The following is a 57,671-nucleotide window of genomic DNA, read 5'->3' as shown; positions in this document are numbered from 1 at the left end:
AACCAAGTCGATCAACAGCACCGGGTGCCAGGTTTTGAATGAATACGTCCGCCTCCGAAAGCAATTTATCCAAAACCATCTTTGCTCCATCCTGTTTTAGATCAAGGGTCAAGGATTCTTTCGATCGATTTAGCCAGACAAAGTGGCTTGACATTCCGTGAACGGTTGAATCATAGTTTCGTGCAAAATCTCCAGATCCAGGCCTCTCTACCTTTATCACACGTGCCCCTAAGTCTGCCAACTGCCGAGATGCAAATGGAGCTGCGACTGCCTGTTCTAATGACACAACTGTAATTCCCTCAAGAGGTAACATTGAACCACTCCCTAATTGAATTTCCAAACTAGTTTATTTAAAGAGGTATTGCCCCTGTAAGCAATGCCACGATTGTCATCACGATAGTACTGCCAAAAGCCCAGAAAAAAATCTTTTTCTGAAGATCTCCCAAATCCACCTTACATAATCCAATAAGGACAAACACAGACGGATTCAATGGACTCAAGGGAAAACCCGTTGTCCCGTTCCCTAATAATGCAGCCCTTCCAATTTCTATTGGGTCAACACCAAAGGCTGCCCCGGCCTCACTTAGTACAGGAAGCAGCCCATAATAAAAGGCATCAGGAGAAAATATTAAACTTAATGGCATACTGACCACGGCTACCAGGATTGGCAGATGGCCTCCCAGCCAATCCGGTATGGCTGAAACCATAGAAACAGCCATGGCGTCAATCATCTTAGTTCCTGAAAGAATTCCTGTGAAAATACCAGCCGCGAATATGGTCGTACATACCATAACCATGCTTTGGGCATGGGAAGCAATTTGTTCTTGCTGTTTTTTCACGTCAGGAAAATTCACTAACAAAGCAATGGCGAAAGCAACAATGAATAAGACAGGAACTGGAATTATTTCCATTATTAGTGCAACAATCAAAGAAATGGTTAAGATTAAATTGAACCAATAGAGTTTCGGTAGACTCGATGACATTTCTAGTGTTGCCGCGATTTCTCCCGATTCCAATGAATCGCCTTTGTTCGAAATAATGCCAATTCTTTTTCGTTCTTTTTTACCAAATATATACGATACAAATACTACCCAGACAGCCCCAGCTAACATGGCTGGAATGATGGGATTAAACAATTCGGAGGACTCCGCCCCAAGGGAAACCATTGCCCTAGCTAGCGGCCCTCCCCATGGAATAATATTCATGACCCCCGCACCCAACGCCACTACTCCAGCTAAAGTAAGTGAGCTCATGCCCAACCTCTTATAAATTGGCAACAAAGCGGTGACTGTTATCATGAAAGTTGCAGAACCGTCCCCATCCAAAGCAACAACTAAAGTTATGATAGCCGTGGCCATTACTATTTTTAGAGGATCTCCTTTTGCAAAACGAATGAGCCGGGTTATCATTGGGTCAAATAAGCCCTTATCGATCATCAAACCAAAATACAAAATGGAGAAACCAATCATAATACCCGTCGGTGTAACTTTTGCAATTCCATCCAACATCATTTTCCCTATTTCCAACCCAAAACCGCCGATAAGTGCAAATATAATCGGCACAAGTGCAAATGCGATTAAAACAGAAACTCGTTTTGACATCACTAAATAAAGAAATGTACCAATCATCAGAAACCCTAAAATAGCCATTCACATATCCCCTTGTAAATGATTTATTTGTAGCCTTTATATCTTTTAAACGAAAGGGTTTGAAGAAAAATTCTATAAACCTTTTAAACTCTCCGAGAAAACGGTTACATTATTTGTCATGAAGAGAAATCGCCAGTTGCACTTTATATGGAGGGAGTGATATTTATTTGTATGAAAAAACGGTTAAGAGTTCTGTTTTACAATATCATTGGTGTTATTCTCTGGGGAGTATGGATTTTCTATTTTGTGGAGGTGGCCAGTCAATGTACGATTCGTCATTTTTTTTATCAGAGTTACACAATGCATGAGTTTATCAAAATCAATACCAGTCTCTATTCCCATTTCATGAAGCATGAATACAAAGTCTTCAGTTGCATCGTTTCCTGCCGCTCCAGGCGCAAAAGGACAACCGCCCAATCCTCCTATGGAAGTATCAAAAGAAGTGATACCTGCTTGCAATGCCGCTAATGAGTTGGCTTTTGATAAACCATAAGTGTCATGGAAATGGGCTGCTATTTTCGCTGTGGGTGAGAGGTCCAAGGTTTTACCGAACAAATGATATACTTGCTTAGGATTAGCTCTGCCAATTGTATCGCAAAGCACAATTTCGTCCACATTTAATTTTTCTAATGCATGAACAAGGCCAAGGGTTGTCCCTTCCTGAACCGGCCCTTCATATGGGCAATAAAAAGCTGTTGAGATATGGAACCGTATGAACATATTTTCATTCTTTGCTTCCTCTACGACAGAGGATAACTGGAATAAGGACTCTTCAATGGACATCCTTAAATTTTTTTTATTGAAAGTCTCACTTGCCGCAACAAACAAGGCTAAGCTGGTTGCCCCTACATCTTTAGCCAAATCAAATCCCCGCTTATTCGGAATCAATGTCATGTATTGCACATCTTCACGTTTGTTGATATTTCTAAAAACTTCGGCTCCATCTGCCATTTGTGGTACATGTTTGGGTGAAACGAATGAAGTAGCCTCCATTCTTTTAATCCCCGTCTCACTTAGTGCATGTATCAATTGCAATTTCGAGTCAGTTGGAATAAAGATCTTTTCATTTTGAATTCCGTCCCTCGGTCCAGACTCTATGATTTCAACACGTTTTGGTAAGTTCATTTTATTTCATCTCCTCATTTTGTACTGTTATTTTTCAGCTTACTAGTTTCATGATCTGAAATAACCCCGGAAGCGAGCCACTCATCATATTTATCCTCTGCTAGTTCCAAAACCCCCTTTAAAACCTGTTCTGTGTGCTCTCCTAGTTTTGGACCAGCCCAATTAATACTTCCGGGAGTTTTGCTCAATTTGGGTACAATACCTGGAACTTTTAGTTTTCCAAGGCCTTCAACATCCATTTTATAGATCATTTCCCTAGCAAGGAAATGTGGATCATGCATCATGTCCTCAACACTATAAATCGATCCTGCGGGTATGTCTGAATTATCAAGTAATACCAGGGCATCTGCTAAATTATGCTGGATTGTCCAACCACCAATAACTTCATCTAGATACTCAGCATTCTGTACACGACCGTCATTAGTTGAGAATTTATGGTCATCCCTTAAATCAGGCCTTTCAACAACATCCATAAGCCTCTTGAAAATGCCATCTCCATTTGCCCCGATCACAATATATTTCCCATCTCTGCAAGGGTATGTATTCGAAGGTGCAATTCCTGGGAGGGTGCTTCCGGTTCTTTCACGAATCACTCCGTAATGGTCGTACTCTGGTACTGCACTTTCCATTAAACTGAAAATAGATTCATATAGAGCGACGTCAACACATTGTCCTTCCCCCCCAGGTTGGTCTCTATGATATACAGCCATTAATGCCCCCATAACAGCATATAATGCAGTTACAGAATCTCCCAAGCTTACTCCGACCCTTGTTGGAGGCCTATCAGGATAGCCTGTTAAATAACGAATCCCCCCCATTGCTTCTCCAATACTTCCAAACCCCGGCTTATTTCGGTACGGTCCATCTTGGCCATATCCTGATACCCTAACCATAATGATCTTCGGATTAATTCTTTTTAAATCCTCATAGCCAAGCCCCCACTTCTCCATAGTCCCCGGTTTGAAGTTTTCAATAATAATATCGACTTCATTTGTTAATTCCCTTATGATCTCTTGGGCTTCCGTTTTTCGTAAGTCCAATGAAATACTTTTTTTGTTCCTGGATTGAACAAACCACCATAAGGATGTGCCCTCATATAGTAATCTCCAATTTCTGATGGGGTCACCCTTTCCTGGTGGTTCTACTTTTATTACCTCGGCACCGAAGTCGGCCATTAATCTTCCGGCAAAAGGACCAGCTATCAAACTACCTAATTCCAAAACCTTTAATCCCTTCAACGCACCCTGTTTTATAACTTCACCCATGAGCATTCACCCCTTTTTAATATTTCTATCTAGGTAGATTACGGTTAAATATAAACGTTTCCTTTCTATAAAAATCAATTCATTAAAACAAAAACTTTCCTAATTTTTTGATAATTCTTATAATAATTGACATTTATTATTATGTCAACGGTTAACCGTTGACATTTTTTATGTTATAATTTGAGCTATTAAAGTAGGATTTAAGCTTTTATTATTGAAATATATCTATGTATTGAAAAACTCTGATAAATTGAAGGCCGTTTGTTAAATAGATATTAATTTGTTACATAGGGGGCACTATTATGAAAGAAATACAAAAAACTGAATTGCTTCATAATCAGGTATATCATATTCTGAAGGGTATGATTATAGACGGTGAATATCAGCCTGGAGAGCGTTTGGTCGAAACCAGGGTTGCTGAAAGAATCGGGGTTAGCCGGGGTACAATTAGAGAAGCCTTCCAGATGTTATTGAAAGATTACCTACTGGTTCGTGAAGGTAAGGCCATATCAGTTTATAACCCTAGCGAACAGGACATTATTGATGTATATCAATGCCGAATTAGCCTTGAATCTTTAGCTGTTAAATTAGCGACTCAGAATATCACGGACGAGGAATTAAGCAAGTTGGTCGAAGTAATAAATGACTCTAAAATAGCCGTGAATATGAATGATACAAAAAAGCTTACACAATTAAATCAGGAATTTCACGATATCATTGATCTTGCTTCCCGCAACCATCAACTAATCCAATTATGCGATGTTATCAAGACGAAAATACTATATATAAGGACTAGCATTTTAAAAGTACATTTTAAAAACTTTTCCGATTTTGTAGATGATCATGAACGGATCCTTATAGCAATTCAGAATAGAGATCCGGTACGAGCCGAACAGGAAATGCATTCCCATATTGAAAAAAGCTTCCATACAATAAAAGCAACTTTTAAAACTGTCATTGATCAATAAAGGAATTGATTCCCTAGGATTCCGTCTTGCACTGTCTTTTTAACTTCGGCAAACAAGCCAAATTCATTCAAAGCTCACGGCTTTATCTTAGTTGTACATCTATACATATTTTACTTATTTTTCCATAAATCCACCCAATGGCTACAAAATAAAAAAACCTGATGATTTGTCAGGTTTTTTTAAATTTTCATCATTCGCATTACCAGAGAAATGCGAGAAAGACTAAAGATGCAATTGCGCCAAAGGCAAATCCATTTGCGGCACCCCATCCATATCCTGCATTAAAGCCTCCATAACCAAAACCCCCAAGGTTTCCGCCACCGTTAAATGGACGAATATATACACGGTTCGGCGTAACCCGGTGTATGATTCCCCGATGAACGGTTCCTCTGCTTGTACGAATTTCAACCGGTTTTCCAACACCTTGCCTGCATTTATGATAATAATTATGATATCCCATATTACACTCCCCTTGTTAGTCGATTCTACATCGTATGCTTTCGGGGACTAGCCTGCATGGTTTAAAAACCCACCATTCCTTTAAAAGTATTTCCCATATTCCATGTCAATGGTTAAATCACTCTTTAAAACCAAAGCATAAAATACATTTATACATTTACAAAGGAGATAATTCCATGAACCATTCATATCAAGACGCACTAGCCATAATTGGAATCGAAGGGGCACACCCTGGTGGATTTGAACTGACTAAGCAGCTCTTAAAAAATGAAAAAATCGATCATACGTCAAAAATCCTTGATGCAGGATGCGGGACAGGGCAAACCTCAGCATTCTTGGCAAAAACGTTCCTTTGCCAAGTATCAGCGGTTGATCATCACCCTGAAATGGTGAAACATGCAAAAAAAAGATTCCAACAAGCTAACTTAAGCATCGACCTATATGAGCATTCAATAGAAGAACTGCCTTTTGACGATAATTCTTTTGATTTGATCATAGCCGAATCAACGACTGCATTCACTGATATCCAAAAATCACTCAGTGAATTTTACAGGGTCCTAAAACTAAAAGGAACTTTGTTATCCATTGATATGACAGCGGAAACCAGCCTTGATTCTGCCTCAAAAAAGGAAATCATGAACTTTTATCATTTAAGAGAATTATTGATGCAATCCGAATGGTTAAATTCCTTCCGACAAAACGGGTTTTCAGAGGTAAATATCTTGAGATCGAGTACCGCCTTAGAGCAATTAATGAATTCTTCAGTTTCAAATAGCCCCCTTCAGCCTTTGAATGAATGTTTGAAACGAGTCATGGACGAACATTACCGCCTCCTTTTTTCTTACGGAAACAGCCTCGGTTATAGAGTATACAGAGCTAGTAAAAAATAGGGCACTCATCATGAATAACGCAGCTTAAGATGTGTCTGGAATCTTGAACACTATGAAAAAAACCTAGAACAAGTTCAAGGTTTAAAAGAAAGGCAATATAGTCTTAGGCTATGATCTGTACACAATTTCGGCCATTCTTCTTAGCGGCATATAAGGCTTGGTCTGCCCGTGGCATCAATGTTTGGATGGAATGGCCTCGATCTCCAGCTTCAATTGATGCAGAAGTCACACCGAAACTGCAGGTAACGGAAATCTTCTCTCCATTAACCTCTGCAATACTTTCAGAAACCTTACCCCTTATAACATCGGCTAACTCATATGCAGTTGATAAAGCGGTATTCGGCAAACACACGATAAATTCTTCACCACCATAGCGCCCCAATAGATCTCCTTCCCGAATATATTCTTTTGCTGTATTTGCAACAAGCATTATGACGGCATCCCCTGCTTCATGTCCAAAATTATCATTAACATTTTTAAAATGATCGATATCAAACATGATGACTGAAACACTGCCGCCTTGCCTGCTTAGAGCATCGAATAAAATTTCCGATTTTTTGATGAAAAATGTTCTATTCAATATTTGGGTTAACCCGTCCAAGCTGGCAAGTTGTTTCAACTTTTCCAGCATGAGCACTCTTTCAGTTACGTCGGCGAAGGTAATGATCTGTCCGATAGGCAGGTTGCTTTTGTTGAACACGGGTGCAAAACCAATATGGTAATGTACCATATCACCATTTATGCTGCATGTAAAATCACTGTCTTGCTTAAGATTGATTATTTCCCTAAGATGATGATTCCCATTTAGCACACTTGTAATCGATTTACCTATAGTATGTTCATCCAACAAAGGTATGACTTTGCGCATTCCATGGTTATAATCAACAATCAAACCATGTTGATTTAAAACGATGACACCCTCTTTCATACTTTCAAAAACAGTATCCCTGGCGATCGGTGCTACATTGAACATTTGAAAAGTCAATAGTGCCGCACCATGAAAGATAAACGTGATACTCATGGATACAGGACCAAGATCGATTCCATATGAGCTTAATCCGTTTATATAATAGTAATTTGCTATTATAGGAATAAGCAGACCTGCCACCATCATTGATATTTGCATCCTGAATCTGAATGAAGAATTTTTCAACTGCCTTAGCAATATTATTATACTTATCATCACACATAAAAAAAGAAACAGGGAGTGAACGTAAAACCAAGGGCCGCCCACCAGTTTAATTATTGGAAAAGGGCTATCGCCTCTCAATCGCATCGATTTGTAATATAAGTGATGAGAATCATTTGTATAATGCATGAAAATGGTGATGAACGGTATGATGAAGAGTGCATATTTCCATACCTTCTTGAGGCTATGCCCTATATATTCAATACACATCAACAAAAGGAAGACTGGGATGAATGGCAAGGCCAAGTACTCGACCCTTAACCAAAATAAGATTTGTTCCAAAGATGTACTGGAAAGTTCGAAAGCATAGGAAAAAGTAAAAATGGAAGACAATAATGTCACGATAATATATGGTTTTGCTCCAGGTGCATCCTTGACCTTTAATAGTGCAAATAAACACAGGAACAAACTTAAAGCACCTGCCAATATAACTACGAGTAAGTATATCGATAATTCCTGTGGCATTGCGAATCAACTCCGTTAAACAAAAATACTTTTTCCGTATATTATATAGCACTTTATAACTAGGTGACTAGCGTTTATTCGGGGAATTCTGAATTTTAAAGAAATGATTTTTTTAAACGCCATATTGGTAGCTATTTACTAACTCCCAAAACTTAAAAACCCTCTGCTTCATCACTTTGAACGTGAGCGGCAGGGGTTTTTAATTTGTAAAAATGTGGATTATACCTTCTCTGTTACTGCTGTGAATCGATTTAAGAAGGAGAGTATTTTTTGATAGACGGCAATCTCATTTTCTTTTTTGGAAAATCCATGTCCTTCATTTTCTAGAAGCATATAATCGACATCTCTTCCTTTATCCTTCAACGCTTGAACGATTTGATCCGATTCCTCTTTGACGACACGGGGATCGTTTGCTCCTTGAATGACAAGCATTGGCTTTATCATGGATTCTAGATAAGTGATAGGCGAATACTCGATTAGTTTTTCTTTATCTTTTTCCGGATTTCCTACCCACTGGTCCATGACTGGCTTCCAGTCTTCAGGTACGGAATTGATAAATGAGAATAGGTTGGATGGGCCGAAAATATCGACAACCGCCTTAAAATAATCCGCATGTCGCCCGTGCAGCAGAAGGGCCATATAGCCTCCGAAGCTTCCGCCCATCAAAAGAATGTTGCCTTTTTGTGCATGCCCTTGGTCTATCAGCCAATCAAGGCCGGCTACATTATCAAGTCGCGGTCCATTTCCCCAATCTCCCTCTACCATTTTCATGAATTCCAAACCATAACCAGTAGAACCGCGGAAGTTTGGCGCGAAAATACTGTAACCGTTATTCAGGAAAAATTGAAATGAAGCTCTAAAAAACTTCCGTTCTGCCGCTTGAGGTCCTCCATGAGGCCAAAAAATGACTTCACCATTGTCATTTTCCTTTTTTGCCCTAAAAAATAACGATTCGATCTCCCGGCCATCAAAGGAAGGGTAGGTAATGATGTCCGGTTCAACCAATTCATTAGAATCGACGCCAGGAACAGTATATTTAGTTAATGATACCCACTCATCACCTGTATTTTTATAGATATTATGAGGCTTGGTTGCACTCATGCCAAATAGGTAAAGCGTGCCTGATGCAGCAACTTCAAGTTTATTAATGACACTGCATGGCACGGGGATGTTTCTCCAATTTTCATTTTGCAGATTGATTTCATATAATTGATCCTCTACACCCTTTTGACTGGTTATATATAATAATTGATTCTCTTTACTATAAGTAATGGCAGTAAAACTCTCATTCTCCAATTCTTTAACTTTACAGAACTTGTTTGTTTCAAGGTTGTATGAAGCTAAATAGGTAAAGTCCGAATCATAATCAGTCAATAAATATATCATCGAATCCGAAATAAAAACCCCATCATTCACTGTGTGTTGTTTCTCTGTCGGCGGAGTGAGCAGGATATCTTCGTTCCCTTTTTTTGCATAGAGAAGAGTATATGTATTAGCAAAGTGTTTATAGTAAAGTAAGGTTTCTTCATCCGGGCTGAAGCCAAATAAATAGGTCGCTGCATCTTTTCCCTCCAGTACCAGCCTTTCCTGTCCTGATTCTAAATCCAAACAATAGGAATTAAGAAAGGAAGGATTTCCTCTGGATGTCGTGTAATAGAGCTTTTTACTGTCATTCGATAATTTTGGCATGAAATTACGTGTATTTTCATGATTAACGATTTCCTTCATTGTACCTCCATTCAAAGGAACTCCGTAAAACTGGGTATTTTCATTACCGTCTTGATCGAAACCAGCAATGATAAACCGGCTCTTCTTATCATATATAAGCCCTTGGCAGCTTTGATCAATGGATGTAAGCGGATAAGGAAAGGAGTTTGGCAAATCCATTCCCCATAAATTATACTTGCCGCTCAAATTGGTACTGAAAACCAGATGTTTTTCATCTGGACTTACAGCAAAATCAGCAATGGAAAACGTTCGTAAAAATTGCTCAACATCAGGTTTTGGAAAAGTGATCATCATTGGCAACCCCTTACTTTTATAATATTGAGAAATATCTGCAAATAATTATACCATATTTTTCCTCATAGGTGCTGAGGAAATAGTGAATTAAGGTTTTAACTAGCGAAATATGGATAATTTAGTCTCATTTAATATTAACTAAACACTCTATAGGCATCCGGAACATCCAGGTTATGCAAAACTATTCTTTTTTAAATTCATTGGAGCATCGTTTTGTCATTCGATAGACTGAGTAAAGAACTATTTACATATGAAAAAAGCTTAAGAGCACTGGGCTCTTAAGCTTGTTAAGCATCAATCGATATATCTTCTTGCTCCGGCATATTCCTCTCCGTATCCCGATGTTTTTATTTCATCTATCCTTACATGTGTTGAGCTGTTAGGCGAATGGATCATTTTGCCGTCACCAATATACATTCCAACATGATGGACCTTTCCTTTCCCTTTATCATGGGCAAAAAATAGTAAGTCACCTGGCTGAAGATTTTCTTTTTCAACCTTTGTCCCATGCTGGGCCTGAATGGAAGAGTCCCTTGGGATCGTTATTCCATTAGCGTGGTACATCGTATACGTAAATCCAGAACAGTCAAATCCAAAACCGGACATTCCAGCCCATAAGTAAGGTAGCCCCAAAAAACCTTTTCCTGATTCAACGATGTCCTTACCGGTTGGAGCCGGTATTTGATTTTCATTTTGATAGACTGACACGTCTTGCCTTTCCATCCATTTTGCCCCATTACCCGGTGTCATCACCTTCACTTTGTCTTTTTTCACCTGCAATAGCGGAAGGCGGGTATTGAAGCTGACTTCGATGAATTTGGACCGAAGTTTCGAATCCGAATAAAGCCAGGTCTTTGGGGCATTTACAAGGGCAAATCCTCGTTTAAATTGCTTCTCAAAAGAATGTCCGTCTTTTAATTGTGCCTTTGGCATCCAACCTGGGTAACCAATATCATTGCGGGGTGTGGGTTGGTTGGAAACGGCTACTTTCACCCATTCGCCATGTTCTTCAAGAATCGTCACTTTAGAACCATATAAAGCTTGTGTTTCCAGGTTACCTACAAGCCACAGCTTGTCTTCATATTTCATCGAGCCGATCCATTCATTCAAATCGGCTGGATTCGATGCAGAAGGGGCATCGATTCCCCTTAATAATCCCGGCTCAGTCCAAAGAGTGGCCACGTTCACATCAACATAGGCAATTCTCTGCTTCTCCCTGGAACTAGCTTCATTGGGACTGAATACTAAAATACCAAAAGCCAATAAAGATAACACAATAACGGTTAACCTTTTCAAATCATTCACCCTTTCGAAATTGTTTTTATTGAGCAAAAGAGGATTTCCTCTTGACTCCCAGTCCAGGTTTATCGGAAATGAGAAGTTGATCTTTCATAAATTGAATGCCTTCAAATGGCTCATTCTTAATCCATAATGGGGCATCTAAATCAATCTTCGTTATATTTGGATGGGCGGTTGCCAGATGAGCCGCGGCCGCTACACTAACGGATGATTCCATCATACTCCCGATCATGCATTCCACGCCGGCTGCTTCTGCCATATCGGCGATTTGGAGTGCACGTCGAATTCCGCCAGTTTTCATTAATTTGATATTAAGGAAATCAACAGCATGTTCATGCAGGAGCCTCATGGCATCACGTGGGGAAAACAAACTTTCATCGGCCATGATCGGCACTTGGACAGAGCGTTTTATTTCTTTCAATCCTTCGATATCATGGGCTTGCACGGGCTGTTCCACCAAATCAACGTTCAGCTTTCTTTCTTCGATTTCATGAATGATGGAAATCGCTTGTTTTGTTGTCCACCCTTGATTTGCGTCAATCCTGATCATAACCTGTTCGCCAACTGCAGCACGAATGCAGGCAACGCGCTCCACATCATTCTTCCAATCCTTCCCCAGTTTTATCTTCATCGTAGAGAATCCGCTTTCGATAAGGGACAATGCCGCCTTTGCCATTTCTTCAGGTTCATCAACACTGATTGTCATATCATTTTTCAGGACATTAGATTTACCGCCAAGATATTGATATAATGGGAGCTGCCATCGTTTGCTGACTGCGTCGTACAAAGCGATTTCAACAGCAGCTTTTGCACTTGTGTTACCTACACAGGATCGTTGGATCAATTGAGACAATGCGTTGATATTCTCGATGTCGCGGCCAATTAGATGTGGTGTGATCACTTCTTCAATGACCGTCATGATTCCTTTTGTAGAATCACCTGTGATGGCAACCGTAGGTGCTGCAGCCCCCAAACCTTCCGTTCCATCCTCCAATTTTACGGAAACCATAATGTTTTCAATTTCCATTGCAGTGCGTAATGCAGTCTTGAATGGCTTGATAAGTGGCAAGGTTTCCACTGATACTTGTAAACTTTCAATCTTCATATTAACAACCCTTCCTTAAAAGCTTGAGAGTATATATGATGTAAGAATTCCAAAATAGGTGCCCAGAAGACTGCCAAGTACTGCCATCAATATCCCGACCGGTATTAGCGACCGGTTGAATGCACCAGCCAATATGGGGGCTGATGCCACGCCCCCTATGTTGGCCAAAGAGGCAACTCCCATTGTAAATAGATCCAACTTAAAGATTTTGGCCAAAAGGACCATGATCAATCCATGAAAGAATAGAATCATAAAGCCTGAAATAATATACACAGGTGCTTGAAACAGCTGTGAAAAATCGGCATGGGAAGCAATTAAACCAATGACGATATAAAGCATGACTTTGGAAATTTCCATGGAACCGGCGATACGTCCAACCTTCGTGACAGCCAGAATTAATCCTACGGTCGAAGCGATGATGATCGTCCAAGTGGTTCCATTCACAGCGGCACCGAGTACCGGCAGTCTCTCCCCAATTTGGGTTGCACCTGCTGAAACAATTAAAGCCAGCGCCAAGAAACCGATCAATTCAACGAATCCAAATTCCGTCTTGGCGGTTTCCCCCGCTTCAAGCTCGGAAGTCATCTGATCAATGAAAGATGTATCCGCTTTCGTCCAAATATTGAATTTTCCAGCAAGAGGCACCAGCCAAAACAAAAACATGACCCAAATGGAATAATTAACAGTATCCATGATCAACGCATAGCCAAAAATATTTTCAGGCACATCGAGTATGCCTTGCAAGATCACCATATTGGCAGAGCCCCCTGTCCAGCTTGCGCTTAAGGCCGAGAATGCCTTCCAAGTTCCTTCCGCATAAAAGCCATTCATTAAAACGTAAGTAAGAGTGAACCCTCCAATAATGCTGAATGAAGCCGCAAAAAAAGTTAACAGCATCTTTGGTCCAAGCCTGATGATTTTCCGCATATCGCATTGCAAAAGCATAAGCATCAACATGGCAGGCAAGAGGAGCCCCCGTATGGTGCTATATGCACTTTCGACTGACTCACTATCTGAAAAGACCCCGAATGTTTTCATCAGAGCCGCTCCAATATAAATAAGCACAATACCAGGAACATACTTGAAGAACTTTCCTCCTATCTTTTTCTCCACAACCGCAATCAGGGCAGTAAATGCCAATAAAAAGCAGACAAACATTACACCATCTTGAATCATATTCCATACCTCCTTATCTTTTATAACTAAATGCAATTTCCATTTTATTCAACCCTATCAATGAATTATTGCATGGCACTACATAGAAAAATCCAGCTGCCAAAGAGCGCGTACGCACTCTTTGGCAGCTGGATTTCAATTGCGACTGACAAAAGAAGCAGCTATAACTTATAAAGTTGCTGATATTTGATGCTGGCATTTCTTAAGGCGACGGTCAGTGCTTTCTGAGATGAACCAAAATACCGTTGCTCAATTTCTGTCTCCAATTCATCGGGCCGAAGAATGGATTTACCAACTAACATGGATTGAATGAAGCGTGATGTAATCGATATCGTGGTCGAGCATTCCGCATCCACTATTTCATGCGTATCACGATCAATGACGAACCCGATAAAAAAGCAGTTGAATTGCTGTGTAATTGGATTATTGGACGGTGCCTTCGATTCGCCAACTATATATACTGTATTCTGTTGAAACATGATTGTTGTGCCTCCTGCCATTACAGACATCATAACAGGTATAAATAGGGTGACTATCTATATTATTACAATATGAAATGGTTATATATATTTTAATATATGCAGCAAGAATTGACAATATATTTTGTATATTTAGTCAATTCCCGATTTATTCGGCCAGAGAATAGATAAGTTCTATAACTAATGCGCCAATCAAACTGAAGAATCACGAAGAATAACCAGGTATTGTTTAAGAACTCGTTTCAGGGGTCATTTTTTGACCTACCACCGCACTTTATTGGACCTTCATTCGGACGACAACGGTTCGGGATCCAACACTTCATTTCAGCCCTTTGTATGGTTCATATTTTGCATACATATCTTTTCGGCGATTACGATCCTTGAAGGTGGTTGCTGCACCACTTTTTCGATTCTCATAAAGTTCGTCCATATCCACTGTACCGGTAATGATGGTATGTTCATTCATTACCGCCTCGGCCACTATTCCATTAGCAGGCCAAGCGCTGTCACAGGGACTAAGGATACTGGCACGGCCATATCCGTTCGGCAAGGGTGATCCTTGGTTCACCAACTGTGGGGCAATGAACAAAATATACCTGATTTTCTATTGCACGTGCATGTGCGCAATGGCGAACTCGCCAAAAACCAGCCTCTGTAAATGTGTATGATGGGCAAAAAATGATTTCGGCACCGTTCACTGATAATATCCTTGAAATTTCAGGTATCTCCGCTTCATAACATACCGCTAGCCCTATCTTAACCGGACCCACGGAATAAACCTCCAGTTCATCGCCTTCAGAAGTATGCCAATTCGCTTCAGCAGGAAAGATATGAGTCTTTTTATGCTCAACGACTGTTCCGTCTTCATCAAAAATATAAGCAATATTGTAGTATTCATTTTCGCGGCGTTCCAGATGAGTGCCTGCAATGATGACTTGTTTTCTTTTTCTTGAAATTGACCTGAAAAGATCTTTGTATTGATTGGTATATTCATCGATCCTGATAACGGACGAGGCATCCTGTTCTCCAAAGGCCGCTGATAACCCGATAGTTAGCAGTTCAGGAAAAATGATATAATCCGAGTTTTCGGGAACTTGGGTGATCAAGTCTTCTACTTGTTCCTGAAATTCAAGGAAATTTGACACTTTTTCTACACGAAATTGGCAAGCTGTTATTTTAATTTTCACAAAAGCCCTCCCATATCATGTTTTATCAGTTCTTCCAGACTTTTAAAAGAAATCAGGATATCTTGTCCAGATCATTCATCTCGGTCTGTTGCATGGAGATTTGTTTAGTCAGGGCACTTACAAGGAATGTTACTAGTATATTAATCAACAAAGCTATGACGCCTGTACTGATATCATTAATTACATGTGGGGTATTTGGCAGGAATGTAGCAACCTTCACATCTGCAATTGTCGCATATAAAACAATCAGGACACCTGCCAATATTCCAGCCATCGCACCATACTTATTGATTATATTGGTTTTTGGCAAACTGAAAAACAAGGACGGGGCCAGTTGCGTAATTAAACTGTAAGACATGATATTCAGGATGGCCAAAGCCTCGCCGCCTGTAACCGTTACAATTAAAGCAATGATTGAGATACCAATAATGATTATCCTTGAGACAATCAATTGATGTGTTTCAGTCGCAGCAGGTACCAGAACTTTGAAAAAGCTATTTGTCAGACCTACCGATGCAGCCATTAGCATGACTGAAGCCGGTACTAGGGCCGTTAATAAACCTGCAGCTCCGATAACCCCTATCACCCAAGGATCGAATGTTTGTATCGCCAGCCTTAAAAGTGAGAGATCACCATCAGCTCCTTGCAAACCCGGGATTTGCATGATGGCTGTAAATCCAATGAAAAAAACGAACAGCAGCAACAATGTGTATAAAGGTAACGCAATCGCATTTTTGCGAAGGGTCCTTTCCCCATTGGACGATAAAACGACCATGAAAGTTTGTGGCAGCAAATAAAATCCTAGTGCATTCAGCAAAACGGTGGACACAAACCAGGACTGACTCAATCCCTGATCTGCCAAAACCAACATTTCCGGTTTGGCAGCTTGCACGGTCTCGAACATTGGCTGTATGCCTCCGAAGTAATGAACTGGAATGTAAATCCCTAAAAAGATGACGACCACCAAAATCATGAAATCTTTCAGTATGGCAGTCCATGCCGAACCATGAATGCCTGAAATCATTACATAGGTAGTTACAACCACAGCACCGATCACACTTGCTGCGACTGGTGAAATGGCTCCGTATGATGCTTCTGAAACAATGATACCCAATCCTTTAAGCTGTATGACTATGTACGGGACGAGGGCTAAGCTTCCCAATACAGCAACGATCATCCCCATTGACCTGCTTTTATATTTAGATGCAAAATACTCTGGCTGAGAGATAATGGAATGTCGTTTTGAATATCTCCATATTTTAGGGACGAGCCAATATGATAGGACATAAGCTAAGAAAATATAGGCTGGAACATAATAAGCAGCGGCACCTTTTGAGTATGCCCACCCACTTCCGCCCAGGAATGTAAAAGTTGTATAAATTTCACCTGCTATCAAGAGAAAAATGAAGAATGTACCGAAGCCCCTGCCCCCTACGGCAAATTGCTCCATATCCATATCCTTCCCTTTTCTTGCTTTAATCCCTAAATAAAGTGCTAGAACCAAGAAGATGGCAATGATTAGCAATGAGATATTCATTCAGATTCACTCCCTTTATTATCAGGATCGAACTTATAGACGATCATTAATATAATCGATGCCATCACCATCCAAAATGTAACCCAAAATAACAAAAAAGGCATTCCCAATATGTACGGTTCTATTTTATTTGCATAGGGCAATAAACCTAAAAACCCTATAAATGGAACAAAAAGCAATAGCTTAATAGCATTCAAATTATACCCTCCCCTAATTAGTTTCCTTACACGGGTGCATAACCATCAGTCAAGCCGACTTTCAAGCTGAACTGATGGTTTGATGGCACCCTTCGGTCACTGGCTGTATACAACCAACCATATTTCCGCTTAAGATGACTGGATGGCAAGGACCGTTTCCAATATTACATTGACGCCTTTTTCACAATCTTCCCATGTAGTAAGTTCCTCTTCACAATGGCTTTTCCCGTTGATGCTTGGGACGAAAACCATGGCAGTAGGTATATAACTGGCTATAAACTGTGCATCATGTCCTGCGCCGCTTACCATTCTTTTATATGGTAGTCCTAATGATTTGCTCGATTGCTCGAGCAAATTGCAAATGGATTTGTCGAACCACACGGTATCCCTGTCCCACAGTTTTTTCGCTTGGATGTCGCAGCCGCCTTCTGAACCTCTAGTTGTAAGGCCTTTTATGACTTCCTCCACCTTTTCGATGACTTTGGAATCCTTATGTCTCGCTTCAAGCGAAAAAACCACTTTATTAGGGATGACCGTATGGATATTCGGAAACACATTTACCCTCCCCATCGTAAAAACCAAATCGTCATCAAGCATGCTTAGCTTCTGACGGGCCTCCATGATCAAGCTATTCGCGGTGAAGAAAGCATCTTTTCTCATATTCATCGGGGTGGTTCCTGCATGATCGGATTCTCCTGTAATTTCTATCTCATAGCAAACCATACCAAGGACACATTCAACGACACCGATTGTTAGTGATTCCCGTTCAAGAATGGGCCCTTGTTCAATATGCAACTCTAGAAATGCAGTTGCTTCTTTTAAACGAGACTCTTGATTCCCTGCATATCCAATGTCACTCAAGGCACTTTCGAAAGTGGTTCCTTCACTATCCGTCTTTTGCAGCATTACGGATTTTTCGAATTTACCCGAAAGAACTCCCGAAGACATCATGGAAGGTTCGAATCTGGCTCCCTCTTCGTTCGTAAAATTGACGATCATTACCGGAATTTTAGGCTGGATATTGTTTTCGACCAGAGTACGCACGACTTCCAAGCCTGCAGCTACACCCAAGATACCATCAAACCGCCCGCCCTTTTTTACCGTATCCATATGCGATCCCATTACAATAGGTGGTTTGTTTTCAAGTCCCGCTAAAGTGGCGTAAATATTCCCCATATCATCAATCTTAATGGTCATACCCAATTCTTTACAGCAAGCGCAAAAATAATCACGGACTAATCGATCTTCGTCGGAAAGGGATAGCCGTGTGACCCCGTTGTTTTCAGTGCGTCCAAAATCAGCAAATTTCTCTAGCGTACGACTCAGCCTCTCACCATTAATTAATAATTTTTGCTTTTTCATAGCGAATATCCCCCTTTTAGATAACCTGCTAAATCCTCTTCGTTCGCTTAAGCCAAAAAAATGTAAGTGAAGGTCTTGTTGTTTTAGAATAGTCACGCTAGATTATATTTCCACCATTGTTTCCCTATGATAAAGAATCTCCCCATTCAGAATCGTCGATTCAACTTTCAAATCCTTGATATTTTGGGAATCCACTTTCAATATACTATCATTCAATACTACTAGATCGGCCAGCTTTCCTGCCTCCAGGCTGCCTTTGACATCTTCATCGAAACTAGCAAACGCGCCATTCCATGAGTATAGTTTAATGGCTTCCAATACGCTAATCGATTGAATCGCACCTATTTTCATACCAGACCTGCTTGTTCTATTAACAGCAACGTGTATGCCTAATATAGGGTCGTGATCAGTAACGGGAGCATCTGAACCGGCTGCGGCCAGGATGCCATTATCAATAAAATCACGGGCAGCGTACATATGGTTGACCCTATTGCCGTAATGTTCAATATATATATCACCGAATTCATAAGGAAATGGGGGGTTGGGGATTGGGATGACCCCAAGTTCTTTCATCCTTTTTTGTAAATCTGGTGAAGATATTCCAGCATGCTCAATTCTATGTCTATGATCTTTTCTGGGCGATTCATTCAAAGCCTTTTCCACGCAATTTAAATACATCTCTATTGCCCTGTCTCCTTGGGCATGGACTGTGATTTGAAAGCCTCTTTTATGTGCCTGACCTAATACTTGATGGATCTCCTCTTCTTTATAATAAAGAATCCCGGAATAACCAGGATCACTCGTATAAGGCTCACGGGTGGCAATTGTCGGACCGGTACTGCTGCCATCCGTAAACAATTTGGCTGGTCCAATTTTGAATCTTTCGTCCCCCGTTCCGGTTATCACTCCCGAATCTACCATTTTATTCACAAATTCATGAGAATTATTCAATGAACCGACCATCGCATAGATACGGACACGAATGTCCTTATTTTTTATGGCCTGCTGCATTAAACGGAAACTGTCAGGACCATGAGCACCAGCTTCATGAATGCTTGTAATGCCTGCTTCAATGAAATGTCCCGATGCTATTTTGACCGCCTTCAACAGTTCACTTTCTGAATAGCTTGCTCTGTCGGCCATTATCATATTTGCTGTTTCAATGAGTTTTCCTGTAAGCCTCCCCGCTCCATCCTTTTCAATGATCCCTCCAGTTGGATTCTCTGAGTTTTCATCAATTCTAGCAATCTCAAGCGCCCTGCTATTCACCACGCTTATATGGCTGCATGTGCGATTCACGATAATGGGATGGTCTGTTGAAATAGCATCCAATTCCGCTATTGTTGGATAACGTTTTTCTTTCACTGCGGTCTCATTGAAGCCCCAAGCCCGAATCCACTCACCTTTAGGGATCGTCGAAGCTTTCTTCTTCAGATCGATTAACAAATCTTCTACAGATTTGATATGTTCAGCTTTACAGCTCACTGCCAATTGATTGACACCATACAAGATAAGATGAATATGAGAATCTATAAACCCGGGAAGTAAGGACTTTCCCTGCAAATCAATCACATTTGTTTCTTCTCCGATAAATACCTTGATTTCCTGATTCGTTCCGACTGCCGAGATGCGATCACCGTTAATTGCCAGGGCTTCCGCGACTTCATTTTTTGGATTTACGGTTATGACTTCGCCGTTTATGAACACGATATCAGCTTTCAACCAACACACCCCTTCCTTATTGTTTCCCCCTCAGTTCTGCCCTCTTCATTTGCTGTACCTGCCGCCACTTACCGGAATATTCTGTTTTCAACAGATTCATTATATCCACACCAGATTGTGAAATCATTAGACAAATAGTCAAAAATATCATCGTTTTTTTATACCTTTTATATAATTGCGTCTTAATTCCCATGGTTTGCTGGCCCAAGCCCCCTCTATTCCTAAGGGGACTATAACCAATCAAAAAAAGGATAGATCCAGCTGCTTATTTGCTTATCTATCCCGCCATTATTCAATTACAACCCATTGTTTCTCCCGATAATGCCAATGGTCAAATACTGTTTATTTTCTTGAAAATCCCATGGCCAGTATCGAAGGGTTAATTCGCTTTTATCCAATTTTTCAATAAACGTTTTTACCCCTATCAAGGCTGCCCCATATCCAACGTTCGAGGCCAATGCAAAGATGGCATTCAGCCCTTCGTTAATGGTATCCATATACTCAGGTTCGATTTTTAAGATATCAGTCCATGTAATACAGAATCCATTTTGCTTGGTACATTTAGATATAGAGTGATTCACTGTACGAACGATCTCATCCCTTATATCCAAAATTCCATTCTTCATCTCTTCTGCATCTTTTTTCTGATAGTGGTTTGCATGATCGGAAAAAAGCTCCATTGCCCAATTATAAAATAGTTGAGTATAAATGGCGGACGTTGCCACGATATCAAAATCATTATTATAATTAGCAAAAACACGTTCAGAAAGCTGACCTAACCGATTCTCGGTATCCTTTAAGTACCGAATAATTCCCTTTGCCGTTTCACCACGATTCAGCATGGAAGATAGGTGGCGATCAAAATCCACTTTATCGAGGCCTGTTACATCAATTTCAATAAGTTGAATTTTCTCCCGGGTCCGTTCAGGCAAATTTGCCGTCCCCTTTTCCATACTTTCCATATCAATATCAAATAGGTATATGGAGTTGCATTTAGTTGCCAGATACTCTATATCCAAATCATCGCAATTGCCTGCTCCGACGATAGCCACTTTATCTACGAACGCTTTTTTCGAAAAAACGGCATCGAATAAACCTGTAACTTGTATACGATGTTGTTTCCACCTTAACTTTCTGTATTCATCCCGATTATGGTTCATTTTTCTTTGATAGGTTTCCAAGTCAATCTCTCCCTTTAGGGTACTAAGGATTTATTTATTGTAACAAAGTATCCCGATCTTTTGGAGGGCAGGTAATTTAGATTTCGCACTGGGGAAAAGATAGGCTCAATTTCCATAGTAAAATGAGTGATAATGATGTTAGAATAATATGGGAATTATTTTAAAGTAGCAGTGATTACAGGAGGGAGTTCCTTGAGCAAAACAAAGAAGATTTTACTTACTTTATTAGGTGTTTTTTCAATCATCTTGGTCGGTGTGGTAATCCTTTTGTTTTCATTCACACAGAGCATGAAAGCAGATCCCGATGAAGAAAAGAAGATCCGGGATAAAGCTGAAAGATACTTAGAGGAAACTTTTGATGAAGGAACCGAAATATATGATGTCCTATACGACAATATGGGAAACCGGGGCTATTTTGAATACGCAGCTAAAGTGAAACATGAAAAATATGGTACGCATTTTCTTGTTTTCTTTAATGATGAAACAGGGGAAATGGAGGATACATTCCTATCTGATAAATGGCAAGATGATGCAGAGAAGGAAATCAGGCCATATGTTGAAAATGAACTGGGTGACGTGTTGATATCCAAGGAAATGGAAAATATTGCAGAAAGTGAAGATTGGGAGAAGATTCAAGAAGAAATAGGCGATAATAATCAATTACTCTTGGTCTTTGATGAGGGGATCGGTAAAGAATTGAACATTGATCCGAATAAGCCAGCCAGCTATAAAGATTACGAAGTTTCCCCTACCATCCGGATTACCCTTTCACGTAAGAAACAGGATGCAGATGAAGACCGCATTAACGAAATCATCAATGGCCTCAAAAAAGATAAAGTTCTTGAACATGGAAATATGATTGTAGAATATATTAGTACCAAAGGTGTGCCACTTGAAGATGAGGAATGGCATAAAAGATTTTAAAACCAACATATAGTTTAACAGGAAGGTAAAGGGCAGCCGTTCTTTACCTTTTTGTATATGTGAAACACAAACCCTTCGAAATGGCACTTTCCTCTAGTAATCTATCCTATTTTTTGTAATGAATCGTTTCTCGCGGTTAACCACATTAGAGAAAAAATTCTTTATTCTCACGTCAAAAAAATTTTTTTAATATAAAAATGAAAAATCCTTCCATGCATTTTAGGTGAAACCGCTCATTTTGATGAATAAATGTAACCAGTATAATATATTCAATATCTTCAGAATCTTCCTTCGGCCACCGATTCAGGTTGGTAACGCTATCACTTCCATTCCTGGAATAAAAATCTTAACAATCGCAGATTTCAAAGGAATTCAACCAATTCCCTTCATACCCCACACGGTAATTTATCCAATTCATAAATAATCAATAATAGGAATTTTAACCCAGGACTTTTACCCTTTTTTCAATCGTATAAATATTCAAAAAAATGTCGAGTTGAGTCATCTATCATTTTACCCTTATACTAGGGTAGAAAAATCGAAGGAGGAATTACATATGAAAAAGGAAATTTCAATCATTGGTGTGCCAATGGATCTTGGTCAAACTAGAAGAGGAGTGGATATGGGGCCAAGTGCCATCAGATATGCAGGATTAAGTGAAAGACTTGAAAACATTGGCTATACTGTCCGTGATGAAGGTGATATTAAAGTAGAAATACAGGAAAGAGCACAAAGTGATAGTGACACAAATTTAAAGAATCTGCAGGATGTAGCAGAAGGTAATGAAAAATTGAGTCAAAAAGTGGATGAAGTCATCCAAGCAAATCGTTTTCCTTTAGTTTTAGGAGGAGATCACAGCATTGCTATCGGGACATTAGCCGGTTTAGCGAAGCATACTGAAAACTTAGGGGTAATATGGTATGATGCACATGGGGATTTAAATACTGCCGAAACTTCCCCATCAGGAAACATACACGGTATGTCCCTAGCCGTAAGTTTGGGTCTTGGCCACCCTGCACTGACTAACATCGGCGGATATTCTCCAAAGGTCAAACCAGAGAACATTGTCATCATTGGTGCCCGTTCTTTAGACCAAGGTGAGAAAGAGTTAATCAGGGAAAAAGGAATTAAAGTCTATACGATGCATGAGATTGATAGAATGGGTATGACAAAAGTGATGGAAGAATCGATCGCCTATCTGAAAGAACGTACGGATCTTGTACATTTATCACTTGACCTTGATGGTCTTGATCCAGATGATGCACCTGGGGTCGGTACGCCTGTAATGGGAGGCATTAGCTACCGTGAAAGCCATCTTGCCATGGAAATGCTGGCTGAAGCTAATATCATTACATCGGCAGAGTTTGTTGAGATAAACCCAATATTGGACGAGCATAATAAAACGGCTGAAGTTGCTGTCGCATTAATGGGCTCATTGCTTGGGGAAAAATTACTTTATGGAGCGGAAGAACATATCACTCCTGATTTATTGGCTCAAGTTAAATAATCGGACACTTTGTTTTTGATAGAAAGATAGAGAGTTCTTTAAAGTGATACTCCATAGGAAAAAGCCCATACTTCGTTTATGAGCTTCTTCCTCCATTGGCGGATGATCGATTTGAATCAATTTATATCCCTAGTTTCCTGACGCTTGGCTTCTCTTTCTTTATTAAGCGGCGCTTTCGAAATTAATTCTGCATAGGTACCTATGTTCCTTGAATCATGCTTCTTTAATGCAGAAGTAATCTCCTTTCGGAGGGAATTCGACATCATCTAAGAATCAGATTCTAAGCTATTAGACTTGTAAGAACACAAATTCCCTAAAAACGTCCCAACATAAATGAAACCGTTTGCACCCATCAGGTAAAGGAGTTTTTCAATGAAAACAGCAGAAAATCAACCAAATGAATTAAAACGGAGCATGAAAGCAAGACATTTATTTATGATTTCAATAGGGGGATGTATTGGTACGGGCTTTTTCATCGGTTCGGGCTATACCATTCATGAAGCAGGAGCTTTCGGCGCTATCCTCTCTTACATAGTCGGCGGCTTCATCATGTATTTAACGATGCTATGTCTAGGTGAACTATCCGTTGCGATGCCTGTTTCCGGTTCGTTTCAGACATATGCGACAAAGTTCATCGGTCCTGGCACCGGGTTTGCCATTGGATGGCTTTACTGGTTAGGTTGGGCAGTTACAGTTGCCTTGGAGTTTCTGGCGGCAGGCCAGCTTATGCAAAGATGGTTCCCTGAATCACCCGTTTGGATGTGGTGTGCAATCTTTGCTTTTCTCATCTTTTCATTAAACGCCTTATCAGCAAAGGCATTTGGCGAATCGGAATTTGTTTTTTCCAGCATAAAAGTATTGGCCATCATTCTGTTCATCATCCTTGGCGGTGCTGCTATGTTTGGTTTGATTGATATGAAAGGTGGACAAGAGACACCATTTTTCTCAAACTTTTTCGCTGAGGGTCTTTTTCCTAATGGGATATCGGCCCTGCTCATCACAATGATTACAGTGAACTTTTCCTTCCAGGGCACAGAGTTAATCGGAATTGCCGCTGGAGAAAGTGAAAACCCGGAAAAGGTCATACCAAAATCCATCAAACAAACGGTGTGGAGAACCCTCTTCTTCTTTGTTCTTTCGGTCACTGTACTTTCGGCGATGATTCCAAGGGAAAAAGCAGGTATCTCAGAAAGTCCATTCGTTGTTGTACTGGATAGTATCGGGGTTCCGTATGCAGCTGACATCATGAACTTCATCATTCTTACAGCACTGCTGTCAGTAGCGAACTCCGGCCTTTATGCTGCTACACGTATGCTCTACTCGCTTTCAAGGGAAGGCATGGCAAGTCCGAAACTCGGTTTGGTGAATAAGAGAGGAATTCCGCTTAATGCCCTGCTCATCACACTGGCGATTGCCGGTTTGTCTTTACTTTCTAGTGTAGTGGCTGCAGACACAGTATTTGTCTTTCTTCTCTCCCTTGCAGGATTAGGTGCACAAATTGGCTGGATTGCCATATCTGCTAGTCTTCTTGCTTTTAGAAGATCATATACCCGCCAAGGTGGAAAGATAGAAAATCTGAAATTCAAAGTTCCGCTATACCCATTCATCCCCATTCTTGCTTTAGCAACAAACTGCATCGTCATGATCAGTTTAGCATTTGTTCCTGAGCAGCGAATGGCCCTGTATTGCGGGGGAACATTCTTCCTTGGATGTTATGCGGTTTATCACTTTAGAGTGAAGAAAAACAAGACCATAGAAACGCCTAAGCAGGAAGTTGAATTAAATGCCGGTAAAAAAATGGTCATTTAATCCAGAACGCTGCGAAGTATAGTAAGTGGTGAAAAGTGATTTTTACAATCCATCAAGATTGCTTTTCAAAGAAGAAATACCCTGGATGTTTACACACCCAGGGTATTTCTTTTATTTAGTCACCATTCCTGCCAGCTACCCAATGGTAAACCGCTTTCCAGCTTTTTTAGTTCCCCTAACCACCCCTGTATATAAATAGGAAGTTAAATTTCAAGCTCCATCTGGGCAATAAAAACCAAATGTCAAAACAAAAAAAATCATCTTAATCGATGATTTTATATTGTGCAAATTCCTTTAATTTAGGCAGGATTGGCTCTAAAATTTCCTTGGCTATGTAATCGGTGTCCAATCCAATGAAGCGTTCACTTTCCATGTCGACAGATCTCGCATTTTCCGGGTCATCACAAAAAATAAACGATATGATTCCGTTATCCTCCATCATATCTACATATTTAAATGTAATGTCATGTTTCGTAAGACAACTTTCAAACGCAATGCACAATTCATCTATATTTGATTGACTAATAGATGTGAATTTCATATTGATCATCCCCTCTGCTAAAGGATAGCAAAATAAAGCTTGAATTTCAAAGCGAAATTCGTGTCCCGCTCTTATGTTCTTCTGACACTTTCGATAAAGGAAACATGGCAACAAAAAAGCCCTCGATTGGAATATCACCGTATGAAGCCTATTGATAAATGTCATGGCTAATGATTTTCCCATTAGAAATGATTGTAACCAAATCGATTTCATTCCATTTCCCGAGCTTACCCTTATTTAATTTTTTATCTTTCAACAGCGATTAATAAGGATTGCCATAGGCATAATCACATTTTGTATAGCCGTGATCTGCAGTTCCTCATGAATATTCCATGGCATGTCTCATATCTTTATACAAACACCTTGTTAGGAGTGGACCAACATGAAATCTTTTTATAAAGGAACGCTCATCTTGATTGTCGCAGCGTTTTTTGGTGAATGTATCGAATTTTTAGTGAACATGCTCCTAGCCAGGGAATTACACGAAGAGGGCATGGGGCTTTATATGTCCATATTGCCAATTTTCTTTTTGATATATGTGATCGCCAGCCTTGAATTACATATTTCCATCTCAAAATTCGTTGCGGAAAATAAACAGGCCATGCATTATAATCTTATCATTCATGCACTTAAGATGGCTGCAGTCGTCGTATTGGTAATGTGTGTAGTCATGCCTTTCATACTTTCCTTCTCATCCATAATGGACAAATACCATCCCTATATTAAATGGCTGCTCATCACACTGATCCCAATAGTTGCCTTTTCGTCGATTGCAAGAGGCTATTTCATGGGTGTCCAGCAAATGGGGAAGATTGCCTTTTCCAACTTTTTAAAAGATATCATTCAATTCGGCTTGCTTTTCCTCATCTTTAACTTATTTCATTTTAACCAGGAAAAGTCATTATTGATGGCCTTTTTTGTTTTGATTGGCAGTGAGTTCCTCGTTTTTCTTTACTTGATCAACCTTTTGATTCTTCAAATGCGGATCATGAGGCGCGGTACGAACTCACGGACAACCGGTAAACTTGCACGGCAAAAGTTATTGGCGGTTTCTCTGCCCACCATGGGGTTAAGGATCTTTCATGCGATAACAAATGCCATCCAACCTTTTTTGATCCACACTGCCCTTCTCTCGGCAGGATTCGGTGCGGTAGTGGCTACAGAGCATTTTGGGATGCTTACTGGAGTTGCAATGACGATCGGCTTCTTTCCAGCCTTTATCGCGCATTCCTTAATGATCATGCTCATTCCGAATGTTTCGAATGCATACAAGAGGCAGGATAAAGAAAAATTGAGGGTTTTATTGCAAAAATCGATGTCTTTCACCGTATTGTATGGAGTTCCGGCCGTGTTTTTCATTTATTTCTTTGCGGAACCTTTGACCTCCCTCTTTTTTTCTTCAACTTCTGCCGCATACTATTTAAAATTATTATGTCCTTACTTCCTTTTTCATTTTTTTGTCATTCCCATGCAAGCCTATCTCATCGGCCTGGGTTTAGTGAAAGATGCTTTCATCCATACCGTATGGTCCCATATTGTTGCCTTTTTAATGATGTATATCCTAGGGTCACAGGCTTCTCTTAATATGGGAGGAATCATTTTAGGAATGAACACTGGTGCGGTATTATTAACCTTCATGCATTACTTGACCATTTGCAAAAAAATCGGCATAAGCGTCTTACTGACGAAATCAAGATCGATATCGATAAAGTGAAGCCAAAAGCAAGTTCCGCACGGCAAAATCCTTGCTGTTATTGGTTTAAAAAGATTTAGATTAAAAATATTGAGCCTTTCCCTGTACATATCACCTTCGTTACTGTATATTTCAACATACTTGGGTAATAATCAAGTAAAATGGTTTAAACTAACCATACAATAGTAATGGAGTGATTTCATGAGTAAAGCTAAGGCTAAGAGCGGAACGGGTAAAGGTACGGGCACTGGAACGGGCAAGAAGGGCTGGAATCGTTGGAAAACAAGTGCCAACAAGAAAAAAAGCGCCAAACCATATGTTAGTAAAGGCGTCAAGCATTCCAGTGATTCAAAAACATCCGGTCACTCTACAGGTGACAAGACAGAAAAATAATTGCTTGTCCTACAATCCATACAAAACATACAACATTTATGTTTGTTCCATATTCTCATACAGGGTGTTAAGAGATCTGTATGAGAGAAATGGGTCTTATAGATATAAACCACTAACAATATCCAAAGAGGCATAAGAGTACGGCTATTATACATACCATCAAAAAAGACACTCCAAAACCCGGCAGTGTCTTTCATTTTTATTTTTTTCTTTTTTATCTAACTTGGCTTTTGGGTTTGATAGCATTGATTTTTTTCGGGGAAAACTCTGTACGGAAGCCGTTAGTGGCTTTTTTAACAGAGTTTGTAACCGAATGTATCGCTTCACCAACGTCCTGAGCAGAATCCAATAATGGTTCAACCGTTTTCATTTTAGCTTTTACATCGTCGGTGATTTCATTTGCAGTTTGCAATAGTTGTTTCGATTCACCGGATAAATCGTGGATGGCATTTCGCACCTCAGCCAATGTGTGATTGGCTTCCCCTATCGTGACCATTCCCTTTTGAAGTGTACTTATCAAAAATACGACCAACCAAATGAAGGCTAAAGCGATTGCAGCCACACTATATTGAATAATCAAGATAAAGCTCCCCCTCTGAATTAAATGGTAGAAACGATTGCTTTTAATAGGTTAGTGAATCCCGGGGTGCCTGTTTTTAAAGATAAATGATGATTCTATCTGAGTTTTATTTGAACCCCCCCAGCTTTAGTTCGAGTTGAAGGAGCTGACGGTGTGGATAAATCCTTGGGGCGGCCTTCCAAACTGGCTTCTTTCATGGTATTGGTTACATTATGAATCATTTCCCCAACATCTTGAGCGGATTCCAGCAATGGATCTACATTTTCCATCTTCCCTTTTACATCCGCAGTAATTTGATTGGCAGAGTGGATCAGTTGTTTGGACTCTTGCGTCAATCCATGGACGGCATTTCTTACCTCTTCCAGTGTCTTATTTGTCTCTTCGAGCGTTCCCATTCCTTTACGCAGCGTCTGGTTGACATTATATATTAAATACACGACGGCTCCGGAGACACTGACAACACTTAATTTAATGAACATTTTCATATATCCACTCCTTTCATTTAAATTTATGCATTGTCCCTTTCATTCATTCCCTATAGTCCATTACTTGTCCGATCAGTTTTAAAGAACCATTTACCTTTCCCAAAATGAAGTTTAATGGGTAGTTTAATGGATAATAGTAAGGGCGTGTAATCATTGTTACGACACATGCTTAAAAGAAGAACATGTAAACATGATGCTGGAAAGCATTCGCTTGGATCGGGAATATGCGGATATTTGCTCTTTTTTAGCGCAGGCAATAGGTAGAGGAACCCCGTTGGCTAAAGTTTGTGTCAAGATTTGTGAAAGCTGCGGAAATGAATGCAAAAAACACGATCATGAACAGTGTCAAAAATGTGCCGAGGCTTGTTTGTGATGCGCAGAAGAATGCAGAAAAATAGTCGCTTGATGTAAGGATAGCATTAGCTATTCCTTTCAGACTATAGACAAATTCGATGAAAATCGAGTTTGTCCATTTTTATGGCTTGTACAATTTGGACGTTTATTGAAACGTAAGGCTCGCTTTCTGCGGGGTCTCCCCTAGACGCGCTTTTCTAAGCAGGAGTCTCGTACACCCACTCCAATCAACTTTGTCCTACCTTTTAGATAGAATACTGTTGCCTGGAGTGAGTTTTGTTTTAAGTATTAAAACCTGAGGGATGAGGATGCCTTCTAAACATGATTCTATTCAGCGAGATCAACTTGAATTGATTACTTTAGATCAACTTGTGCCACCGAACCATTTGGTTCGTAAAATGGAGGCTGCCATTAAATTTAAAGAAGATGGCCAATTGAACATGGCGAGGTCCAAAAATGGCCAAACATAGTGCGCTCGTAGAGCCCCAATCTCATAACTTTAGGCGAAATTCAGAGGAAATTTCAAAAGGGGCTCAGATTTTATTAATTCCGTACCCCTTTTGTCTACAAACTGTAAGGAATAGCATTAGCTATTCCTTTTATTATCCTTCCCTCTTACCAACTGACTACTTTTTGAACCTATTAAAGGATGATGATATTTCTTATATATTTTAACGAGGTGTTTGTTGAAATTTATTTACCAAGAAATTTCAACAAATACGAAAAACATCTATTGAAAATCGCCCTTTTTAGGCACACTAGTATTAAAAACAGGAGGATATTATGACACCTCGGAATGTTCCTGCTAAAGATGATTTAGAAGTGAAAGATACCCCCGCTTCACCTGATAAGGAAAGTGAAGCAGCTAAACTCAATCGATTATTAGGTGCAGTTATGCGATATTTATCAGATGATGAGCAAGAAGAAATAGATATAGAGTATCTTCTCGAAAACACCGAAGGGCTGCGGGATTGGTGGAGCGAATATAGGGAGCTTGACCGAAAACGGGTCGAAGAAGAAATTAAAAATTCGCTGACGGATCTATCCCTTGAAGAACTTGAAAACATACGAGAACAAATCCGTACAAAGGCATAAAAAATATCCCTGCATAGGGATTTCATTTGTAGAATGGGGTTCTACCTAAAATATATAATAAGACTAGATTATCCTTCATGTTTTTTACTGTAATCCTTATTGGATTGAACAAATTTGCGACACTCCTGCCGAATTACTGGCTAGCCGGGACACCACAGCCTCTTTGATGCGGCTTGGCAGACAGTAGTCGGAAAGGAATGGATTTCTGAAATTACATACTTTGTTGCTATTTACCAGGTAGTGAGTTGTGGTTGATTTCCCCTCCAGATGCTCGCTTTCCTTGGTGCGGGCGGTGAGCCTCCTCGGCGTAAACGCCTGTGGGGTCTCACCTGTCCCGCTGCTCCCGCAGGAGTCTCGCACTTCCGCTCCAATCAACCTTAAATAGTTTCGTTTTAAAAACAACAATCTTTACGAAAAGAGCCTAAATAAAAAACGGCAGTCAAACTCGCTTTTTTTTCGAGTTTATCTTCGAAATCCCTGCATTGTTATTTAACCAGATCATTCATGAATTTTTCATACCCAAAGACATTTTTTGAGTTTAACAATCATTCCGTTCATGGGCAAAATACTTCCTCGTATTCAAACGCCACTCAAGGAACTTAGTTCTAGTTGATCGATCATGGAATCAACCAATGCATGCAATGGATTTAAAACTGTCTGTCCTGTCTGAAGTTCATATCTCCTTGCCGCTTCGACCATTGATAGTTGAGCTACAGACAGCCGTCTATTTTCGTTTTTAAACTGGGATAAATAATTCATGATTTCCTGATTATATCTTTCTCCCAATCCCTGCATAATGAATTCAAAGGCATCGTCGATAATGATGACTTCAAAATCCACAGTCCCATATTTTTCTGCATGTGCAGTTAAACGTTTGACCGTTCCTTCAACAGTGGCAGGGTTCGTGAATAATATCATTTGCGGCTGCTGCAATTGGCAAATTTGCTCAAAATATGGTTCATCGATTTTAATGATGGGCATGGGTAAAGATAGTTGTTCTTCGTTTAATAAAGCAATATAGTTTGTACAAGTTATCAGGATGGCATCCACTTTACATTCGGCAATCCATTCGACCTGTTGTTTAACCTTTTTTTGAGCATCCGAATAATTAAAATTTTCATCCGTTGACACCCGTTGCATCAATCCCGGATCTACAAAATGAAGCCATTCAATATCGAATTTCGAGAATGCGGTTTCTATGTATTCTATATTTGTATAGTGTGCATGCAAACAGCCTATCTTTTTTTTCATAAATCTCCCGCTTTCGTCAGTTAGTATTCTGATTATTCTAACACAAAAACGCGACACATTGACCGATGGCAGCAAAAACGATGAATAACCATGTCCCCCCTATATCGGGGTAAAAGACTGCTTCTTTGAGCCAGATTGCTCAGTAGGTATGAATCGGGCTCTTGAGCATATATTTATCAAGGCGATAACAAAGGGAATCATCAGGAAAATGGAACATCAGTAACCAAATTGCTGCTCATTTAAAGTAAAGTAACCATTAAGAGAAACAAACCGAAGTCAGTTAAAAAACATTATATTGGAGAGTGTTCACCATTCTTTATTTAATTGCGATTCTTTTCCCTCCATTAGCGGTTTTATTGGCCGGTAAACCCATTCAGGCTGTGCTTAATTTGGTCCTCACACTATTTTTTTATGTCCCTGGATTAATTCATGCAATCCTAGTGGTGCATGACAAGAAAGCGGATAAACGAATGAAGCGGCAAGCAGCGTTTATTGCAAAACTGAAACGAACGACTAAGTGATTTATGCAAACACCAATAACCCGAATACAATGTATTCGGGTTATTATTAAAAGAATTCGTTTAATTGAATCTGTGCGTCTTTCTAATCCCTCTATGATAACAAGCGTCACATATTTGAAAACGTGAGTCATCAGGCAGCCTTTTTCCACAGCGCTTGCATTTTTTTTGATAATTCAACATTTCATCTTTTAACTGATCATGAACGCCATCACTGATTTCTTCACGGATACGCTCCCAATAAACAGCTTCCGTACGCTTACCCATCCGATATAAAAATAATAGATGAAGACCTATAGCTTTATAAGATAGCTCCAACTCCTCAAGATTCCTTGTCTTGATGATCGGTTCAGGAAGGTCACTGTTCTCGGCAATCGCTTCGACCGTTTCCAGCCACTGTCTGATCAGACTTGGTTCTTTTGCCGAAAAAGGAATATGCAGGAAACCATATAAATCCATTAAAGAAAAACGAGCTTCGATTTCTGTGTCCCGTATCAGTTCGTAAAGCTCCCTTTCTTCCGATAGCGAAGCCTTTTTCGTGCCTTTAGGAGGCTCAAACCTCTCCCACATTTCGAAAAATGTCCCCAGGTTCCGGTAATATTTTTGAAAACGTTCAAATACAGCAGAGGTTGGGGCGATCGTGAAGGTTTGAACTGGCTCATCTACCTGTTCCAGCAACTTATTCATGATTTTGATTTCTGCTGTAAATGCTACCTTCCCCGTGTCATAAATCCCTTTTCTACCCGCTCGGCCTGCGATTTGCTTGATTTCTTGAGAAGTCAATCTTCTTCTTCGTGTCCCGTCGAATTTTTCATTTTCAAGAAAGACGATGCGGCGTATTGGCAAGTTCAATCCCATTCCAATCGCATCGGTGGCAACGACAACTGATGTTTCACCGCGATTGAATAATTCTATTTGCCGTTTTCTATTTTCAGGAGGCATACTGCCGTATATCATGCTGACATTATGTCCACTCTCTTTAAGCCGGGATGCTGTTTCCAGTACCTGCCTTCTAGAAAAACAAATGAGGGCATCCCCTTTTTTGGTATACTTCAGTCCAAACTCCCTTTGTTCCACCTCAAGCGGTATTTCCCGTCTATATTCGTGAAGTTCTAAATCTGCTTCATTCAGAAGGTTCAGAAGCATCTTTTTGATATTATTGCTCCCGATTATGTGTACTTCATTCGCATTAGCTTGCGTAATTGCCCTAAACCAAGAAAAGCCTCGATCTTTATCGGCAATCATTTGGGCTTCATCTATGACGATTACTTCATGGTAGTCTTTTTCATGAAACATTTCAACGGTACTGGAGACATGTTTCGCACCCTCAATAGCCTTTTCTTCTTCACCGGTTTTTAATGAGCAAGGTACACCATCCGCATTTAATTTATCAAACACTTCCAGTGCAAGCAGCCTAAGTGGAGCCAGGTACATACCGCTTTCCGCTTGTTTCATTTTTTCCAGGGCCTTATGCGTCTTCCCTGTATTGGTCTCACCTATATGCAAAACATATCTAACTTTTTTTCCTAATGATGGAGTATAGGCCTTACCGATGATGTCATCGATCATCCTTTGCTCTTCTGCCCGCTTCCTGGCTTCTTCTGCCAATACTTCAGCTTTTCTTCTTTCTCTGTTCTCCACGTCTTTTTCAAATATTTCTTCGTGCAATATTTCATTAAAAGGAATTCCTTCAAGCTTCAGTAAATCAGAAAGGTATTCTTCCTGAAGCTCATCAAAACAGGACTGAGACAAATCGGCCAATTCATCGCTTAGTATACCTTGAAGGGCTTCAATCGTCAGCCTTTCCCCATATGACTCCAAAAAATCATGATGCAGGGCGGCAGATAGATGGTTCAAGTATTTGTCAGGGGCTAATTTCATTATGAAATCCGAAACTAACCTTTCATACCTGTAGTAGTAATTTTCATATTCATAACGGTTCCGGCCCCAACCGATTAACGAATGGATATCGCCTGTCAGCTCTTCGAAAAAGTCAGTGACCATTAGGTATTCGGCAGCTTGAAAACCGCCCTCTTCAACTAATTGTTCTTCAAGCAAGTACGGATCGACATATTGGAATTTAGGCTTATTCTTCAGATCTTTTGCCATAATACCGGCAATATAATACCTGACATGTAAATATAAAAGAAGTGAGTTACTTTCGAAAAATGAATTGGCTTCTTCTTGCAGCCTTGCGCGTATTTTCCAACGCTGTTTGGCAAGCCGCTGTTCTTCTTGTCGCCTAAAGAATTTCTCCCTTGCATTTTTATATCTCTTCTCCCAATCTTCTTGATTGTCGGCAAAGGTTTTTTTAATCCACGTTAAGCCATCAAATGGGCGATACTTCTTTAATTCGTTCCGGAACATGCTATTGATCAGCTTATGGTCTGAACCTTCCGTTACAAATCCCCTTTCGCTTAAAAAAGCCTTTTTTTCCTTTCTGGGCACATCATTTGATGCTTTATTTATCCAAACATTAATCCAAATTTGCTCAATAAAAGTCGTCCTGTCTGATATATATGCTGAATAAGAAGGCATTGTCTCTTGATTCTCTAAATAAAAATCAATATCCTGGATGATTTTTTCTTTTGTATTCTCTATAGCAATAGGATATATACTTTCTAATTTTCCCATAGTGATCCCCTTTTGAATTATCCAATATGTACTTTATTACTTCCTTTTATCCTCCCCAAATTCTTGTTTAAAATGAGTTTGGTACATTCGTTTTTAAATTCATGAGCTCCGTTATCATGAGAGGATGCCAAAATGCCAGGTTGCTTTGCTTTCCAAGGTAAATATCAAAAATATGCCAAATATGCACATTAAAGTTACTCTCGCCATTTCATTTACAGTATAATGCTATAAATACTGATTAGAATTTATGGATTATGAAGAGATACCCCGCCTTGGCCAGAATCGTTTTATAATCAGGAGAATTTAATGATAATAAAAAAAAGCCGAAAATTAAGTAAAGGTCCATTTTTCAACTTTCCCGATTACATGATTCATCCATAATACAATTCCAGCCCCTTAATTGAGTTTAGAGGAAATCCGGGCAACTGTCACGATATTCAGATTACGCTTTTGTGTCTTTGCTTTGAATATAAGAAATAACATCAGAAAACCTAAAAAGAATATAGATAAAAAAAGGAGCCTGGGAATGATTCAGCAAGATATCAACTATTATAAAAATTTTGATTCCATCGCTAAAGAAGTATTAGCACTTTTAGCTCAAACCATTGAGGTCAATACATTTTTCCTTTCTATAGTGAATCCCATCCAGAGTTTCATGATCAAGTCCTTCAATAGAAATGCAAAGTTAATTTGTGAAGGTGACATCCTTCCATATAATATGGCTTATTGTAAATTAGTTGTTGAGAATGGCTTGGAACCACTCGTAATCCCGAATTTGGGGAAACATGAATTGACTAGTGACCACCCTGCAACCAGTTTAATCGGGAATGGGTGTTTTATGGGAGCTCCCCTTATAAATGAGGGTGAAATCATTGGGACATTATGTGCATTCGACATTAACCCTCATGTTTTTAAAGAATATGACCTAACCCTCATTAAGTCTATGGCAGCTTTGATTAGTCATGCCATCAATCTTGAAAAAGGGATTATCAGGGACCCTTTATCAGGTCTTTATAATCGGAACTTCATTTATAATTATTTTGATTATCATCAAGATAAAACGAACGATGAAATGGCCCTTCTTTACATCGATCTTGACCATTTTAAATTTTTTAATGATTCCTTTGGACATGTTACTGGTGACGGCGTCATCAAAAAGGCTGCTGAATGTTTTTTGCAAACCGTCCCCGAAGGCAGTCAGGTGGCTCGAATCGGTGGTGATGAATTCATTGTATTATTAAATCCTTCGCATTGTGAGGATTTAATGAAAAGCACTCAGCAAAACGCTGAATTATTATTGAACAGTTTATCCACAATGCCCATTACCATTAATGGAAATGATCATTTTGTATCAGCTAGCATAGGGATTAGCTTTTATCCTCATCATGGTATGGAAATGGACTCACTTTTGAAAAAAGCGGACCGTTCCATGTATATGGCCAAAGAGTCTGGACGGAAAAATATTCAATACTTCCACCCTGAGTGATCATGTAAAAAATAAAATGCTCTTTTCGTAAAGATTGTTATTTTTAAAACAAGGGTGATTGAAGCGGAAGTGCGAGACTCCTGCGGGAGCAGCGGGACAGGTGAGACCCCACAGGCGTTTACGCCGAGGAGGCTCACCGCCCGCACCAAGGAAACTGAGCATCTGGAGGGGAAATCAACCACACCGCACTACTTAGTAAAAAGCAACAAAGTATGTGAAAACAGCCAAATAAAAAAACCAGTTCTCCTTAGGAGACTGGCTTTCTTTCACCTTAAAAAAATCCAACGTTTCGCTTTCAGCCTTTGCAAAAGCTTGAGCAGGTCGGCATTTGCCTTATGTATCCGTTTCTCGGATGGTGAAGCGGAGGGGACCGGGATGTTAACTCTCTCGGGCTTTTTGTTCATATTCTGAAAGACCCTTCCTATTCTTTGATTTTGAATAGTATATGCGGGTTAACCATTAAATATCATAAGGAAAGGAAAAACGCCTTCCTTTTCACAAAACACTTTTTAACCGGCTGAAGCGTGCAGCTTTTTCTTTTTGTTTCAGAATGATGCGTTCGTTCTGTTTCATCACTTTTTTAGTGTGGGGACTTAAACCTACATCGGGTATTTTAACCTGTGGTTTGATTACGGCAACTGAAACGTCGTTGCCGGCTTTATCATAAATGCTCATTTATCCTTCACCACCTGGTTTTTGTTTTATGACCATATCGAACATCATGATTAATAATGCTATCAATAAACAATCGACTTCTGAAACGAAGCTTTCTGATTTAACGTCAAGGATATAGGGTTCCATCAAAATACTAACAGGCTGCAGAGCCATTTTTTCTTCATCATTATAATACGTATCTTCTCTTTCCAATGTAGCACGAATGGTACTGCCATTCAAGTTCGGAACCCCATTTATCACCGACTGCTTGTCCTGTTCGGTTTTGAAAGGAAGGATTTTCACGTTCATCCCTTCCTTTGCTGCATATGCTTGAAGGAGAATGCTCAAATAAGCCAAGTATTCCTTATTCGTTTGATAATACTCAGGTATTCCTTCTTTCTTTAGGAGATGAAACATATTCTTGACCTTTTCCCTATTATCCGTTAATAGTTTATCACTTTCCGCAACGGCTTTTGTTGCATAGGATAGCTCGTTATCGCCAATCTTCGATATATACATGCTCAAGAACACAAACATATCAATCAGGATGAATACGATAGCCATGATCAAGAAATTTTCCCACTCATTAAAAATGCTCATCGGATAGAAATTCCAATAAATCAGTGCTCCCAGTATAAAAATGATATACCAGGTTTTTCGAATCGCTTCAATCCTTTTACTAACCTTCTCTTTATATTTCCAAGAAAGAATGACATAGGCTAATAATGCAATAAATACTACCCATACAAAGACTCTGAAAAACATTAACAATCGATTTATCCCCCTACCATTCAGCTGCTACATTCCTTATCCCGTCCTCTATATTATTCATTATATATACCTCTATTCCCTGCCTGAGACGGGTGAAACTTAAACATTTACCACAAGAAAAAACACTCCACCCAATGTGATTTTACAGATATCTTTATCATTTATATTGTGGGACATCATAGTAAATAACCGTATAAATTCTATGATATGATATGTATTAATAAAAGCTATGATTACTATTGGAGGAAGCTATCATGATGAAAATTATTAAGATCCTCATTTCTACTTTTATACTTTTGTTACTTTTCCTTAACCTCTATCCTCCGCTTGGAAGACGGACAAACAAAGAAAAGGTAAAAAGTTTCACTACTAAAGAGAATTTTGCCAAAGGGAAATTCCAAAATCAGATTCCTGCCAGTCAAGCGATGAGTCTTAAGCATACTGGTTCCATTTTACGTGATTTCATAAAACCTAATCCAAAGAGGAGGCCCGACAGTCCCATTGTAATTGGTACAAAAGAACCCTCCGTTTCTAAGAATTCCAATAAAATCACCTGGTTTGGTCATTCTGCTTTCATGTTGGAGTTAGATGGGAAAACCATTTTAGTGGATCCCATGTTTGGCAAAGCACCCACTCCCTTTCCATGGTTCGGGAACAAGCGCTTTAGCGGGGAGCTGCCTTTTGATATCGATATGCTTCCTCCTATCGATGCCGTCCTGCTTTCACATGATCACTACGATCATTTGGATTATTTCTCGATAAAGAAATTAAAAGATAAGGTCAACCAGTTCATTGTCCCACTCGGTGTCGGTGGACATCTAGAAAGATGGGGCGTTAAACAAGAACTGATTCAGGAACATAATTGGTGGGATGAAGCTTCATTCAAGGACTTGCAATTTATTTGTACACCTGCAAGGCATTTTTCTGGTAGAAGTTTAGGCGATGGCAATACGACACTTTGGTGTTCTTGGATAATTAAAGGAAAACAAGAAAAGGTATATTTCAGCGGCGATAGTGGTTATGGCAGCCATTTTAAAGAAATCGGCGAAAAATACGGTCCATTTGATTTAACTTTAATGGAATGCGGCCAATATGATGAACGTTGGTCAACCATCCATATGATTCCTGAAGAAACTGTTCAAGCACACATCGATGTACAAGGAAAACGGATGATCCCCATTCATTGGGCAGGTTTCACATTGTCTTTTCATGACTGGACAGATCCGATAGAACGGGTAACAAAAGCGGCCAATGACCTGGGTGTCCAGGTCTGCACACCTCAAATAGGCGAACCGGTAGTGCTTGGTTCAACGGATTTCCCTCAAACAAGATGGTGGAAATGAAAAAAGGGGTTCGGAAAACGTATCATTCATCAAATGATGTTCCCGAACCAAATGACCCAAAGCAATACCTTCCCCCCTCAGGTCTGGTTTCTATCTAAATGTTATATCTAAGTTGATTGGAGCGGGTGTACGAGACTCCTGCGTGAAAAGCGAGTCTAGGGGAGACCCCGCAGGCCAAGGAGGCTCCCTGACCGCCCTCGGAAAGCGAGTGCCCTACGTTCCAATCAACGTCCAAATTTATACAAGCCAAAAAAACTGTAGACAAACTCGATTTTCATCGAGTTTGTCTACAGTCGAAAGGTCCATCCATATTGGGATGGACCTTTTTCATTTACAATTTCCCTTCATTATATTCAAGATTCACTTTTATTGAATGCTCTTTCTTCACTCCAAAATAATTGGTGCCTATTACGCCTAAAATGATTAGTATCGAACCCAATATATCATAGATCGTAAGCTTTTCATTTAGAATGAGAGCTCCTGCCGCAATCGTGACAACAGTGGAAAGATTGGCAAACACACTCATTTGCGAAGCTTTTATTTTTGATAAAATCGTATTGGATAATAATGAAGTGACCAATGAAGCCAATATTCCCAAATACAAAATGGAACTGATGAATTCCATGCTCGACCATGGTGTAAAGAATTCCGCCATCGTACCTTGTTTTAAATGGGTAACGAGTGCAGCTGCATTAAAAATGACAAAGCCTGTTCCCATCATGAAAAAGGACATTTCACCTGGTGTATGGTTCCTGGCAAGTGAACGGGTCATCGTTGTATAACAAGCAGTTGCAATACAGGATAGCAGGATCAATACCATCCCAAGCATGTCAGAAAAATTGATGCTGCTCCCTTTCATCACAAAAATAAAAATGACCCCAACTACCGACAAGACAATCGAAAGTTTTTGATATAAAGATGTTTTCTCCTTAAGGAAGTATCCAGCTATCATCAATGTTAGAATTGGAGTGACGGCTGACAGAATTCCAGCATCGGTTGATTGCGAATACTTAAGTCCGAAAGTTTGAAAGGCAAAGAAAAGAGTTGGGAATAATAGGGAAAGCGGTACAAGATTTTTAATCGACTCCCAAGAATAGTTCACCTTAATGACTTTTACGGCGACCAGGAATAAAATGATGGCGAAAGAAATCGTGAACCGGAACGCCAAAGTATCAAGCGGATTCGATTCAGCAATCGCCATTTTCGTGAATAAAAAAGATAGGCCGACAATACTTGAATGAAATAGCGCTAACATGTATGCAAATGATCGGGATTTCATGGCTGCAACTCCTCAACTAGATTACTATATTCCTATTTAGGTATAGTACCCTTTGCATCTGTATTGCAACCAAAGTTAGAGGTAAAAAAACTGGTCTTTTTCTGGATATTTAACGAATTTAAGCCTATTACAATAATGTATGGTTGAATTAAACCTGAATGCATCTTATCGTAAGAAATATTAATCGACAATGACAGAGTTTTTTGGATAGGTTTCTTCTACTTCAATACTATTGAAGGCGATTGGTTCTTCAAAAGCGGTCTGTGCTTTCTGTTTTCTTTTCAAATACATACTGATGGCGTAAGCAACTGTGAAGTTTATCAATAAAGCAATTAAGCCTATATTAATATTCAAGAAATTAATCTGAGCTAGATGCATTCCTATGGCGAACAGATCCCCTGCAATGAGGCCCGCTGCAATACCTGCAGGTCTTATGGAGCGGAAAAAGTAAATCGATAATAATCCAGGCAGGAATTGACCAAAACCATAATAGGCTGTGTTGATCAAGTTCAGCATCAAGCTTGGCGCCAGCAATGTTAACCCCATCGAACACAACAGATAGAGAAGAACAATAATTTGGACCCATTTTCTTTGAGATTTTTCAGGAACATTACTTAATAAATTCCTGGAAACTAAACCTCCAACCGCCAAACTAGTTACGGCAAGTACTAAAATACCCGAGAGAGCTGCCCCAGCAGCCACTAAACCAACTGCCCAAGGAGGAAGGATGCTTGTCACTGTCGCCATGAAGGCTTGGTTTGGATTGTCTAAATCAGGGATTGAAACAAGAGCAAAATATGAAGCTAATATGAGAAAGGGATACATCAACATGTACAAGGGCATAAATCTTTGCGTTCGCTTAATCGTACCTTCCGACTTACTAGTGAATACGACAGCAACGATGATCGGCATGCAATAGAAAGCTAATGCTTGAAAAAATATAGTGGTCATGCTGAAAACGACATCTTCAGATTTATCTATCGTAACCATCGCTCCATGTTGCTTAGCCAAATTGAATAGGTTTGACACTCCGTTAATTTCTTTTATAACCACTAACCCGGTGATTATGATCGCTAGAAGCATGATTATATCTTTAAGGATAGAAATGAGTGCTGGAGCTTTCACACCTGAAATCGATATATAAATAAAGGCTAAACACCCTGAAACAATGACTGACAGTGTCGGCGATAAATTAAACCCCAAGGCGTTAAGCGCAACGACGAGTCCCTCAAATTGCAGCTGTCCCCAAGGAATCATGAAGAGCAATGCGGAAATTGCCACTACCAGTTCCAATCCTCTATGGGAATAATGCCCTTTGAAAATATCCGGAAGTGTCATTGCCCCGTATTTTTTCCCGGCTCTCCACATTAAAGGGCCCATATAATATCCAATGGGGTAAGCAAGAAGGATATAACCTAGAAACCAAATGCCATATCCCGGACCTTTGGCGTATATTCCTCCTGGAAATCCAATCATTGTCCCTATACTATAAATTTCACCTACTGCGAGGAAGAATAGTAATATTCCACCGAATGATCGGCCCCCGACTAAATATTCCTCAACACCAATTTTCCCTTTACCACCCCGACTGTTCAATGCTATTCCAATTGATAAGAGTATAATAGATCCAAACACAATCGCCGCCATTATCCATTCCTCCTCATCTACCCCATCTTTTCATTTTTATATTGATGACGATCATAAATATGCCAAGATATACAAAGACAAAGACTAGTCAAGGGAAACCATAAAAACACCCAAAAATAAAGGATAGGTATTCCCATTACACTGAAATCAAGTTTCGCAATAAAAGGGATGATACCAACAATGGCTATAAATGGAATGATCACACCTATGAATATACTAGCTAATTTTCGGCGGGACATAATTCTCCACCTTTCCTTTTATAAGGTTATTAATGATGCGTTCCTATCGCATAATTCGCCAAGTTTAACAACTTTTCTCAAGATATTAAACTCCATTCCTTCTGGTATACAACATGACCATCCACTATAGTGGCAAGAACTGGAATATCCTTAATTTCCAATGGGTCGACCTTTATTGGATCTTCTGAAAGAATCACGAAGTCCGCTCTCTTTCCGATTTCGATACTTCCGGTATTCTTTTCGTCAAAATTAAGTTCCGCCCCCCATATCGTCATTGAGCGCAGCGCACTCTCAACGCCTATCCTTTGTTCAGGCCCTAATACTTCCCCTCCCTTCGTAATGCGATTAACTGCAGCCCAAACTGAAAATAACGGTGAGATGGGTGTTACTGGACAATCGGAATGCACAGTAAATAGCAAGTTATTAAGAAGGGCGTCTCTTAAGGGGTTTATACTGTTGGCTCTTTCAGGCCCAAGAAACAGTTTTTTATGCCTGTCCCCCCAATAATAAACATGATTAATGAAAAATGAACCTGCTACGCCAAGCTTTTTCATTCGTTCTAAATCGGATTTAGTCACGGTTTGCAAATGTTCTATTCGGTGGCGGTGATCGACGCGTGGATTTTTTTTCAGTGCAAATTCATAGGCATCTAATATGGAGCCAATGGCCCTATCCCCGTTTCCATGCGTTGTTATGCGAAACCCCCTTTTGTTTAAATCAAGAATTTCTTCATTAAATTCATTTTGTTCGTGTAATAAGTCTCCGGAAACACCAGGATTACAATGGTATGGCTGCCGCAATGCCGCTGTTAATCCTTGAATTGACCCATCTTGAAACAACTTAGCACTATCAAGACGAGCACGACCGCAGGACTTTTCAATAATTTCCAGATTAAGTTCATTAGCAGTATATTTTCCTAATTCATTTCCTTCCCGCAGGAGATTGTGCATGACCATTAAGCGCATTCTCAATGGATTTTTTCTTTCCGCGATTGCTTTAAGATGGGCTTCCGGTTCAACTATGCCCATATTCAACCCTACACCGGCGTCAGTATTTGTAGTGATCCCTGTTTCTAAGTAATCCTTCGAGCCTTCGCTTAATAATGAAACCAATAAATCCAAAGACGGTGCCGGAATCTTCTTTTCAACCATGTTCATGGCAGGCAGCTCATATAAAATACCATTCAGTTGCCCTGAACCATCCCGGCCTAGATGTCCACCAGGAGGGTCCAAAACAGTTTCATCCATTCCTGCCATTTTAAGAGCTGCAGAATTAACCACTCCGAAGTGTGCGGATACATGCCTGATGAAAACGGGATGATCAGGAACAACTGCATCCAATTCAGCACGGGTTGGGTGCCTTTTTTCTTTTAAAAGAGTATCATCATACCCAAAACCCAAAATCCAATTCTCTTTTTCAGTTTGTTTAGCCATGGAAAGAAGGCGGGCTTGTATATCTTCAATGGTTTGGTTAAGGGGCGAGCTGCAGTTTGCTTGTTTTCGAAACTGGGAGTACATCAATAAATGGTTGTGGGTGTCGATAAAGCCCGGAAGCAATGTTGCGCCTTTTAAATCGATAACTTGTGTCCGGCTGTTATATTCAATGGACGCGCGAGGTGGTTCCGCTTCAGTCCAGATTCCGATGATGATTCCATTACTTACTGCTACAGAACCTCCAATGCGACTTTTTTCATCTAATGTCAAAACGTTTGCGTTCATTATCAAGAGATCCACCTGAACCATAAAAAAGCCTCCTTTAATGAGAGTTATCCAAAAATTAAAATAGTGATTAATAAGTACTAACGTTTCTACACTATTAACATATTTACACGCAAAATTTTCTCTGGTCTCTTTCGAACAATAGTTTATTAACGCCATCGGAAATCAGTTGTATGTTTTACAATCCTCTTTACGTAATGACACTTCCGCTATTTATTTACCTCCTTCTATTAGATTGAAGTTGTTTTTATTGCCTTTACACCAACTCATCACAACGTCAGTACCACTTAATAGTGAATGATACACACAGTGTTTTAAAAAGTCAATAAGAAGTCAGAATATTCAGCAATATAATTCAACCTCATCATACTCATACTAAAACGAAATTAAATGAAGAATCATATTCATGCTTTAAAGGTGATGCCCAGTTAATTTACTAACAACACTGTAAAGTATGATCATTTATCGTTTCATCTATGATAAAATTTCAACGAGGAAGCGAGGTATACATATATGTTGGTTACTATTGTAATTTTCGTTATGGCTGGTCTGGCGGAAATTGGCGGCGGTTACCTTATTTGGCTTTGGTTAAGAGAAGGTAAATCCATTTTTCTAGGTTTAGCCGGAGGTTTCGGGTTGGTGTTATACGGCATCATTGCAACATTTCAAACGTTCCCTACCTTTGGCCGTGTATATGCTGCATATGGCGGGGTTTTCATTGTTCTTTCTGTTTTATGGGGGTGGGGCATCGATAAGAAAACCCCTGATTTATATGATTGGATTGGAGCTGTAATCTGTTTGATCGGTGTTTCAGTCATTATATGGGGCCCTAGACAGTAAAAGAATTAAAGGGCATAAGACCCTTTAATCTATCTTGTCTATAATTCAAGCAATTATAAAACCACTTGTGGCCAGAAATCACTTTCCCCTTATTGACAAGTTTGCTTACACTCGATACATGAAATTTTTCCCTCCGAATACCATGGTCAAATTATTAAACTAAGGATTGCCCAATTCTTGATGCGCTTAAAAAAGCCCTCTTATCAAAAGAGGGCTCAGTTTGTATGTTCCAATCAACGTTCAAATTGTACAAGCCATAAAAAAACTGTAGCCAAATCGATTTTCATCGAGTTTGACTACAGCCTGAGCCCACTTAGAAATAGAGGGCTTTTACCTAATATAGTTTTAAGCTTCCAAGGCATCTTTACGCTTTCTTTTCCTTGATTCTGTTATTAAATCATAACCAAGATAAAGGATGATGGCTCCGCCTAACAATTTAACATATAACGGAATGTCTGCTATAAAGAAATAAATCATAGAGAATAAAGTCCCTATAATGCATAACCAAAAAATTACATGTTTTAAAATTTTCAAAGTATTGACTCCTCACAAAAGATGAGATTAATTTCTAGTTCGCTCCACTTCAAGGGAGAATTAATTATCCGTACCATCATTCTAACATTTATTCTTTAAAGTAATAGTGACTCATATTGCGAAATTATGAACATTTAAGCAACTTTTCTCAAAAGTAGGTCACGCCAAACAATTTCTGGAAAACCTTTACGTTATTTCTTGTCAATTTTCCATTTCATTTTTGGCAAAAAAGACTAAAAAAACAAATAGGCATGAAATGACAGCATGGGTATCCAAGCACTGCATTTCATACCTATAGTTCACAAGACGTTCATTTTATTGGCTTCTACGCCCATTTCTTCAGTTGGTTCCGAGTGATCATGTTTATAATAAGCCATTTTCACTGGAACGAATGATAAGGCAACTGCAGCAATGAGACCCGGAATGGCGAAGGCGATGAAATTCAATTGGATGGGCAGCGAGATGGATAATAAAAATCCGCCGAGTATGGGCCCGAGCATGCCGCCGATCCTTCCGATACCAGATGCCACCCCTAGTGCAGTCGATCTAATATTCGGCGGATAGTACTGGGAAACATATGCTTGTACAAGGTTTTGGGCACCAATGGTACAGGCTCCAGCAATCGCTACCAATGTGTAAATCACAAATGAGCTTCCGCCCATTCCCAATAGCGTCAAACTTACAGCACCAAGCGCATACATCGGCACAAGCATTTTCTTGGAACCATAACGATCACAAAGTTTAGCGATGATTAGCGTGCCTACGATAGCGCCGCCTTGAAGGACGATCAAGAAACCTAAGCTTGAATTCAACGCATACCCTGCCTCGATCATTAGCTTTGGAAGCCATGTATTCAAGCCATATACCATCAATAAGCACATGAAAAAGGCGATCCAGAACATCAATGTGCTAAGAGTACGGGAATCCTTAAACAATCCAACAATCGGCATATTGGCTTCTGTTTTTTTCACTTCCACAAGTTCGTCCTTGATGTCGAATTCACTTTCCGGACTTACCTTGGATAATATTCTGATCAGTTCTTCCTTTTTGTTGACTCTGATCAGATGGGTCGAAGCCTCTGGTAATCGTTTCATCATGAAGGGTAAAAACAACAATGGTATTCCGGCAAACCAGAATATTGATTCCCAACCCAGTGTCGGCATAACCAGGATGCCCAGTATCGGCGCAAGCATCCCTCCGAATGAGTAACCGCACAAAACGATTGAAACGACCATGCTCCGCATCGTTTTCGGTGCATAATCCGTCAATAAGGCAATGACGTTCGGCATGATGCCCCCAAGCCCTAACCCCGCCAGGAATCGGAAAGTCGAAAACATCGTAGGCGTATCCGCAAATCCACATAAAAGCGTAAATAAACTAAATAAAATAAGTGTAATCGCGATTACGTTTTTCCTGCCAATCCGATCTGCTAATGTACCAAAGAAGATGGCCCCGAACAACATTCCAAATAGACCGTAGCTGCCCATCGCCCCAGCTTCCACGGAAGTAAGGTTCCATTCCTCTGTCAATAACGGGACGACTGTTCCGTAAACGACAAGGTCATAACCGTCAAAAAGGATAATGATAAAACACCATGCCAGCAATCCTAAATGAAAGCGGTTAAATTTACTGTTGCCAATTACCTCGGTCGTATTAATTTTAGCCATAAAATCTTTCTCCTCTCTAGGTGACTGCAATAATTCCATCCAAATGATAGCGCTTACGTAATCATTCAAAAAATATTCGACTCACATATATTATACAAATAGTGAACCGAGTTATCTAATTGTTATTATAAATGCTAATTATCTGATATTTCAATAAAAACTTTCACATATTATTCATAATTCTTGAAGCCTTCACATAACCCGTTACTAACATGGTATTCGCAATTTCTGGATATCATCTTTTTTTATACGGATCTTCAACGTTCCAAACCATAAAACAACAAAAAACCAGTCCCTTATCGGACTGGTTTCTAATTATTAAAGTAGTAAGCCGCCATTGCCGTATTCAAGTAAGAAAGTTTTAAACCACCACTCCTCAAAGTGGGTGTTTGCAGAAGCAATCCTGTTGTCCAAGTCAGTGACGAGGCATAACATTCCTGTTTCAATATAAAACTCCCTATTACAGCTTAAAGGTTAAAACTTAATTATCATTACGAACAACGCAGCTTGTATAGTTATAATACCGAAATATCTTCAAACTTGCAAGTTTAATCATTCCCATTCAACAAAAAAATTTCATGCCCAAAACGTCAAATGGTACTTTGCTTACACTATCCGTCCCCCACTTTCATTGATATCATTTTAGGGAATATTATACTTGGGTAAGTAAATATTTTAAGATAGAATGTGCAAGATAAAATGGAGACGGAATTGAAAGCGTTTGTCTTCCAAAGATCATCGGATGTTCAACACTATAATATATTCTAAATACCATTTGCAAATACATGGAAGGAGTCTATAATATTAACTAATAGATTTGATTGGAGTGACTGATTATGCTATCAAACATTGGTTTTCCCGGTTTAATTTTAATCCTTCTTTTAGCTTTAATTGTTTTTGGACCGAACAAGCTGCCTCAAATCGGACGGGCAGTCGGCACCTCACTTAGGGAATTTAAAGATGCAACCAAGGGAATAACAGAAGAAATACAAGAGGAATTCAAAGATGACGTACAAGCTGCAAAAAAAGAAACGATAAAATGAAAAAGACGCCTGCACGCAGCAGGCGTCTTTGATGCGTTTGTGGCGCAGAACCGTCAGGCCACATCCCGACGTTTAGCTAAAAGCTTGTTCTTCGACTTACACAAATTAGCTCATCGCTTTATTAATATAACATTAAACTTATATTTTATCAAGTGATTTAATGAGCAGCCTGTTAACGGCATCCATTGGGAAGTAATTTAAATCCCTATTTAAAGTTTATTCATATTCTATAGACCGCTTTGGGGGTTTTTAGATATATTCTATCGAGTTGTTTATTAAAATATAAATGAGTCATAGAGCTGTTCTGCAAAACCGTTCAACTTCATTACAAGTTCATTGTCAATTGAGTCAATTGATCCGAGGAAACGGCCACTTGATTGAACGCTTCATTAATTTCATCGAATATTTCATTCAGCTCTGTCATTTCCTTGGTGATCTTAATATTCTGCTCTTTCACAGAAAGCATGGCCTTTGCTATATCAGTAAAAAATATGCCCGTTTCTTTTCCTTGTTTCGTGCCTTTAGTAATTTCCCCGCTAACCATGGAAATTGACGTGTTCATGACATTGGTAAAATGAGCGATTCCATTAACCAATTTCACTACTTCAGATACCGAGTCCTTGGTATTTTCCGATAGCTTCCTTACCTCACCAGCGACAACCGCAAATCCTTTACCATTTTCACCAGCTCTTGCCGCTTCGATCGCTGCGTTCAACGCCAACAAATTCGTTTGCTCGGCAATTGAAGTGATGATCGTGACAATTCGTTCAATTTCCTTTGAAGTATTGGAAAGCTGCTCCATATCTTTTGAAATGATCGTCATTTGCTCCTGCGTTTTCACCAATCTTTTCTCTAATCCTTGCAACAGTTCGACTCCGTCATTTGACTTTCCCTCTGCATGTATGGCAATCTCGGATCCCTTTTGGGTAAAATCATGAATTTCCCCTACCTTATTTGCCATTAATTGAGTTGCTGAACTGGTCTCTTGACTGATTGCTGCCAATTCCTCTGCATTATGATTGACCTGTAGTTTCATCGTCTCTTTTTCTGCTAAGTCTTTTTGGCGAATCTTCTCATTTTCAAGTTCATATGCCTCTAAAACTATTTGCTGCTCTAAATTAAAAATTTAATGACAGCCAGAATATTATCTTGATATTGCTCAATATTTTTTATGTTGGAAATCACATGAATAATCAATGATTGCAATAAATCCTGAAATGCACTCATATACCATTTTGGCTGAAGTCCAATTCGCACATGTACTTGTGCGATAATATAACGCTGTTTAATATACGCATCATCAATGGTTCCGCTAAACATTTCGAACATATGACGATGCAGTGTCTTTTTCAACCTATCAACAGAACCATTGTCCTTAATGATTTTCATTAAAGAGGGTTCATTTTCTAGATTTTTATAAAAATTCCCTACAATTTGTGTCAAATGTTCCTTCACTTGTTCCTGTAAAGAACGAATTATACATAAATCCTCGATGCTCAAATGAACATGTCCACTTGCTTCAATACGCTCGGATATTCCCTGATATTGATACCGACGTGTTCTTTATATTGCATATAGTCTATAGAATCTACCTTTTGTTTAATTCTCCAAATTCTTTTCATGATTAAATTGCCCCCCATTTTTTAACCCATATATACTATTTCGACATAAAGTCTGTTTATCTTAATTTACTTTGAAAAATTTTCTTATTTCACATAATACTTATGAACGATATATGTCCAAACAAAAAAAGACACTCCAGAGAGTGTCTCAGACCGTATACTTTTTTTGAGAGAGTGTAGAATATGAACGTTGATTGGAACGTAGGGCACTCGCTTTCCGCGGGCGGTCCGGGAGCCTCCTCGGCGCTCTTGGCGCCTGTGGGGACTCCCTTGGACGCTCTTTTCCCGTAGGAGTCTCGTACCTTCCGTTCCAATCAACCGGAATATATTTTCAAGAAAAAACTGTAGGCTGGACTCATTTCGAACACTTGAATAAGCTCGCGCCTTTAGTCGTCAAACTGAAACGCTCAAAAAGTGTCTTTTTCAATGATCAATTTCCTGCTGGTTAAGATTGGAATGCTTACGGGAATAAGCGAAGTAAATGACTACTCCGATAGCCATCCAGATTAAAAACCTTATCCATGTATGACTCCCTAGCTGAATCATCAAGAATACACAAAAAACGATTGCCAGGCCAGGAACGAGCGGTACTGCCGGACAATAAAAAGCCCGTTTCATATCCGGTCTTGTTTTACGTAAAACGATAACCGCTACGGAAATCATCGTAAAAGCAGTCAATGTTCCAATGTTGACCAACTCTGCCAATTCACCAAGAGGTATGAATGCTCCCAATAGGGCCGCTATCATACCAAATATCCATGAAGCTGCATAAGGTGTTTTATATTTTTTATGAAGTTTTGATAAGGATTTTGGCATCAGCCCATCACGTGACATTGCAAACATAATTCGCGTTTGGCCATACAACATTACCAAAATCACCGTTGTCATCCCTAGGAAGGCACCTAGATCGATGATACCTGCAACCCAATTTTGTCCTGCGCTTTGCAAGACCAAAGAAATCGGGTGATCAAGAGCCTGGCTGAATTGTGCATACGGTACCACACCTGTCATGATTAAACTTACCGCCATATAAAGCACAACACAAATGACCAAAGATCCGAGGATTCCGCGTGGTAAATTCTTTCCTGGATTTTTTGTTTCTTCAGCAGCAGATGCAACTGCATCAAAGCCGATGAAGGCAAAGAACATTAAGGCGGCAGTTGAAAATACTCCATCGATACCAAATGGCATGAAAGGCTGCCAGTTTTCCGGTTTCACATAATAAATAGAAGAAACGATGAACAACAACACTACCAACACTTTAATAACGACCATGATATTATTGATTCTAGTCGTTTGTTTCGTACCTATGGAAATCAAAAAGGTAATCGCCATGACGATCAAAAAGGCCGGCAAGTTCATATAAGTCGTGACACCTTCGACCGAACCCGGTGCCGCCGTTAATTTCTCTGGAAAGTTAATTCCGAATCCACTTAAAAATGATTGGAAATAGCCCGACCACCCGGCCGATACGGCACTGACAGCCAATAAGTATTCAAGAATCAAATCCCATCCGATTATCCAAGCGGCGAATTCACCTAAAGTTGCATAAGCATACGTATAAGTCGAACCGGATACCGGCACGGAAGCTGCAAATTCTGCATAAGAAAGTGCAGCGAATAAACAGGCAAGCCCAGCAATGACGAAAGATAATGAAAGTGCAGGACCAGCATTCACTGCACCAGTACCTGTTAATACAAATATGCCTGTCCCAATAATCGCTCCGATTCCTAGCATCGTTAAATCCCAAGCCCCCAGTTCCCGTTTCAATCCCTTACCGCCGGAACCTGCGTTTTTCAACAAGTCCTCAATGGACTTCTTCCTAAAAATACTCATGTTTTTTCCTCCGTAAATTTTATAAACTATTCTGAAAACTACAGACAAATAAATTCACTTACCATTTATACCGAAGAAATTTCGACAAATTTCTACAATTCCTGAATTGTCTGACTTTCAAATTATACGTATTACCCCTTCCTTCGTCAACGATTTATTATTGTAAAATTCTGTTTTTTTGAATTTTTATTTGGAAGGGAACCCTTAATATTCAACAGGAATATCAATATTTAACAAATAAGGATGAACAATTCATTATTCAATAAAGTAAGCTATTAGAGTATTTCGATTAATTTTTTATTGTAAAAGTTGTAATATTTTTAATCCAATATTGGATCATACGTTATTTTTGTATATGTATTATTATGAAATAATACTCCAATATTATTCTGATCATTCATGCGCCAATAGTTTGACGGAATCAAAGTACATCACTATACTTATTAAGTCTTAAAAAAAGTACGGGAATTATGCTTAATAATTGAAGAAGGTGACATTCATGGATTTTGCAATTACCTATCTGTCTTTTTATTTAATCCAAGTCGAAGGAAAAGGCGATCAGGCTGATAAGCGTTTTAAACATTTCCAAACTCTAGATACTGAAGAATACGAAGAAAGTCCTCTAAAGGATTTTTTGGATGGGGAATTGATGAAGATTTCCAAACGGAAAGTCGACCGTCATCCAAAAACTGAACAAATACCGACCAAAATTGGTTCTTTTATTGTCGAAGAAGGACATGCACTTGATTCCAACCCTAATTACAATGTATTTAACCGTGTTCGATATGCAAAAACAAAACAGGAATTCCAAGAGGAAAACGAACAATTCACGCGGTCTTATATTGATACAAGTGCCGTCCGTGGCGGTGTCTTCATAATCGCATCCGCAAAATTAACGAAATATCTTGATGAACCATTCGTTTTCTTACTAAAATGTGATTTCGAGCCGAAAGTTGCTTCCATTTCGGATGAACGGACCTTGATTAGGCACGTTGAAATGGCAATCACCACTAAAAATATGAAATCCATCCAATACCCATACATGCCCGAAGAAGGAATGGTCGAAGAAGGCGAACTGAAAATCCACCAGGCCTCACATGCCCGCTACTTTGAGGACTTTTTAAAATTCGTGGAGTACGGGGAATCAATGCCGGAAATCATGAAAAATCAAGTCATTCACATGGTCCATGAACATGTATCCGCTCAATTCGAAGAAAACAGTGACGAACTGCAGAAATTCGAACAGGATCTGGAAATCTGGGAAACCAGTGAAAAGCGGGAAATACAGGAACGCCTTGAGACCCATCAGGTCGTCGAAGCCACAGCCCAGATTGTCGAGCATACACCTGAAGCCGAAATGCGAATGAAGCTTGGCAGTACATCCGTCAAAGGACTGTTAGCCGATTTTGGCGAAAGCATCCATTTAGGGAAAATTAATGGGAAGTATGTATTGATGATAGAATCCAATACAATAGAGTTCGATAAAGGCGTTTCGCCGATTGAGTTTCATAAGCCGGATGATTTGATGGAGATTGTGGAGCGGATTAATAAGAAAAGTGTTGGGGAGTAAACGTGTTTTTGAGCATTTTCATGACCACTAAAATAACAGAAAACAGCGATACAAAGGTTTTCTCGGCAATATTAGTGACCAAAAGTGTGACCGCTAGATTGACAAAAAAATTGCTCTTATTCCTGTTAAAAGGTTTCCTAAAGGATTACTAACTTAAAGAGAGAATGCTATTTCATAATGCATTCTCTTTTTATATTTATACTTCAATTCAATACATCCTTTTATTAAATCTACATAACCCTTGCTTCTTATATTTTAGCTCCACTTCAAATTCCCTTGCATCCTTTTCTTTATCAAATTTTCCAACAAAATTATAAGCTAATTTACCATCCTGCATTAATTGCCTGTGTTCCGTGTTTCTTGTATTAATATTCCAACTGCAAACTCCAGAACCAGCATAAACAACTTCTTCCTTTAACCAATGCTCATAAACAACAAACTTATTAACTCTTCTAAGTTTATTCTGTCGTATTTATACCTTATAATAAGTTGGGTTACTATTTAGGAAGTTCTTCCATAGGCTTTTACTATGTCCTGATTTATCATTTTATCTGATAAATGTTGAATTAACGTTCTTTTGTTAACAACATGAAAAATCACTCCCGATAGTGTTATATCGAGAGTGAAAAAAGTGTAAAAAAGTGAAAATTAATTTAAACTTTTTAATATTAAATCCTCATCAATTTTACTTGCCTTTAAGTATTGTGGGTTTTCTACAATAATTGTAATAGCCAATCTGAGATACTCAATCGCCTTTTCTACTGCTGGAGTTGGTGTTGTTCCTTCTAATTTTATTTCTCTTTTGTTATCTGCTTTTGGATTTCCATGGACAATAGCTGATCTATAATCATATATCTTTTTTACTGTTGTAAATATTTCTTGAGGCGACTGAGTTATCTCTTCCGAAAGGTTCAATATTGCTGCCATCCTTAAAGCTAGTTTATGATTTAACTCAGTTTTTTCTCCATCTGATAAAAGAGTTTCCAAAGCAATCATTGCATCAATAATAGCATCCTGTTCATTGTCCCTTAAGTAACAATATTTCAATCTATGATTTGCTATTTTTAGCTTTTGATTAGATTCACTTTGAATCTTCCTAAACATGGCTCCTACTTGTTCAATTTGTAATTCTGATACCCAAGGTAGGTCAGGATTCAACCAAAAATATTCATCAAATTTAGTTGGATAAGCTCTTATTAACGTACCATACATCGGTCTTAGGTATGCCTCATATGATTCGCACCAATCAATTGGTCTTGAAATCAATTGAGCATAACCTGTTTCATACCCCAACGATATCCTAAAACAATTAAAAAAATCATCGATTATTTCAGTAGGGTAAGCATATTGTTCCCCTAATAGTTTAGATAATGACCACTTACTTTGATTATCTAAACTGTAGTTTTTTATAACTAAAGCATGAGTAGCAGAACCAATAACAGTTTGATTAACTGGAACGGCGTAATTTGAAATTCTAGTTCGAGATAACTGCATAATATTATCCATTTTTTCTATATATGTATTGCTATCTATTTCGAATTTTTCAAAGTTAAATTTTAAAAATAATATTGGAATAACTATATCTATGTTTAACTTCTTGTTAAATATTGAATTTTCTATAGGTTGATAAATACGTTTAAAGTATTCAATAGAAAACTCATCTTTATCTTCCCTATACATATGAAGATAACGTTCGATTATCGACTCTGCAACAGATTGGATACAAATTTTAAATATTTTATATTCATTTTCCTTATCTTTCTCTTCATTTACCCCGAACTTATTCCTAAAACCCTCATTGTTCATTGCATAACTCTGATAATCGGGATAACCTGTTAATTCAGTAATTTCTATTTCAGGTTTATCTCTCCACTGCTTTTGAAATACGCTAGTATAGTCATATGGTTGACCATCTGAAAAAGAAGATTCTGAAAAAGATGGCATGCCACTTGGAAAATCATATTTAGACATGGATGGCCACTTAAAATGTCTTGATATATGAATAGATCTAGTTTCTATGAGTTTATTAATCTTCGTAATTGCGCTTTGAGTAATTCCAGATAAGTGTTGAAATAATACTTTATCATGAACTTCATTCATATTTTAATCTCCTTCTATAGTTTAAATTTCAAATTATATCCAACATATATAAAACAAGTATTAGATATATATACAATAACAACATGAACCGTATTCTTACATTAAATTAATATTTTATATTATAATTTCATCAACATTTATTTTGTAAAAGCATTCGATTTCCTATAATCATCTATAAATCTTATCTCATCAGAGTCAGTATAGTATTTCCAAAATTTCCAGCCATTTGTTGAAGCATTTGCTTTCCCTGATAAATCTTCTTTAGCCTTGCTAGCTCCAGATGAAACCGAATAACTTTTCCCTTTATATAATATCTTTTCAGTATCGATATCAAACGTAGCTTCAATTTTTTTATTATAGTAGTTAGCAAAAACCTTCTTATTACCTGAATTACTAGTAACGGGAGTTTTATAAAAATTATTTAAAACCTGCTTTTCTTTTACAATTACTTTATTTTCAATGGATTCAAAAATTTGTTTTGCCCTTGTTTCCACAAAATCAAAATAAAAGTCATCATATAATCCATCTAATAATTCTATGGGTATCAAATGATTTTTTAAGCTATCTTCAATATTAATATTTTTTTTTAATTTTATATCCATCAAATAATCAGAAGGTGCCTTTTTCCCTATGCGAATATTTGTTATTTTCGGTAATAAAGTTCTATTTGCTACACAATCAATTAGTGAAACAGCATTATCATCATCTGAATAATTTTCTTTTATATATTGTTTGGGGAAAATATGATGGTCCTCTAGTTTGCTATTAAATGTTAACTTACTAGAATTAGGCCAATCCAATAATCCTTTGGATGCAAAGTTTATAAAGTTTAAAACACCTTTATAAACCGCACTACCTTTTTTGGTTAAAGAAAGTATGTCCTCATGACCTTTCATTGGAATTTTTATTTTATTGAAGTAGCTTTTATCAGTGGTTTTTAGATTATTCGCAATTCTTTTTAAAATTGTGCAATCTTGTACAATTACTTCATTAGTTCCAGATGAATACCTTTGTGAAAATATTGATGACCAATACCAGTATGAAATAAATTCATTCTGTCTTTCATTCATCTGAGAAAAATCGCTTCCGTTAAGTTCGTGTAGGAAAATAATTAATGGAATAATCATATTTTCATATGGCATCCAGGATTGTGACAATATGTAATTTTCCTTAAAAAGAAAATCGATAACTTTCTTATAATAAATACACACTTTATCCCAATATTCATTAAAATGAGTATAATTTAAGTTTGTTAATATATACTTTCTATCTACTTCTTTTCCGTTACTAATTATATAGGATATTGTACGTACTATTATTTCCCTATTAAATTGATAATCAGATACATCGTAACTATTCTGTAGTTTCTCTATTTCTTCTCTTAGATTAAAGCCTTTATAAAGCTTAGCTGCCAAAATATCAATAAAGTTTAACTGAATACCTTTACTGTTGCTTCTTTCAAAAAATAATGCAAATTTCTCTGTATTCATATTAAGTAAATAGTAGGACAGTAATTTTTCGCTTCCTAATAACTCATTCAATTTTTTTATTGTACCCATGAATTTCCTAAAAACACTTTTAATTTCATCTTCTTCAAATCCAGAAGGATACATTAATAACTCAAAATATTTTGTTTTTATTTCATCTTCAAAATCATCACTTTTATTTATTGTGTATGCATCTGATAGCTTAACCGATAATCGGTCTTCATCTTCTTGACCATTAAACTCATGGATAATTTCTTCTAATGTCCTATCTTTAAACTGTTTATTCTGAATATCTTCTATTAGTTCTTCTTCATTTTTTATTATAATCCAAATATCATCTATCCCTTTTAAAGCCCTATAAATTGATGTTGCACGCTGCTGACCGTCTAACACTAAACGAAAATTATTAATTTGCGATTTATGTTCGATTTCCTCTTTTGTAAAAAATTTAGTTTCTATTTTTGCTCTGCTGCCTGTTCCCTTTCTAGGCCGTTTATCTATATCACGAACAGTAATCTCAAAAGATGGTTTTCCATATATAATAGAACCAATGAAGATATCTCTTACTAAAGAATCAAATAATTCATATGTTTTACCTATGTCCCATACAAAATCACGTTGAAATTCTGGTAAAACAATATTACCCTTTTCAATATTTTCCATCAAATATTTAATTGATTCGGTTTGCTGTAGCTGTGGCTCAGACATGTAAACCCCTCCAAATAATATATACATAACATTCTATCAAATCCTTAATCAATAATGTAAAAAATA

53 protein-coding genes and 1 other RNA gene (1 of these 54 running past the window's edge) are annotated in these 57,671 nt (G+C 38.8%); 16 read left to right on the top strand and 38 right to left on the bottom strand.

The window, feature by feature from the left end; all coding sequences use genetic code 11:
* The 4 genes from OTG27_RS11605 to OTG27_RS11590 all read right to left on the bottom strand — a co-directional run.
* On the bottom strand, positions 1 to 313 hold the 5' end (the start) of the coding sequence (locus OTG27_RS11605; RefSeq protein WP_268936996.1) for a CaiB/BaiF CoA transferase family protein. It extends 848 nt beyond the left edge of the window; the window shows 313 of its 1,161 coding nt (coding positions 1–313); it begins with the start codon at positions 311 to 313; the stop codon falls past the left edge of the window.
* 37 nt (positions 314 to 350) lie between these two features.
* On the bottom strand, positions 351 to 1,649 hold the full coding sequence (locus OTG27_RS11600) for a CitMHS family transporter (RefSeq protein ID WP_268936995.1): 1,299 nt from the start codon (positions 1,647 to 1,649) through the stop codon (positions 351 to 353).
* 183 nt (positions 1,650 to 1,832) lie between these two features.
* Positions 1,833 to 2,774, bottom strand: a complete 942-nt coding sequence (locus OTG27_RS11595; RefSeq protein ID WP_268936994.1) for a hydroxymethylglutaryl-CoA lyase — start codon at positions 2,772 to 2,774, stop codon at positions 1,833 to 1,835.
* A 14-nt stretch (positions 2,775 to 2,788) separates the two neighbouring features.
* Positions 2,789 to 4,039 carry a CaiB/BaiF CoA transferase family protein gene (locus tag OTG27_RS11590; RefSeq protein WP_268936993.1) on the bottom strand — a complete coding sequence of 417 codons (1,251 nt, stop codon included), beginning with the start codon at positions 4,037 to 4,039 and terminating at the stop codon, positions 2,789 to 2,791.
* A 302-nt stretch (positions 4,040 to 4,341) separates the two neighbouring features.
* On the opposite strand from OTG27_RS11590, the gene OTG27_RS11585 reads away from it, so the two are divergent.
* Entirely contained in the window at positions 4,342 to 5,007 is a 666-nt protein-coding gene (locus OTG27_RS11585; protein WP_268936992.1) for a GntR family transcriptional regulator, read from the top strand.
* A 199-nt stretch (positions 5,008 to 5,206) separates the two neighbouring features.
* Here the strand turns inward: OTG27_RS11585 and OTG27_RS11580 are convergent, their stop codons facing one another.
* On the bottom strand, positions 5,207 to 5,467 hold the full coding sequence (locus OTG27_RS11580) for a hypothetical protein (RefSeq protein WP_268936991.1): 261 nt from the start codon (positions 5,465 to 5,467) through the stop codon (positions 5,207 to 5,209).
* Between the two features lie 175 nt (positions 5,468 to 5,642).
* Here OTG27_RS11580 and OTG27_RS11575 point away from each other — a divergent pair, with 175 nt between their 5' ends.
* On the top strand, positions 5,643 to 6,356 hold the full coding sequence (locus OTG27_RS11575) for a class I SAM-dependent methyltransferase (RefSeq protein WP_268936990.1): 714 nt from the start codon (positions 5,643 to 5,645) through the stop codon (positions 6,354 to 6,356).
* Between the two features lie 103 nt (positions 6,357 to 6,459).
* Here OTG27_RS11575 and OTG27_RS11570 read toward each other — a convergent pair whose 3' ends face one another.
* The 13 genes from OTG27_RS11570 to OTG27_RS11510 form a co-directional block, all read right to left on the bottom strand.
* Positions 6,460 to 8,010 (bottom strand): histidine kinase N-terminal 7TM domain-containing diguanylate cyclase, encoded by a 1,551-nt coding sequence (locus OTG27_RS11570; protein WP_268936989.1) that lies wholly within the window; start codon positions 8,008 to 8,010, stop codon positions 6,460 to 6,462.
* A 219-nt stretch (positions 8,011 to 8,229) separates the two neighbouring features.
* A complete protein-coding gene (locus tag OTG27_RS11565) occupies positions 8,230 to 10,029 on the bottom strand; it encodes a S9 family peptidase (RefSeq protein ID WP_268936988.1) in 1,800 nt (599 codons plus the stop codon).
* A 297-nt stretch (positions 10,030 to 10,326) separates the two neighbouring features.
* Entirely contained in the window at positions 10,327 to 11,328 is a 1,002-nt protein-coding gene (locus OTG27_RS11560) for a C40 family peptidase (protein WP_307730060.1), read from the bottom strand.
* Between the two features lie 25 nt (positions 11,329 to 11,353).
* A complete protein-coding gene (locus tag OTG27_RS11555; RefSeq protein WP_268936987.1) occupies positions 11,354 to 12,436 on the bottom strand; it encodes a dipeptide epimerase in 1,083 nt (360 codons plus the stop codon).
* A 15-nt stretch (positions 12,437 to 12,451) separates the two neighbouring features.
* A complete protein-coding gene (locus tag OTG27_RS11550; protein ID WP_098187620.1) occupies positions 12,452 to 13,612 on the bottom strand; it encodes a DUF819 family protein in 1,161 nt (386 codons plus the stop codon).
* Positions 13,613 to 13,773: 161 nt separating this feature from the next.
* Entirely contained in the window at positions 13,774 to 14,091 is a 318-nt protein-coding gene (locus OTG27_RS11545) for a DUF3870 domain-containing protein (RefSeq protein ID WP_034312026.1), read from the bottom strand.
* A gap of 319 nt (positions 14,092 to 14,410) precedes the next feature.
* On the bottom strand, positions 14,411 to 14,557 hold the full coding sequence (locus OTG27_RS11540; protein ID WP_268936986.1) for a hypothetical protein: 147 nt from the start codon (positions 14,555 to 14,557) through the stop codon (positions 14,411 to 14,413).
* A 49-nt stretch (positions 14,558 to 14,606) separates the two neighbouring features.
* Entirely contained in the window at positions 14,607 to 15,278 is a 672-nt protein-coding gene (locus tag OTG27_RS11535; protein WP_268936985.1) for a nitrilase-related carbon-nitrogen hydrolase, read from the bottom strand.
* A 52-nt stretch (positions 15,279 to 15,330) separates the two neighbouring features.
* Positions 15,331 to 16,815, bottom strand: a complete 1,485-nt coding sequence (locus tag OTG27_RS11530) for a sodium:solute symporter family protein (RefSeq protein WP_034312033.1) — start codon at positions 16,813 to 16,815, stop codon at positions 15,331 to 15,333.
* The gene (locus OTG27_RS11525) at positions 16,812 to 17,012 is read right to left on the bottom strand and encodes a DUF3311 domain-containing protein (protein ID WP_268936984.1); all 201 of its coding nucleotides are present in this window, start codon (positions 17,010 to 17,012) and stop codon (positions 16,812 to 16,814) included. Before OTG27_RS11525 ends, OTG27_RS11530 begins: the two co-directional genes overlap by 4 nt.
* Positions 17,013 to 17,141: 129 nt before the next feature.
* A complete protein-coding gene (locus tag OTG27_RS11520; protein ID WP_268936983.1) occupies positions 17,142 to 18,374 on the bottom strand; it encodes a Zn-dependent hydrolase in 1,233 nt (410 codons plus the stop codon).
* A 102-nt stretch (positions 18,375 to 18,476) separates the two neighbouring features.
* Positions 18,477 to 20,096 (bottom strand): amidohydrolase, encoded by a 1,620-nt coding sequence (locus tag OTG27_RS11515; protein ID WP_268936982.1) that lies wholly within the window; start codon positions 20,094 to 20,096, stop codon positions 18,477 to 18,479.
* Positions 20,097 to 20,392: 296 nt separating this feature from the next.
* On the bottom strand, positions 20,393 to 21,277 hold the full coding sequence (locus OTG27_RS11510) for a hypothetical protein (RefSeq protein WP_268936981.1): 885 nt from the start codon (positions 21,275 to 21,277) through the stop codon (positions 20,393 to 20,395).
* Between the two features lie 192 nt (positions 21,278 to 21,469).
* On the opposite strand from OTG27_RS11510, the gene OTG27_RS11505 reads away from it, so the two are divergent.
* The 3 genes from OTG27_RS11505 (at position 21,470) to OTG27_RS11495 (ending at position 25,517) form a co-directional block, all read left to right on the top strand.
* A complete protein-coding gene (locus tag OTG27_RS11505; protein WP_268936980.1) occupies positions 21,470 to 22,201 on the top strand; it encodes a hypothetical protein in 732 nt (243 codons plus the stop codon).
* A gap of 556 nt (positions 22,202 to 22,757) precedes the next feature.
* Positions 22,758 to 23,708 (top strand): arginase, encoded by a 951-nt coding sequence (gene rocF / locus OTG27_RS11500; protein WP_034312048.1) that lies wholly within the window; start codon positions 22,758 to 22,760, stop codon positions 23,706 to 23,708.
* Positions 23,709 to 24,080: 372 nt separating this feature from the next.
* The gene (locus OTG27_RS11495; protein ID WP_268936979.1) at positions 24,081 to 25,517 is read left to right on the top strand and encodes an amino acid permease; all 1,437 of its coding nucleotides are present in this window, start codon (positions 24,081 to 24,083) and stop codon (positions 25,515 to 25,517) included.
* 262 nt (positions 25,518 to 25,779) lie between these two features.
* On the opposite strand, the gene OTG27_RS11490 is transcribed toward OTG27_RS11495, so the two are convergent.
* Positions 25,780 to 26,058 carry a hypothetical protein gene (locus tag OTG27_RS11490; RefSeq protein WP_034312053.1) on the bottom strand — a complete coding sequence of 93 codons (279 nt, stop codon included), beginning with the start codon at positions 26,056 to 26,058 and terminating at the stop codon, positions 25,780 to 25,782.
* 382 nt (positions 26,059 to 26,440) lie between these two features.
* Here OTG27_RS11490 and OTG27_RS11485 point away from each other — a divergent pair, with 382 nt between their 5' ends.
* The gene (locus OTG27_RS11485; protein WP_063576274.1) at positions 26,441 to 27,772 is read left to right on the top strand and encodes an oligosaccharide flippase family protein; all 1,332 of its coding nucleotides are present in this window, start codon (positions 26,441 to 26,443) and stop codon (positions 27,770 to 27,772) included.
* Between the two features lie 180 nt (positions 27,773 to 27,952).
* On the top strand, positions 27,953 to 28,144 hold the full coding sequence (locus OTG27_RS11480) for a DUF3934 family protein (protein WP_034312059.1): 192 nt from the start codon (positions 27,953 to 27,955) through the stop codon (positions 28,142 to 28,144).
* 214 nt (positions 28,145 to 28,358) lie between these two features.
* On the opposite strand, the gene OTG27_RS11475 is transcribed toward OTG27_RS11480, so the two are convergent.
* Positions 28,359 to 28,724 carry a DUF948 domain-containing protein gene (locus tag OTG27_RS11475; protein ID WP_268565698.1) on the bottom strand — a complete coding sequence of 122 codons (366 nt, stop codon included), beginning with the start codon at positions 28,722 to 28,724 and terminating at the stop codon, positions 28,359 to 28,361.
* Between the two features lie 95 nt (positions 28,725 to 28,819).
* Positions 28,820 to 29,209, bottom strand: coding sequence for a DUF948 domain-containing protein (locus OTG27_RS11470; RefSeq protein WP_268936978.1), 390 nt, complete (start codon positions 29,207 to 29,209; stop codon positions 28,820 to 28,822).
* A gap of 130 nt (positions 29,210 to 29,339) precedes the next feature.
* On the opposite strand from OTG27_RS11470, the gene OTG27_RS11465 reads away from it, so the two are divergent.
* From OTG27_RS11465 to OTG27_RS11455, 3 genes are all read left to right on the top strand, one after another.
* A complete protein-coding gene (locus OTG27_RS11465) occupies positions 29,340 to 29,582 on the top strand; it encodes a four-helix bundle copper-binding protein (protein WP_268937065.1) in 243 nt (80 codons plus the stop codon).
* Positions 29,583 to 29,871: 289 nt separating this feature from the next.
* Positions 29,872 to 30,033: a hypothetical protein gene (locus OTG27_RS11460; protein WP_268936977.1), complete on the top strand. Its 162-nt coding sequence runs from the start codon at positions 29,872 to 29,874 to the stop codon at positions 30,031 to 30,033.
* 313 nt (positions 30,034 to 30,346) lie between these two features.
* Positions 30,347 to 30,658 (top strand): hypothetical protein, encoded by a 312-nt coding sequence (locus OTG27_RS11455; RefSeq protein WP_034312065.1) that lies wholly within the window; start codon positions 30,347 to 30,349, stop codon positions 30,656 to 30,658.
* 579 nt (positions 30,659 to 31,237) lie between these two features.
* Here the strand turns inward: OTG27_RS11455 and OTG27_RS11450 are convergent.
* Complete coding sequence (locus OTG27_RS11450; RefSeq protein WP_054395911.1) at positions 31,238 to 31,909, bottom strand: hypothetical protein; 672 nt, start codon at positions 31,907 to 31,909, stop codon at positions 31,238 to 31,240.
* 311 nt (positions 31,910 to 32,220) lie between these two features.
* Between OTG27_RS11450 and OTG27_RS11445 the strand changes: the two genes are divergently transcribed.
* Positions 32,221 to 32,430: a YqaE/Pmp3 family membrane protein gene (locus tag OTG27_RS11445; RefSeq protein ID WP_034315248.1), complete on the top strand. Its 210-nt coding sequence runs from the start codon at positions 32,221 to 32,223 to the stop codon at positions 32,428 to 32,430.
* A gap of 60 nt (positions 32,431 to 32,490) precedes the next feature.
* On the opposite strand, the gene OTG27_RS11440 is transcribed toward OTG27_RS11445, so the two are convergent.
* Positions 32,491 to 35,061 carry a helicase-related protein gene (locus tag OTG27_RS11440; protein ID WP_268936976.1) on the bottom strand — a complete coding sequence of 857 codons (2,571 nt, stop codon included), beginning with the start codon at positions 35,059 to 35,061 and terminating at the stop codon, positions 32,491 to 32,493.
* 526 nt (positions 35,062 to 35,587) lie between these two features.
* Here OTG27_RS11440 and OTG27_RS11435 point away from each other — a divergent pair.
* Positions 35,588 to 36,547 (top strand): sensor domain-containing diguanylate cyclase, encoded by a 960-nt coding sequence (locus OTG27_RS11435; protein WP_098187635.1) that lies wholly within the window; start codon positions 35,588 to 35,590, stop codon positions 36,545 to 36,547.
* Positions 36,548 to 37,042: 495 nt separating this feature from the next.
* Here the strand turns inward: OTG27_RS11435 and OTG27_RS11430 are convergent, their stop codons facing one another.
* Both OTG27_RS11430 and OTG27_RS11425 read right to left on the bottom strand, forming a co-directional pair.
* Positions 37,043 to 37,222 carry a hypothetical protein gene (locus tag OTG27_RS11430; RefSeq protein WP_034312075.1) on the bottom strand — a complete coding sequence of 60 codons (180 nt, stop codon included), beginning with the start codon at positions 37,220 to 37,222 and terminating at the stop codon, positions 37,043 to 37,045.
* Positions 37,223 to 37,966: a type II toxin-antitoxin system SpoIISA family toxin gene (locus tag OTG27_RS11425; protein WP_223255799.1), complete on the bottom strand. Its 744-nt coding sequence runs from the start codon at positions 37,964 to 37,966 to the stop codon at positions 37,223 to 37,225.
* 260 nt (positions 37,967 to 38,226) lie between these two features.
* Here OTG27_RS11425 and OTG27_RS11420 point away from each other — a divergent pair, with 260 nt between their 5' ends.
* Positions 38,227 to 39,315: an MBL fold metallo-hydrolase gene (locus OTG27_RS11420; protein ID WP_307730059.1), complete on the top strand. Its 1,089-nt coding sequence runs from the start codon at positions 38,227 to 38,229 to the stop codon at positions 39,313 to 39,315.
* A 331-nt stretch (positions 39,316 to 39,646) separates the two neighbouring features.
* Here OTG27_RS11420 and OTG27_RS11415 read toward each other — a convergent pair whose 3' ends face one another.
* The 4 genes from OTG27_RS11415 to OTG27_RS11400 form a co-directional block, all read right to left on the bottom strand.
* Complete coding sequence (locus tag OTG27_RS11415) at positions 39,647 to 40,594, bottom strand: DMT family transporter (RefSeq protein ID WP_268936975.1); 948 nt, start codon at positions 40,592 to 40,594, stop codon at positions 39,647 to 39,649.
* Between the two features lie 180 nt (positions 40,595 to 40,774).
* Positions 40,775 to 42,241 carry a sodium:solute symporter family protein gene (locus OTG27_RS11410; RefSeq protein WP_268936974.1) on the bottom strand — a complete coding sequence of 489 codons (1,467 nt, stop codon included), beginning with the start codon at positions 42,239 to 42,241 and terminating at the stop codon, positions 40,775 to 40,777.
* Positions 42,242 to 42,258: 17 nt separating this feature from the next.
* The gene (locus OTG27_RS11405) at positions 42,259 to 42,480 is read right to left on the bottom strand and encodes a DUF3311 domain-containing protein (protein WP_096339586.1); all 222 of its coding nucleotides are present in this window, start codon (positions 42,478 to 42,480) and stop codon (positions 42,259 to 42,261) included.
* Positions 42,481 to 42,557: 77 nt separating this feature from the next.
* Positions 42,558 to 44,222: an amidohydrolase gene (locus tag OTG27_RS11400; RefSeq protein ID WP_268936973.1), complete on the bottom strand. Its 1,665-nt coding sequence runs from the start codon at positions 44,220 to 44,222 to the stop codon at positions 42,558 to 42,560.
* A gap of 489 nt (positions 44,223 to 44,711) precedes the next feature.
* Here OTG27_RS11400 and OTG27_RS11395 point away from each other — a divergent pair, with 489 nt between their 5' ends.
* The gene (locus OTG27_RS11395; protein WP_054395923.1) at positions 44,712 to 45,038 is read left to right on the top strand and encodes a YnfA family protein; all 327 of its coding nucleotides are present in this window, start codon (positions 44,712 to 44,714) and stop codon (positions 45,036 to 45,038) included.
* A 345-nt stretch (positions 45,039 to 45,383) separates the two neighbouring features.
* On the opposite strand, the gene OTG27_RS11390 is transcribed toward OTG27_RS11395, so the two are convergent.
* The 3 genes from OTG27_RS11390 to ssrS form a co-directional block, all read right to left on the bottom strand.
* Positions 45,384 to 45,572, bottom strand: coding sequence for a hypothetical protein (locus tag OTG27_RS11390; protein WP_268936972.1), 189 nt, complete (start codon positions 45,570 to 45,572; stop codon positions 45,384 to 45,386).
* Positions 45,573 to 45,871: 299 nt separating this feature from the next.
* The gene (locus OTG27_RS11385) at positions 45,872 to 47,239 is read right to left on the bottom strand and encodes an MFS transporter (RefSeq protein ID WP_268936971.1); all 1,368 of its coding nucleotides are present in this window, start codon (positions 47,237 to 47,239) and stop codon (positions 45,872 to 45,874) included.
* Positions 47,240 to 47,563: 324 nt separating this feature from the next.
* Positions 47,564 to 47,751, bottom strand: a non-coding RNA gene (gene ssrS / locus OTG27_RS11380) — 6S RNA.
* Positions 47,752 to 48,075: 324 nt separating this feature from the next.
* Between ssrS and tatA the strand changes: the two genes are divergently transcribed.
* Positions 48,076 to 48,282 carry a twin-arginine translocase TatA/TatE family subunit gene (gene tatA / locus OTG27_RS11375; protein ID WP_034312109.1) on the top strand — a complete coding sequence of 69 codons (207 nt, stop codon included), beginning with the start codon at positions 48,076 to 48,078 and terminating at the stop codon, positions 48,280 to 48,282.
* A gap of 325 nt (positions 48,283 to 48,607) precedes the next feature.
* Here tatA and OTG27_RS11370 read toward each other — a convergent pair whose 3' ends face one another.
* From OTG27_RS11370 to bcaP, 4 genes are all read right to left on the bottom strand, one after another.
* Positions 48,608 to 49,318 carry a methyl-accepting chemotaxis protein gene (locus OTG27_RS11370; protein ID WP_268936970.1) on the bottom strand — a complete coding sequence of 237 codons (711 nt, stop codon included), beginning with the start codon at positions 49,316 to 49,318 and terminating at the stop codon, positions 48,608 to 48,610.
* A gap of 77 nt (positions 49,319 to 49,395) precedes the next feature.
* Entirely contained in the window at positions 49,396 to 49,782 is a 387-nt protein-coding gene (locus OTG27_RS11365) for a protoglobin domain-containing protein (RefSeq protein WP_268936969.1), read from the bottom strand.
* Positions 49,779 to 49,904, bottom strand: a complete 126-nt coding sequence (locus OTG27_RS11360) for a hypothetical protein (RefSeq protein ID WP_268936968.1) — start codon at positions 49,902 to 49,904, stop codon at positions 49,779 to 49,781. The genes OTG27_RS11365 and OTG27_RS11360 overlap by 4 nt, the downstream gene beginning before the upstream one ends.
* A 423-nt stretch (positions 49,905 to 50,327) precedes the next feature.
* Entirely contained in the window at positions 50,328 to 51,740 is a 1,413-nt protein-coding gene (gene bcaP / locus OTG27_RS11355) for a branched-chain amino acid transporter BcaP (RefSeq protein ID WP_268936967.1), read from the bottom strand.
* Positions 51,741 to 52,239: 499 nt separating this feature from the next.
* Between bcaP and OTG27_RS11350 the strand changes: the two genes are divergently transcribed.
* Entirely contained in the window at positions 52,240 to 53,310 is a 1,071-nt protein-coding gene (locus OTG27_RS11350) for a DUF3900 domain-containing protein (protein WP_268936966.1), read from the top strand.
* Positions 53,311 to 53,958: 648 nt separating this feature from the next.
* Here the strand turns inward: OTG27_RS11350 and OTG27_RS11345 are convergent.
* Positions 53,959 to 55,410, bottom strand: a complete 1,452-nt coding sequence (locus OTG27_RS11345) for a HEPN domain-containing protein (RefSeq protein WP_268936965.1) — start codon at positions 55,408 to 55,410, stop codon at positions 53,959 to 53,961.
* Positions 55,411 to 55,547: 137 nt separating this feature from the next.
* Entirely contained in the window at positions 55,548 to 57,605 is a 2,058-nt protein-coding gene (locus OTG27_RS11340) for a DUF262 domain-containing protein (RefSeq protein WP_268936964.1), read from the bottom strand.
* Between the last annotated feature and the right edge of the window lie 66 nt (positions 57,606 to 57,671).

Origin of the sequence: Peribacillus sp. AS_2, assembly GCF_026891895.1 — a bacterium.
Classification (GTDB): Bacteria; Bacillota; Bacilli; order Bacillales; family DSM-1321; genus Peribacillus; species Peribacillus frigoritolerans.
The sequence above is the reverse complement of the archived record's forward strand: the minus strand, read 5'-3'. Positions and strand labels throughout refer to the sequence as shown.

Coding starts and splice junctions, on each gene's coding strand:
- OTG27_RS11600 (WP_268936995.1), bottom strand. CDS start 1,649: ATGGCTATTTTAGGGTTTCTGATGATTGGTACATTTCTTTATTTAGTG.
- OTG27_RS11595 (WP_268936994.1), bottom strand. CDS start 2,774: ATGAACTTACCAAAACGTGTTGAAATCATAGAGTCTGGACCGAGGGAC.
- OTG27_RS11590 (WP_268936993.1), bottom strand. CDS start 4,039: ATGGGTGAAGTTATAAAACAGGGTGCGTTGAAGGGATTAAAGGTTTTG.
- OTG27_RS11585 (WP_268936992.1), top strand. CDS start 4,342: ATGAAAGAAATACAAAAAACTGAATTGCTTCATAATCAGGTATATCAT.
- OTG27_RS11580 (WP_268936991.1), bottom strand. CDS start 5,467: ATGGGATATCATAATTATTATCATAAATGCAGGCAAGGTGTTGGAAAA.
- OTG27_RS11575 (WP_268936990.1), top strand. CDS start 5,643: ATGAACCATTCATATCAAGACGCACTAGCCATAATTGGAATCGAAGGG.
- OTG27_RS11570 (WP_268936989.1), bottom strand. CDS start 8,010: ATGCCACAGGAATTATCGATATACTTACTCGTAGTTATATTGGCAGGT.
- OTG27_RS11565 (WP_268936988.1), bottom strand. CDS start 10,029: ATGATCACTTTTCCAAAACCTGATGTTGAGCAATTTTTACGAACGTTT.
- OTG27_RS11555 (WP_268936987.1), bottom strand. CDS start 12,436: ATGAAGATTGAAAGTTTACAAGTATCAGTGGAAACCTTGCCACTTATC.
- OTG27_RS11550 (WP_098187620.1), bottom strand. CDS start 13,612: ATGATTCAAGATGGTGTAATGTTTGTCTGCTTTTTATTGGCATTTACT.
- OTG27_RS11545 (WP_034312026.1), bottom strand. CDS start 14,091: ATGTTTCAACAGAATACAGTATATATAGTTGGCGAATCGAAGGCACCG.
- OTG27_RS11540 (WP_268936986.1), bottom strand. CDS start 14,557: ATGAATGAACATACCATCATTACCGGTACAGTGGATATGGACGAACTT.
- OTG27_RS11530 (WP_034312033.1), bottom strand. CDS start 16,815: ATGAATATCTCATTGCTAATCATTGCCATCTTCTTGGTTCTAGCACTT.
- OTG27_RS11520 (WP_268936983.1), bottom strand. CDS start 18,374: ATGAAAAAGCAAAAATTATTAATTAATGGTGAGAGGCTGAGTCGTACG.
- rocF (WP_034312048.1), top strand. CDS start 22,758: ATGAAAAAGGAAATTTCAATCATTGGTGTGCCAATGGATCTTGGTCAA.
- OTG27_RS11495 (WP_268936979.1), top strand. CDS start 24,081: ATGAAAACAGCAGAAAATCAACCAAATGAATTAAAACGGAGCATGAAA.
- OTG27_RS11490 (WP_034312053.1), bottom strand. CDS start 26,058: ATGAAATTCACATCTATTAGTCAATCAAATATAGATGAATTGTGCATT.
- OTG27_RS11485 (WP_063576274.1), top strand. CDS start 26,441: ATGAAATCTTTTTATAAAGGAACGCTCATCTTGATTGTCGCAGCGTTT.
- OTG27_RS11480 (WP_034312059.1), top strand. CDS start 27,953: ATGAGTAAAGCTAAGGCTAAGAGCGGAACGGGTAAAGGTACGGGCACT.
- OTG27_RS11470 (WP_268936978.1), bottom strand. CDS start 29,209: ATGAAAATGTTCATTAAATTAAGTGTTGTCAGTGTCTCCGGAGCCGTC.
- OTG27_RS11460 (WP_268936977.1), top strand. CDS start 29,872: ATGCCTTCTAAACATGATTCTATTCAGCGAGATCAACTTGAATTGATT.
- OTG27_RS11455 (WP_034312065.1), top strand. CDS start 30,347: ATGACACCTCGGAATGTTCCTGCTAAAGATGATTTAGAAGTGAAAGAT.
- OTG27_RS11450 (WP_054395911.1), bottom strand. CDS start 31,909: ATGAAAAAAAAGATAGGCTGTTTGCATGCACACTATACAAATATAGAA.
- OTG27_RS11440 (WP_268936976.1), bottom strand. CDS start 35,061: ATGGGAAAATTAGAAAGTATATATCCTATTGCTATAGAGAATACAAAA.
- OTG27_RS11435 (WP_098187635.1), top strand. CDS start 35,588: ATGATTCAGCAAGATATCAACTATTATAAAAATTTTGATTCCATCGCT.
- OTG27_RS11430 (WP_034312075.1), bottom strand. CDS start 37,222: ATGAGCATTTATGATAAAGCCGGCAACGACGTTTCAGTTGCCGTAATC.
- OTG27_RS11425 (WP_223255799.1), bottom strand. CDS start 37,966: ATGTTTTTCAGAGTCTTTGTATGGGTAGTATTTATTGCATTATTAGCC.
- OTG27_RS11420 (WP_307730059.1), top strand. CDS start 38,227: ATGATGAAAATTATTAAGATCCTCATTTCTACTTTTATACTTTTGTTA.
- OTG27_RS11415 (WP_268936975.1), bottom strand. CDS start 40,594: ATGAAATCCCGATCATTTGCATACATGTTAGCGCTATTTCATTCAAGT.
- OTG27_RS11410 (WP_268936974.1), bottom strand. CDS start 42,241: ATGGCGGCGATTGTGTTTGGATCTATTATACTCTTATCAATTGGAATA.
- OTG27_RS11405 (WP_096339586.1), bottom strand. CDS start 42,480: ATGTCCCGCCGAAAATTAGCTAGTATATTCATAGGTGTGATCATTCCA.
- OTG27_RS11400 (WP_268936973.1), bottom strand. CDS start 44,222: ATGGTTCAGGTGGATCTCTTGATAATGAACGCAAACGTTTTGACATTA.
- OTG27_RS11395 (WP_054395923.1), top strand. CDS start 44,712: ATGTTGGTTACTATTGTAATTTTCGTTATGGCTGGTCTGGCGGAAATT.
- OTG27_RS11385 (WP_268936971.1), bottom strand. CDS start 47,239: ATGGCTAAAATTAATACGACCGAGGTAATTGGCAACAGTAAATTTAAC.
- tatA (WP_034312109.1), top strand. CDS start 48,076: ATGCTATCAAACATTGGTTTTCCCGGTTTAATTTTAATCCTTCTTTTA.
- OTG27_RS11370 (WP_268936970.1), bottom strand. CDS start 49,318: ATGAAACTACAGGTCAATCATAATGCAGAGGAATTGGCAGCAATCAGT.
- OTG27_RS11360 (WP_268936968.1), bottom strand. CDS start 49,904: ATGAAAAGAATTTGGAGAATTAAACAAAAGGTAGATTCTATAGACTAT.
- bcaP (WP_268936967.1), bottom strand. CDS start 51,740: ATGAGTATTTTTAGGAAGAAGTCCATTGAGGACTTGTTGAAAAACGCA.
- OTG27_RS11350 (WP_268936966.1), top strand. CDS start 52,240: ATGGATTTTGCAATTACCTATCTGTCTTTTTATTTAATCCAAGTCGAA.
- OTG27_RS11345 (WP_268936965.1), bottom strand. CDS start 55,410: ATGAATGAAGTTCATGATAAAGTATTATTTCAACACTTATCTGGAATT.
- OTG27_RS11340 (WP_268936964.1), bottom strand. CDS start 57,605: ATGTCTGAGCCACAGCTACAGCAAACCGAATCAATTAAATATTTGATG.